The organism is Enterococcus sp. AZ084 (assembly GCF_051714905.1).
Taxonomy (GTDB): Bacteria; Bacillota; Bacilli; order Lactobacillales; family Enterococcaceae; genus Enterococcus_B; species Enterococcus_B pernyi.
The window spans coordinates 2,434,115-2,491,785 of record NZ_JBIOSS010000001.1 but is presented as its reverse complement, the minus strand read 5'-3'; the positions used below and the strand labels follow the sequence as shown (position 1 = coordinate 2,491,785).

At 35.9% G+C, this 57,671-nt stretch carries 46 protein-coding genes, 2 pseudogenes and 1 riboswitch (2 of these 49 running past the window's edge); of the genes and pseudogenes, 41 read left to right on the top strand and 7 right to left on the bottom strand.

What is annotated here, in order from left to right:
• The 5 genes from IGI79_RS11250 to IGI79_RS11230 all read left to right on the top strand — a co-directional run.
• Window positions 1–378, top strand: partial view of a carbohydrate ABC transporter permease gene (locus IGI79_RS11250; RefSeq protein ID WP_065097049.1) — the final stretch only. It extends 456 nt beyond the left edge of the window; the window shows 378 of its 834 coding nt (coding positions 457–834); its start codon lies off the left edge, out of view; it ends in the stop codon at window positions 376–378.
• Between the two features lie 20 nt (window positions 379–398).
• The gene (locus IGI79_RS11245) at window positions 399–2,192 is read left to right on the top strand and encodes a glycoside hydrolase family 2 protein (protein ID WP_335883034.1); all 1,794 of its coding nucleotides are present in this window, start codon (window positions 399–401) and stop codon (window positions 2,190–2,192) included.
• 30 nt (window positions 2,193–2,222) lie between these two features.
• Window positions 2,223–3,623, top strand: coding sequence for a glycoside hydrolase family 43 protein (locus IGI79_RS11240; protein ID WP_438845994.1), 1,401 nt, complete (start codon window positions 2,223–2,225; stop codon window positions 3,621–3,623).
• Between the two features lie 667 nt (window positions 3,624–4,290).
• On the top strand, window positions 4,291–5,286 hold the full coding sequence (locus IGI79_RS11235) for a hypothetical protein (protein ID WP_104775833.1): 996 nt from the start codon (window positions 4,291–4,293) through the stop codon (window positions 5,284–5,286).
• A 125-nt stretch (window positions 5,287–5,411) separates the two neighbouring features.
• Window positions 5,412–5,954: a hypothetical protein gene (locus IGI79_RS11230; RefSeq protein ID WP_438845993.1), complete on the top strand. Its 543-nt coding sequence runs from the start codon at window positions 5,412–5,414 to the stop codon at window positions 5,952–5,954.
• Window positions 5,955–6,864: 910 nt separating this feature from the next.
• Here the strand turns inward: IGI79_RS11230 and IGI79_RS11225 are convergent.
• The 3 genes from IGI79_RS11225 to IGI79_RS11215 all read right to left on the bottom strand — a co-directional run bounded on the left by IGI79_RS11225 (window position 6,865) and on the right by IGI79_RS11215 (window position 10,597).
• Window positions 6,865–7,374: a hypothetical protein gene (locus tag IGI79_RS11225; RefSeq protein ID WP_019723835.1), complete on the bottom strand. Its 510-nt coding sequence runs from the start codon at window positions 7,372–7,374 to the stop codon at window positions 6,865–6,867.
• 1,534 nt (window positions 7,375–8,908) lie between these two features.
• Window positions 8,909–9,424 (bottom strand): hypothetical protein, encoded by a 516-nt coding sequence (locus IGI79_RS11220; protein ID WP_438845992.1) that lies wholly within the window; start codon window positions 9,422–9,424, stop codon window positions 8,909–8,911.
• Between the two features lie 219 nt (window positions 9,425–9,643).
• On the bottom strand, window positions 9,644–10,597 hold the full coding sequence (locus IGI79_RS11215) for a glycosyltransferase family 2 protein (protein ID WP_034686848.1): 954 nt from the start codon (window positions 10,595–10,597) through the stop codon (window positions 9,644–9,646).
• Window positions 10,598–10,802: 205 nt separating this feature from the next.
• Here IGI79_RS11215 and IGI79_RS11210 point away from each other — a divergent pair, with 205 nt between their 5' ends.
• Window positions 10,803–11,267: a methylated-DNA--[protein]-cysteine S-methyltransferase gene (locus IGI79_RS11210; protein ID WP_010734626.1), complete on the top strand. Its 465-nt coding sequence runs from the start codon at window positions 10,803–10,805 to the stop codon at window positions 11,265–11,267.
• Between the two features lie 86 nt (window positions 11,268–11,353).
• Here the strand turns inward: IGI79_RS11210 and IGI79_RS11205 are convergent, their stop codons facing one another.
• Together IGI79_RS11205 and IGI79_RS11200 are read right to left on the bottom strand one after the other, a co-directional pair.
• A complete protein-coding gene (locus IGI79_RS11205) occupies window positions 11,354–12,397 on the bottom strand; it encodes a YeiH family protein (RefSeq protein ID WP_438845991.1) in 1,044 nt (347 codons plus the stop codon).
• A 122-nt stretch (window positions 12,398–12,519) separates the two neighbouring features.
• Entirely contained in the window at window positions 12,520–13,488 is a 969-nt protein-coding gene (locus IGI79_RS11200) for a TDT family transporter (protein ID WP_019723785.1), read from the bottom strand.
• Window positions 13,489–13,778: 290 nt separating this feature from the next.
• Here IGI79_RS11200 and IGI79_RS11195 point away from each other — a divergent pair, with 290 nt between their 5' ends.
• The 12 genes from IGI79_RS11195 (at window position 13,779) to sufB (ending at window position 25,023) form a co-directional block, all read left to right on the top strand.
• Complete coding sequence (locus IGI79_RS11195; RefSeq protein ID WP_438845990.1) at window positions 13,779–14,588, top strand: LysR family transcriptional regulator; 810 nt, start codon at window positions 13,779–13,781, stop codon at window positions 14,586–14,588.
• A 199-nt stretch (window positions 14,589–14,787) separates the two neighbouring features.
• Window positions 14,788–15,975, top strand: a complete 1,188-nt coding sequence (locus tag IGI79_RS11190; protein ID WP_010734630.1) for an FtsW/RodA/SpoVE family cell cycle protein — start codon at window positions 14,788–14,790, stop codon at window positions 15,973–15,975.
• Between the two features lie 6 nt (window positions 15,976–15,981).
• Window positions 15,982–16,338, top strand: a complete 357-nt coding sequence (locus IGI79_RS11185) for an arsenate reductase family protein (protein WP_010734631.1) — start codon at window positions 15,982–15,984, stop codon at window positions 16,336–16,338.
• 1 nt (window position 16,339) lies between these two features.
• Window positions 16,340–16,678 (top strand): glycine cleavage system protein H, encoded by a 339-nt coding sequence (locus tag IGI79_RS11180; protein WP_010734632.1) that lies wholly within the window; start codon window positions 16,340–16,342, stop codon window positions 16,676–16,678.
• Between the two features lie 384 nt (window positions 16,679–17,062).
• Window positions 17,063–18,097: a methionine ABC transporter ATP-binding protein gene (locus IGI79_RS11175; protein WP_410300447.1), complete on the top strand. Its 1,035-nt coding sequence runs from the start codon at window positions 17,063–17,065 to the stop codon at window positions 18,095–18,097.
• Window positions 18,090–18,776 (top strand): methionine ABC transporter permease, encoded by a 687-nt coding sequence (locus IGI79_RS11170; protein ID WP_065097059.1) that lies wholly within the window; start codon window positions 18,090–18,092, stop codon window positions 18,774–18,776. The genes IGI79_RS11175 and IGI79_RS11170 overlap by 8 nt, the downstream gene beginning before the upstream one ends.
• 23 nt (window positions 18,777–18,799) lie before the next feature.
• Window positions 18,800–19,648: a MetQ/NlpA family ABC transporter substrate-binding protein gene (locus tag IGI79_RS11165; protein ID WP_065097060.1), complete on the top strand. Its 849-nt coding sequence runs from the start codon at window positions 18,800–18,802 to the stop codon at window positions 19,646–19,648.
• Window positions 19,649–19,860: 212 nt separating this feature from the next.
• A complete protein-coding gene (sufC, locus tag IGI79_RS11160; protein ID WP_195339005.1) occupies window positions 19,861–20,634 on the top strand; it encodes a Fe-S cluster assembly ATPase SufC in 774 nt (257 codons plus the stop codon).
• A gap of 14 nt (window positions 20,635–20,648) precedes the next feature.
• On the top strand, window positions 20,649–21,938 hold the full coding sequence (sufD, locus tag IGI79_RS11155) for a Fe-S cluster assembly protein SufD (RefSeq protein ID WP_195339004.1): 1,290 nt from the start codon (window positions 20,649–20,651) through the stop codon (window positions 21,936–21,938).
• On the top strand, window positions 21,935–23,170 hold the full coding sequence (locus IGI79_RS11150) for a cysteine desulfurase (RefSeq protein WP_438845989.1): 1,236 nt from the start codon (window positions 21,935–21,937) through the stop codon (window positions 23,168–23,170). Before sufD ends, IGI79_RS11150 begins: the two co-directional genes overlap by 4 nt.
• On the top strand, window positions 23,157–23,627 hold the full coding sequence (gene sufU, locus IGI79_RS11145; RefSeq protein WP_438845988.1) for a Fe-S cluster assembly sulfur transfer protein SufU: 471 nt from the start codon (window positions 23,157–23,159) through the stop codon (window positions 23,625–23,627). Before IGI79_RS11150 ends, sufU begins: the two co-directional genes overlap by 14 nt.
• A 4-nt stretch (window positions 23,628–23,631) precedes the next feature.
• The gene (gene sufB, locus IGI79_RS11140; protein WP_019723680.1) at window positions 23,632–25,023 is read left to right on the top strand and encodes a Fe-S cluster assembly protein SufB; all 1,392 of its coding nucleotides are present in this window, start codon (window positions 23,632–23,634) and stop codon (window positions 25,021–25,023) included.
• Window positions 25,024–25,163: 140 nt separating this feature from the next.
• Here the strand turns inward: sufB and IGI79_RS11135 are convergent.
• A pseudogene (locus IGI79_RS11135) lies at window positions 25,164–26,236 on the bottom strand (ISL3 family transposase).
• A 265-nt stretch (window positions 26,237–26,501) separates the two neighbouring features.
• Here IGI79_RS11135 and IGI79_RS11130 point away from each other — a divergent pair.
• From IGI79_RS11130 to IGI79_RS11060, 15 genes and pseudogenes are all read left to right on the top strand, one after another.
• Window positions 26,502–26,888: a hypothetical protein gene (locus IGI79_RS11130; RefSeq protein ID WP_071866914.1), complete on the top strand. Its 387-nt coding sequence runs from the start codon at window positions 26,502–26,504 to the stop codon at window positions 26,886–26,888.
• A 26-nt stretch (window positions 26,889–26,914) separates the two neighbouring features.
• A complete protein-coding gene (locus IGI79_RS11125; protein ID WP_438845987.1) occupies window positions 26,915–27,319 on the top strand; it encodes a hypothetical protein in 405 nt (134 codons plus the stop codon).
• 24 nt (window positions 27,320–27,343) lie between these two features.
• Window positions 27,344–29,413, top strand: a complete 2,070-nt coding sequence (locus IGI79_RS11120) for an ATP-dependent nuclease (protein WP_438845986.1) — start codon at window positions 27,344–27,346, stop codon at window positions 29,411–29,413.
• Complete coding sequence (locus IGI79_RS11115; RefSeq protein ID WP_071866917.1) at window positions 29,395–31,311, top strand: UvrD-helicase domain-containing protein; 1,917 nt, start codon at window positions 29,395–29,397, stop codon at window positions 31,309–31,311. Before IGI79_RS11120 ends, IGI79_RS11115 begins: the two co-directional genes overlap by 19 nt.
• Before the next feature lie 681 nt (window positions 31,312–31,992).
• On the top strand, window positions 31,993–32,613 hold the full coding sequence (locus tag IGI79_RS11110; RefSeq protein WP_438846073.1) for a reverse transcriptase domain-containing protein: 621 nt from the start codon (window positions 31,993–31,995) through the stop codon (window positions 32,611–32,613).
• 1,608 nt (window positions 32,614–34,221) lie between these two features.
• The gene (locus IGI79_RS11105) at window positions 34,222–36,909 is read left to right on the top strand and encodes an AAA domain-containing protein (RefSeq protein WP_438845985.1); all 2,688 of its coding nucleotides are present in this window, start codon (window positions 34,222–34,224) and stop codon (window positions 36,907–36,909) included.
• A 206-nt stretch (window positions 36,910–37,115) separates the two neighbouring features.
• A complete protein-coding gene (locus IGI79_RS11100; RefSeq protein ID WP_438845984.1) occupies window positions 37,116–38,129 on the top strand; it encodes a hypothetical protein in 1,014 nt (337 codons plus the stop codon).
• Window position 38,130: 1 nt separating this feature from the next.
• On the top strand, window positions 38,131–39,348 hold the full coding sequence (locus tag IGI79_RS11095) for a hypothetical protein (RefSeq protein WP_438845983.1): 1,218 nt from the start codon (window positions 38,131–38,133) through the stop codon (window positions 39,346–39,348).
• A 124-nt stretch (window positions 39,349–39,472) separates the two neighbouring features.
• Window positions 39,473–39,617 (top strand): annotated as a pseudogene (locus IGI79_RS11090) (T7SS effector LXG polymorphic toxin); the annotation flags it as partial.
• A gap of 701 nt (window positions 39,618–40,318) precedes the next feature.
• Window positions 40,319–40,804, top strand: coding sequence for a DUF2247 family protein (locus tag IGI79_RS11085; RefSeq protein ID WP_065097073.1), 486 nt, complete (start codon window positions 40,319–40,321; stop codon window positions 40,802–40,804).
• A gap of 396 nt (window positions 40,805–41,200) precedes the next feature.
• On the top strand, window positions 41,201–41,821 hold the full coding sequence (gene yqeK, locus IGI79_RS11080) for a bis(5'-nucleosyl)-tetraphosphatase (symmetrical) YqeK (RefSeq protein WP_104871342.1): 621 nt from the start codon (window positions 41,201–41,203) through the stop codon (window positions 41,819–41,821).
• A complete protein-coding gene (locus tag IGI79_RS11075; RefSeq protein ID WP_438845982.1) occupies window positions 41,806–42,009 on the top strand; it encodes a hypothetical protein in 204 nt (67 codons plus the stop codon). The genes yqeK and IGI79_RS11075 overlap by 16 nt, the downstream gene beginning before the upstream one ends.
• A gap of 796 nt (window positions 42,010–42,805) precedes the next feature.
• On the top strand, window positions 42,806–43,657 hold the full coding sequence (locus IGI79_RS11070; protein WP_438845981.1) for a PRD domain-containing protein: 852 nt from the start codon (window positions 42,806–42,808) through the stop codon (window positions 43,655–43,657).
• Window positions 43,647–45,482, top strand: coding sequence for a beta-glucoside-specific PTS transporter subunit IIABC (locus IGI79_RS11065; RefSeq protein WP_438845980.1), 1,836 nt, complete (start codon window positions 43,647–43,649; stop codon window positions 45,480–45,482). The genes IGI79_RS11070 and IGI79_RS11065 overlap by 11 nt, the downstream gene beginning before the upstream one ends.
• 11 nt (window positions 45,483–45,493) lie before the next feature.
• Complete coding sequence (locus tag IGI79_RS11060) at window positions 45,494–46,906, top strand: family 1 glycosylhydrolase (protein WP_438845979.1); 1,413 nt, start codon at window positions 45,494–45,496, stop codon at window positions 46,904–46,906.
• Window positions 46,907–46,999: 93 nt separating this feature from the next.
• On the opposite strand, the gene IGI79_RS11055 is transcribed toward IGI79_RS11060, so the two are convergent.
• On the bottom strand, window positions 47,000–47,635 hold the full coding sequence (locus tag IGI79_RS11055) for a VanZ family protein (RefSeq protein ID WP_438845978.1): 636 nt from the start codon (window positions 47,633–47,635) through the stop codon (window positions 47,000–47,002).
• Window positions 47,636–48,095: 460 nt separating this feature from the next.
• Between IGI79_RS11055 and IGI79_RS11050 the strand changes: the two genes are divergently transcribed.
• From IGI79_RS11050 to IGI79_RS11015, 8 genes are all read left to right on the top strand, one after another.
• Window positions 48,096–49,658, top strand: a complete 1,563-nt coding sequence (locus IGI79_RS11050; protein WP_438845977.1) for a hypothetical protein — start codon at window positions 48,096–48,098, stop codon at window positions 49,656–49,658.
• On the top strand, window positions 49,655–50,548 hold the full coding sequence (locus IGI79_RS11045; RefSeq protein WP_438845976.1) for a hypothetical protein: 894 nt from the start codon (window positions 49,655–49,657) through the stop codon (window positions 50,546–50,548). Before IGI79_RS11050 ends, IGI79_RS11045 begins: the two co-directional genes overlap by 4 nt.
• A 441-nt stretch (window positions 50,549–50,989) precedes the next feature.
• Window positions 50,990–51,150: riboswitch (cobalamin riboswitch) on the top strand.
• A gap of 189 nt (window positions 51,151–51,339) precedes the next feature.
• A complete protein-coding gene (locus tag IGI79_RS11040; RefSeq protein ID WP_438845975.1) occupies window positions 51,340–52,308 on the top strand; it encodes an ABC transporter substrate-binding protein in 969 nt (322 codons plus the stop codon).
• A complete protein-coding gene (locus IGI79_RS11035; protein WP_195273358.1) occupies window positions 52,301–53,299 on the top strand; it encodes a FecCD family ABC transporter permease in 999 nt (332 codons plus the stop codon). The genes IGI79_RS11040 and IGI79_RS11035 overlap by 8 nt, the downstream gene beginning before the upstream one ends.
• A gap of 13 nt (window positions 53,300–53,312) precedes the next feature.
• The gene (locus IGI79_RS11030) at window positions 53,313–53,837 is read left to right on the top strand and encodes an ATP:cob(I)alamin adenosyltransferase (protein ID WP_272018497.1); all 525 of its coding nucleotides are present in this window, start codon (window positions 53,313–53,315) and stop codon (window positions 53,835–53,837) included.
• Window positions 53,838–53,850: 13 nt separating this feature from the next.
• Window positions 53,851–54,627 (top strand): ABC transporter ATP-binding protein, encoded by a 777-nt coding sequence (locus tag IGI79_RS11025; RefSeq protein ID WP_438845974.1) that lies wholly within the window; start codon window positions 53,851–53,853, stop codon window positions 54,625–54,627.
• Between the two features lie 278 nt (window positions 54,628–54,905).
• On the top strand, window positions 54,906–55,898 hold the full coding sequence (gene rhuM, locus IGI79_RS11020; RefSeq protein WP_438845973.1) for a RhuM family protein: 993 nt from the start codon (window positions 54,906–54,908) through the stop codon (window positions 55,896–55,898).
• 716 nt (window positions 55,899–56,614) lie between these two features.
• Window positions 56,615–57,671, top strand: partial view of a type I restriction-modification system subunit M gene (locus tag IGI79_RS11015; RefSeq protein ID WP_438845972.1) — the 5' portion only. 539 nt of this gene lie beyond the right edge of the window; only the first 1,057 of its 1,596 coding nucleotides appear in the window; its start codon is at window positions 56,615–56,617; the stop codon falls past the right edge of the window.

The window sequence follows — 57,671 nt, the reverse complement described above, 5'->3', positions numbered from 1 at the left end:
TATAACATTTTCCTCGTTCGACAGTTCATTTTAGGAATTCCCAAAGAATTGGATGAATCGGCTGTGATCGATGGGGCAAATGAGTTTCAAATTTTTTATTATATCATTTTACCGCTGATCAAACCTGTATTGACTGTGGTTGCATTGTTTAGTTTTACTGGCTCATGGAATGACTTCTTGTGGCCATCGATCGTGATCAACGATATTGATAAATTACCGATCACACCGGGGCTGCAATTGCTGCAAGGACAATACATGACCTATCCAGGAATTGGAACTGCTGGTGCAATCTTGGCGTTGATCCCTACCTTTTTATTGTATTTGGTGGCGCAAAAGAGCTTTATGGCGTCGATGTCGTTGCAAAGTGGTATAAAATAATTTGTTTTTTTGGAGGAAATATGATTAGAGAAGAATACCCGAGACCGCAATTTGAGAGAGGGAATTGGTTAAGCCTAAATGGTGAATGGCAATTTGCCTTTGATGACCAAAATCTTGGTTTGAAAGAAAAGTGGTACACAAATGAAGCAAATTATGCTTACAAGATCAATGTTCCTTTTGTCTATCAAAGTGCATTAAGTGGCATTGATCAGCGAGAAGTTCATGATATTGTCTGGTATTATCGGACATTCAATGTACAGGTTCCTGAAGAAAGCCGTGTCCTTTTGCATTTTGGTGCAGTGGACTATGAGGCAGATGTATTTGTCAATGGACATCATGTGAAAAATCATTGCGGAGGGCACACCTCTTTTGATATCGACATTACGGATGCTCTTGTGGTGGGAGAAGAACAGATACTAAGTGTGCGAGCATTCGATCCGCATTTTGATGAAAGCATTCCACGTGGGAAACAATTTTGGGAAGAAGAATCAGCAGGGATCTGGTACACAAACTCAACGGGGATCTGGCAGCCGGTCTGGCTAGAAGTAGTTGCTGCGACCCACTTGCAACATGTGAAATTTACTAGTGATTTTGATGCTGGTGCCGTGATGATCGATGTTGAATTGAACCAGTTAAAGCCACAATTAGTGTTAGAGTATCAAATCTATTTTAAAGGTGCTTTAGTCATCAGTGGGGCTGCAGAGTTTGTGACTTCTAAGTTAAGTTTTGCAGTCGATATTTTTCAACAACAAATTTTTCGGACCAATTTTCATCATGAGGGCTGGTCTTGGACGCCCGAAAATCCGCAATTATTCGATGTGGAATTTACTCTTACAGAAGCAGGAAATGCGATCGATCAATTAAAAAGTTATTTTGGTATGCGTAAAATACAGACAGAAAATGGCATGATCTACTTAAATAACAAACCTTACTATCAGAAGTTGGTTCTCGATCAAGGCTATTGGCCTAATGGCTTATTGACTGCCCCAACGGATGAGGCTTTTAAACAAGATATCTTATTGGCAAAAGAAATGGGATTTAACGGTTGTCGTAAACACCAAAAAACAGAAGACCCGCGCTTTTTATACTGGGCAGATAAATTGGGATTTCTGGTTTGGGGCGAGTGTGCAGCACCGGCGATCTATACCGACCTTTCTGTGACGCGCTTGATGCAGGAGTGGGCAGAGATCATTACTCGTGACTATAGCCATCCTTCGATCGTCACTTGGGTACCGATCAACGAGAGCTGGGGTGTACCAAAAATCTCTTTTGATCGCCAACAACAGCATTTTTCTCAAGCAATGTATCACTTTATCCATTCACTAGACCAGCAACGATTGGTTATTTCAAATGATGGTTGGGCGATGACGGAGACAGATATTTGTGCGATCCATAATTATGCTCATGGCCAAGAATCCGAACGGCAAAAGTATCTGTATTTTAAAGACAGTCTCAGCACGAGAGAAAAATTGGTGAATCGAGTATCAACACCATGGCCGATTTTCGCTGGAGGATTTTCTTATCAGGATCAGCCTATTTTATTAACCGAGTTTGGCGGTATTGGCTTTGATGTTTCTGGGCAACCAGGTTGGGGTTATACCTCAGTGGAGAATAAACAAGATTTCTTGAAGGATTATCAACGAATAATGACGGCTGTTTATGATTCTGTTGGGCTTTGGGGTTATTGCTATACCCAATTGACAGATGTCGAGCAAGAAATCAATGGGCTACTGACTTATGACCGACAACCGAAAGTTGATTTAGCAGCTATTAAAGAAATCAATGATCAGTTCCACCCAACGCAGGTGGAATAATCCGATTGTTGTGGAAAGGGGCGATGCCTGATGGGAAGATCAGTGGCTTGGCTCAGTAGTGTAAGTGTCCTGTTTGCTGCGTTTGTGATAACAGGTTGTGGGGCTGGAACTGACACGGGGGAAGAAGTGTCCGATTTTACTTCTATTATCGATAATGATGGAGCGGATCCTTGGATCTTGCAAACGGAGTCTTACTTTTATTATACCAAAACGACTGGGAATAATTTAACGCTATGGCGTGCTGAAAACCTCTCTCTCGTGGCAACCGGTGAAAAAAAGATCATCTGGGAAATGCCAGAAGAATTTGAAAGCATCTGGGCACCGGAGCTTCATTACTTAGATGACCGTTGGGTGATGTATTTTGCAGCGAATCGCCCTTCAGAAACTCACCGAATGTTTGCGTTAGTTAATCATCAAACAGACCCATACATGGGGGAGTGGCAATTGGAAGAGATCAAAGGGATGGATGATAAATTTGCGATTGATGGCACCGTCTTAGAGATAAGTGACAAACGCTATTTTCTTTGGTCTGGTTGGGAAGGATATGAAAATATTGCTCAAAATCTTTATTTAGCGGAAATGGTTTCTCCTACGGAAGTAGTTGGTGAAAAACGGCTTATCTCAAAACCAGAATATGAATGGGAAATGCGTCAAACGCCATTGATCAATGAAGCCCCTCAAGTGATCATCAAAGATAAGACAGTCAATTTAGTATATTCTGCGAGTGGGAGCTGGGACAACGATTATGCGCTAGGTCTTATGACCCTAGATGTAGCTGATGATCCGCTAGAAAAAGCCAATTGGCAAAAGAAACCAGAGCCAATTTTCCAACAGACGAACACTGTCTATGGACCCGGGCATAATGGATTTGCTAAATCAAAAGATGGCTCTGAAGACTGGTTGATTTATCACGCTGCTCGATGGGATCATTCCGGTTGGGAACGTTCGATCCGCTTGCAAAAGTTTGGTTGGGATCAAGAAGATAAGATCCTGCTGGAACCTCCCTTGGATGAATGGCGCGTTCAATCGTTGCCAAAAGCTGAGCCGAATCGGATGAGATTAACCGCCAGTCGTGCGTTGCTTGAAGGTGATTTAGCGATTGTCGAGGATGATGCGGCACTCTCTAAGAAAGTCGTACAAGGATTTGAGTCAATTACTGACAAAATCATTTTTACCCCGCAGATCGAGAAAGCAACTGAATCTCTAGTGATTGTCTATGTCAAAACGAACGATCCTCTTATCATGAATGAACCGATCCGGGTCAAGATCGAAACGAAACAAGCAAGTCAGTTGGTGGATGTGTATCCTTCCGAATATTATCAACCGCTACAAGTCCGCATGAAATTACCAAAGGGAGAGCAGGAAATCATGATTTCGTCCGAAATGGGGGTTGATACCCTGAGTATTGATCGTTTAGAAATCGTAAAATAAAGAATATTGAGAAATTCTTCCAACTAACAACGATTGGTGACACTCATTTGGTTCATACTAATTTGTCTTTATATGATCTAGAATGAGTCTTAGACTGTAGACAAACTCTTAAAGCTAGAGTTTTGTTTATAGTCTTTTTAACGTTAGTTGTATAAATAAGTTGGGTTCTTTGTCAAACGATGTAAAGAGAAATCTTAGAATGATTGGTTGATCTGAAACAAAAGCAAAATTAACTTTTGTCTTTCACCTTAAAGCCGAATAAATGACAGAAACAGAAGTGAGCTCTTTTTCATTTCATTAAAAATCCTTTTCTGTGCCGTATCATGATTCGCAAGTTAAAGTGATAAAAACTTCGAAAACCATTGGCTTTTTTTGATTTAGGAAATATGAGCGAGAAATTTCTATAGCAGTATCAAAAGCCAATATTTTTTTATACTGGTACTAGGTAGGGTGTTTACATAAAAGTAAAATAAATGAGCGAAAATGAACGGAGAACAGATAAATTTTAAATAACTAACATTACATATTTTTATTTATATAAATATGCCCAATAAGAAGTTAGATTACATTTGGATACTCTATTCTATTGATGAAGCTATCCTCTGAAATAAAAAATATAAACATGCTAGGCAATGCATCATAAGTCTAGATTAAGGAGAAAATCAAAATGAAAAAAATTCTATTTTTCGTTGGGGTGTTTGGAATAGTAACATTAGGTGATGTCGTCTCTGCACACGAAATCAATCCATTGAGCGAGCGAGAAAGGGAAATTGCAAATAAGGTAGTTAATTCAGTCGATTTTTACGATAAGGTAAGTATATCCTTTCGGGAAAAATATGGAAATTTATCTGACAGGGAGTATCAAGTACAAGCAAAAATGGACTTTTCTAAAGGGATTTTGGATGAAGAATTCGTTGAGGTATTTGAAAATGAAACAACAGGTGAGCAAAAAGCAATCATCTATGATAAGTCTAAGAATAAAAATTTAGTTGATGTAAATTTTAAAGAAAACGATTACTTTGTAAGTCAATATACTGTTGCTATTGATCGAGCCAATAAGGGGAAATCAATTGAAAGCCGATTAACAAAAAATGGTTTAGGAGAAACGGTTTTGAATCAACGAGATTCTGTTTTACCGCTATCTATGTCAGCAGATGCTGTCTTTTCACAACTTTATGGTGCCCAACTTTTTTCTCTCTATAATCATTGGGAAATCATTCAGACAGAAAAGCTACTGGGAAGGGATGTTGTTTTGCTTGAAGGAGAGTATCCAGAGGAATTTGGGTCAAAAGTAAACGCTCAAACTTTTAAAGCATGGATCGATGAAGCAACAGGAATTATTCTTAAGTTTGAAGGTTTCGCTGATTCCATCATGACCAATTATTTGATCGTGGATACGATCGACTTTGATTCAGAAGTAACAATCAGAAACATAGAGGAAATAAAAAAAGATAATTTAGATGAATATAAATTTCCAATAGAAAAACAGTATTCCGGAGATGGAACTTTAATTAGTGTAAAAAAACCTAATTTAGCTGAGCAACCACTGATTGATTTATTTGTTCTTGATAATGACCATTTAACCGGTCAAGGAACAGTCACTAATGAAGGCTTCAATTGGATTTCAAATGCATCTATATTTTACGGGAAGAAAGATATGTGAGTAGCGATAGTCAAGTCTGATACTTTTATGAAATGGTGGACATACCAATTATTCGCGTATGTTCAACAAATCATGTGGTAATCCTTTTTATTTTTTTTGAAAGATAGGAGAGTGAATAAACTAGAATGAAGAAACGGATAGTATCTATCTTGTTGTTTGTATTACTAATTACTGGTTGTAGTAACGAATCAAGTACAGGACAATCGCAAACAAGAGACAGCATGGAGGAAACAATAGAAAGTACTTCTTTACAGGAAATAACTGATTCAGACCAGTTGACATTCGAGGAATATAAAAAAGCCTTTCCTGATCCTGGACAAGTTGATGAAGCCTATCAGAAATTAAAAATAAAAAGTGATATCTCCCACGACCAGTTACAAGATCTCTTGATCAAGTATTCTTGGAAACTGGAGGGTGGAGGTATCTTGATCTTCAATGAATCAGGTGAAGTACAGCGAATCAATCTGTCTGGGCAGATAGAGTATGCTGGAATATATTCAGTTAATCAAGATAACTTCTATTTAGAACCAGATCCAGCAAGTGTGAACTATGCGAATGTGATCAAAGATCATAAGTACAGGATCGAAGCAGATAAATTGTTTTTATTCAGCGAGGAAGTGAAAGAACATCAAGTTATTATGTATCCTATGAAAAAAATAGTTCCATAAGCAACTGTTTTTTATGGGTATAAGTCTCAATCGTTTATACTTATTGGTTAGGAAACGAATAAGTATAAGCAATTTTTCATTGGATGGATTGGAAGTTTAATCGATTGGATGAGGAGAGTTATTTAAATTAGTAGATCTAAGGATAAGCATAGTGGGGAAGATATTCGTTAAACTATCTTTCTCTCTAATTTTTTGTATTTTATTCAATCATATCAACTTTGTCAAATATCCAGTAATCAATGCAATAATGGCAAAACAAATTGTTATGTAGACTAAATAAATCATTTTAATCTGCCAACTTAAAACTTTGGATTGTTCTTTTAAGTCAGTAAGAGAATATGTTTTGAATTTATTATTTTTATTAAGAATTAGGTAGTTATTAAGTATCATTTCTTTTATGTAGTACCATTTTTTTAGACCAAGAAGACATATGGTTAATTGAGATAGTACGGAAAAAAAGGAATACAGTAGCTGTCCGCTATATAAAAAATATACTGTTACAATCCCTATTGTTAATCCTAAAAAGATACAAAAGTTGGTGTATTTTAATATACGTTTATAGTGTTCTAAGGCTCTGTACTCAGGGGAAGGCAAATCTTTTTTGAATATTGTTTTTTTGAATTTCTCCATCTTATAAACAAAAAAACCTAAAGAAACAAAAGAGATGTAGGTTAAAAATAGAAAAAAGGAAGCAAAAACTACAAGTAAATTATGCATAGGAACAGAACCTTTCTTGTTAATGTTTTTCGGGAAAGAATGTATAAATAAAAGTCAAAGTACGAAGTAGCTATAAGTAAAATTGTTATGTAAGAATCAAACATAATTTTTATTCTAAGTTTGGTTTTATATGCTATAAAAAAATGATATCTATCGTAAAAAAACGCTAGAACCATCAATAAAGGAAATATTACTATATTATTTTCATCAGTAAAGTTGAGATCAAAAGTAACATATAAAAGAAAAAAGTGAGATAAACTGAACAAATCATTTTATTTTGCCAAGATAAAATCATATCTTTCTCTTTTTGATCGTTAAAGTAGTATATCCAATATGATTTTTTTTTAGCTATAATCAGATATCCGTGGCTAATGTTCTCTTTAAAGTAGTACCATTTATTTAAACTTAAAAATAAGAAGACGATTCCTAAAAGTAGTAAAAGAGTAGAGATAGTTAAGATGTTTTTCAAAAGTAGGAAGGCCGAAATACCAGATGAAACTGAACCAAAAAGAATATATATATTGCTTTTTCTCACTATACGATTATATAGTTCTGCTTTATCAAGAGCAGGAGAAATGATTTTCTTTGAGTAGATTTGTTGTTTGAATGTTTCCATTCGATTATTAAAGAAAACTAAAGATATAAGTGATATTATCATAAGACCTAAAATACCAAAGTTAAGTATTCCGAGTAATTTGTGCATATTCATGCTCCCTTCTTTTCAAATCACTGATATAGGAATAGAATTTAATTTTAAAATGTAGGTCTGGATAAAACTAGTATCCAATAATGTTGCTCATTCAAGACTAAGATAAATTATTTAAACAGCAGTACATAAAGCTTGTGCTTATGTATCACGGATTCGATTCTTAGGCTGTAGTGTGCTGCTTTAAGGTCAAAGTACAAAGTAACTATAAGTAAAAAAATGATATCTATCGTAAAAAAACGCCAGAGCCATCAATAAAAGAAATATTACTATATTGTTTTCATCAGTAAAGTTGAGATCAAGAGTAACATATAAAAGAATAAAGTGAGATAAAGTGAAGAAATCATTTTATTTTGCCAAGATAAAATGAGGTTTTGCTGTTTTTGATTCTTAAAGTAGTATATCAAATATGATTTATTTTTAGCTATAACCAGATATCCTTGGCTAATGCTCTCTTTAGAGTAGAAACATGTAGTTAAACTCAACAACAAGAAGAAGATTCCTAAAATTAAAAAAAAGGTAGAAAGATTCAAGATGTTCTTTGAAACTAGCACATTTGAAAGGATAAACGAAATTGAAGTCAAAAAAATGTATTGATTACTTTTTTTTAACATACGAATATATATTTCTGTTTCATCAGAAGCTGCAGAGAAAATTTTTTTTGAATATATGTATTGTTTAAATAATTCTATTCGATTACTGATTAATATCAAAGATACAAGTGAGATTAACATAAGACCTAGAATACCGAAGTTAAGTATATCTAAGTAATGATACATGGTATTGCCCCCTTTTTTTCAACTCAATAGGATATAGTAGTAGATAAAACTGATGTATTACGGATTGAATTGTTAGATTAGTCCTATTCTAATATAGATATACGGACAATCTATTGGATATTGACAAGCAAGATAAAACAGGCTGCAGTACTATCTTTTTTACAGTTTAGTCATTAAACCAATAAACAGTGACAAGGAACCAAAAATAAATATCAAGTAAACCGAGTAGATCATTTTGCTTTGCCAGGATAGGACTTTTTGTTTCTCTTCTAAATTAGTGAAAAAATAAGTAAAATGATTCTTTTTTTTAGTAATGATTAAATATCCTGCTAAAATTGTTTTTTTTAAATATCGCCATTTTTGTAAAGCTACAAGACAAAAAATTATACCTAGGATAATAAATAGTATGGAGAAAGGTATGTTATTCTCGGTTATAAAAAAAATTGACAAAATACAAGAAATTAATGAGAAAAGTATAAAACGATTACTTTTTCTAAGAATCGGAATATATTCATTTGCTTCAGCTGTACTGAAACTCAGAATATTACGTTTAATTACTGTCTTTTTGAACACTTCTATCTTAGTGTTTATGTAGCTCAAGAATACTAATGTAATTAACATAAGTAATAAAAAAAAATAACTGGTCATAACCAAGAAATTATGCATGCTGTTTCTCCTCTTTCATAAATATGTAAACCTTCTTGAATAACTTTCTGCATAGTGCCTTACAGGGGAAATTTACTTAAACATTCTTACAAATCAAAAATTTTAGAACAAATAATACAACTTACAATTATAATAGCTGAAAAAGCTCCTAGATATGCGAGTACAAGCATGATTCTTTGCCTAGAAAGAATCTTTTGTTGCTCTTCTGGTTCTGTAAAAAAATAGATAGAATATAGTTTTTTTCTGTAGGTTACCAGGTAACCTAGAGAGATTGTTCTTTTAAAGTATCGCCATTTGTCTAGAGATAAGTGTAAGCAGAGTACAGCAAATAAGGCACCGCCTAAAGCTAAGTAATAATTGTTATTTAGCAAAAATATACCAGCTATGATACAAGAAGTTAAGCCAGTAAAAACAAATAGATTGCTTCTTTTCGTAATCAAATAATACTCTTTTGTGTATTCAATATCTGGTAATAAGTATTTATTCTCGAAGATTTGTTTACGATATTTTTCCATTTTCAAAACAAAAAAAGCCGATGAGAATAAAAATATATAAAGAAGAAAGAGAAAAAAGTAAGCAACTATTACTAAAAAATTATCCATGTAACAACTCCATTCTTGCTGATTAGTCAAAAATCAAACATAAAAAATGCTATCAGCTATAATTAACAGATAGAAACATTATCATCTATAAGTATACGCAATGAATGGATAGATAAAACGCAATCAGTTAAAACAACTATTTATAATGAGAGTTATTTTAACTGGCTATCATAAAGAAAAAGCTACCCTCTAATTTTAAAGGATAGCTTTATTCATTGATTATTTGTCTGTTTGTTCACCAATTTGGTGGGCTTTTTGTTTTTCTGTTTCTCGAACGATATAGACTGGGCGTTTTTTCGTTTCTAGGAAGATTTTTCCGATATATTTCCCAATGATGCCAAGACAAAGGAGTTGGATTCCGCCGATGAATAGGACGATTGAAACGAGTGAAGGCCAGCCGGATGTTGGATCACCAAATAATAACGCACGTAAAATAATAAATAAGATGGCGATTCCTGAACCGATACATGATAATGCGCCAACAAATGAGGCGATGTTCAATGGCGTGTCAGAAAAATTGACGATCCCATCAATTGAATAGTTGAATAATTTCCAAAATGACCAAGACGTTTCACCGGCAACGCGTTCGCGATTTTCAAATGAGAGATACTCTGTTTTGAATCCTACCCAACTGAATAGTCCTTTTGAAAAGCGATTGTATTCCGCTAATTCTAAGACCGCATCCACCATTTGGCGAGTCATCATGCGATAATCTCTTGCACCGTCAACCATTTCAGTATCACTGATTTTATTGATCAATTGGTAAAATTTCTTCGCAAAGAAACTACGGATAGCTGGTTCACCTTCACGAGTAGAACGGCGTGTACCGATACAATCGATATCGGAGTTGATGACTTTATCGATCATCACTGGTAATAATTCAGGCGGATCTTGTAAATCGACGTCCATGACAGTGACAAGGTCTCCTGTAGAGGCTTGCAGGCCGGCATATAGTGCGGCTTCTTTTCCAAAATTTCGTGAAAAAGCGACAAAACGAACGGATTCATGTACATTCGCTAATTTTTTGATGGCAGCTAATGTACCATCACTGGACCCATCATCGATAAAAAGATACTCGAACTCGTAATCGCCACGAAATTTTTCGACTTCATCAAAAAAAAGTGGGACAGTTTTTTCTTCATTAAAACAAGGGATAACAATTGATATTTTCATGTTTTCGTTCCTTTCAACCATGTTTTCTCCTATAACTAGTGTAAATAAAAGTATGTTTAAATAACAATGATATAAGATGATTATCTTTATTATAAGGGCCGTATACAGTGTACCATCTCTATGTCATTAAATAAACTTTTAGGTTGATTTTTTTCTAAGAATCATAGATGATAAATAAAATAAGTGATGAGGAAGGCGGACAAAAATGAAAATTGAAACACCGATCGGTCCTTTATGGCTTGATGCCGATCAAAAAGGATTAACAGCTGTCTCTTTTGAACGAATTTCTGAAAATGAAGAAGCAAATGCTCAGATTTTATCCTTGGCAAAACAACAGCTGGAAGAATATTTTTCAGGTGAAAGACACGTTTTTGATGTACCTTTATCTTTCCAAAGAGGAACAGCCTTTCAACAAAAGGTTTGGCGAGTGCTCACAAGAATCCCTTATGGACAAAGTCGCACATATAAACAAGTGGCACAGGCAATCGGACAACCAAAGGCAGCTCGTGCGATTGGTCAAGCCAATCGTTTGAATCCTCTACCAATCGTTATTCCTTGTCACCGAGTGATTGGGCAAAATGGACAATTGACTGGGTATATGGGGAAAGCTGAAAATGGATTAGTGATCAAACGGCAACTATTAGTGCTTGAAAATATTTTAGCTCATTAGGCTGTACTACTAGCTGACAATACAGATAAATAAGCACCAACACCTCGAAATAGAAGATCTTTCCGAGATGTTGGTGCTTATTTTACTTATAGTTTGATCAACCAAATAAAGAATAAAGCCATGATCGTTTGTAAAAGTCCCACAGTCAATCCATACGTCAAGAATCGTTTTCCTTCTTTCATGAACTTTGCAAAATCCAAACGTAAGCCAATCGCGGCTAATGCAGTGACCTCAAACCAACCACTAATAAAACTAGCGCTTTGATCGATCACATGGGGAATGGTGAAGAAGCTGTTGATTAAACACACGATCAAGAAGCCTAAAACGTACCAAGGAAGTGGCATTTTTCGTTTGTGGTTTTTTGGCGTATACGTAGACGAGACGGCCGGCTGTTTTTTTGTCATAAATTTTTCAAAGAGGAATACCACGACCACAAGCATCATGATCCGCATGATTTTAAACAGCATCGCAAATTGCACGACTGAAGCATCTAATAGACTTGCTCCAGCAACCACTTGTCCAACGGATTGTAAAGTACCACCTATAAGTGCACTTTTTTCGATCAGTTGATCACCAAAGAGTTGGAGACCTAAAAAGGGAAGTGTCAACATCATCACTGTTCCTAAAAGATTGACCAAGGTAATGACTTGGCCCTTTTCTTCTTCATCTGCATGGATCACTGGAGCAATCGAAGCAATGGCTGAAGAACCGCAAATGGCGTTTCCACCTGCCATCATCAAGGCAAAGGTATCGCTGAACAACAGTTTTTTTTCGATGAAATAGGCACCAAGAATCGTGACAGTCATTTGGAGTAACACGAAAGTTACACCTTTGATACCAATCTGTGCAATCGTTTGGATCGTCACAGTTGCACCAAGCAAGAAAACGGAACATTCTAATAGTTTACTTTCGGCAAATTTGGTACCCACCGCAAGTTCAGGTTGCTTAAACAAGGTGTTTCCTAAGACGATGCCAAGTAAAATCGCAATCGTTCCTGCACCGAGTTGTGGGACAAAGGGCCCCAATAGCCGACTAATGACTGCGACGGAAAAGGCGAGTAGTAGTCCGGGTAAGATTTTTCGGCCACCAAATTTTTTCAGCGTTTTTATATAAGTGAATAAAGCATTCATCTGATTCTTTCCTTTCATTTAAGAAAAAGTTTTTCTAAAATATAGTATCATTTATTTGTTTCTTCGTGAATACAAAAAAACCTTCTGCCTTTTTACTAAGTGAAAAAGACAGAAGGTGAAGTCTATTCTATCAATCCCTTTGAAAGGTGATGTTTATGTTGACTGTGTTCTTTAATCAAGTAGATGGCATAGTGTCCTAAGACGTAAGCGATCATGCCACAGGCAATCAAACACTCGATGACTTTCAATCCATCTAAGATCCCTGTAGCAAACCCTAGTTGATGGAAATAAGCAGTGGCAGTAGAGATTGCTGTAGCAGAGATCACCAATGGGAAAGTAAAGGCTGCAAAGCTTGGATAAAAATCAAGCAATAACAGACGTGGTAACATGGCTAAAACGATAAAGTAAAGTACTTGCGAAACAAGGAACAACGTCATGACTAAGGCCAAATTTGGGTCTTCAAAGTTTTTTAAGTACCCTGTCAGGCACAAAGAACCAGGTGCTGCAAGAATCGCAATCAATGGCAAGGTTGGTTGCGCCATATTTTTGACAAAGAAAATTCGATGGATGATGATTGGCAGTAATACTACATAACAAGCTAACGAAAGCCAGAAGAAGATCTTTCCAAGAATCGGAGAAAAGTTTCCGGCAGTTACTGTGATGACACCAAAACCAACATACACGATAAACCAGCTTGGAAAAATTGCTTCTATTGACAAGTCTGCTTTAACTACATGATGGTAATTAAAGTACAGAACCAAGATGATTTGGAAGATCACTGCGGCTAACCAAATCAATTTGACGATTGGCGCAATTGATTTGAAAGAAACAAAATACGTACAGATGACCATCAAAGACATCGTAAAGGTCGGCGAGACGGAAGCGACGATTGGATCATATAGATGTTGCTTCGTGTGTTCAAATAAAAGGATCAGTTTGCCGATGATCAACAGCATCAAAAGCATACCGATCGCGCCTACAAAATTTCCTAAATGTGTCAAATGATAGTCTTTTAAAAGATTCCCTAAAGAAGTCAATCCAAGGATCAACCCACAAATCGGGATCGGAACAATCTTCAAGAAATGCTTCATACATTACTCTCCTTTTTTATTGATAATCAAGGACAGACTCGTTGCAACGATAAGTAGCCAACGATGAAAACTGCTTGTTACGAAGAATAGTAAAGTTTTTCAATGGGAAAAAACAAATCGCATGGATGCTTCTCCTTATCGTTGCAGTAAGCTGTCTGGAAGGTTGTGAGGTGTGTGTAACTGAAGGTCCACAACCTGTTCCTTACACTTTTCATTATAAAGTCTTTTTGATATATTTAAATCAAATAGTTATTATAGTTACTATAAAAAAAGATAATGGAAGTGGTTAGATGTTTAAGTTATTAACAACCTTTCGTGTCGTTTATGAAACAAGAAATTTTTCGCGAACCGCTGAATTACTCTATTTGTCTCAACCTGCGGTGTCCAATCAAATCAAACAATTGGAGCGGGATCTTGGGGTGGAACTTTTCCAACGCAATGGACGACAAGAGATGAAGCCGACAAAACAAGCGGATTTACTTTATGAACGAACATTGGTTTTATTGGAAGAATGGGAAACAACACAACAACAATTAGCGGATGAAAAAAATGAAGAAGAAGTGTGCCGAATCGTCGCTTCCCATACATTTGCTGTGTATTTATTGCCTCAATTGATGAAAGAGTTGATCGTGCGTTTTCCAAAAATCAAGTTTTCGATTGCTTTTGCGAATTCTCATGAAAGTTTGGAGCAAGTGGCAAAACATGAAGCTGATTTTGGTTTTATCGAAAAACCTTTAGAAACAACCGGCGTACAACGCTTTTCTTTACTTGAAGATGCGTTGGTCGTTGCAGGTGATCCTAAAAGTGAACTATGGCTAGTCAGGGAATCTTCTTCAGGCGTGTTCCATTACACGCAACGTTATTTTGAAGAAAAGAATATCCAAGGGAAGAAAATGCTTGTAAAAAGTAATGAGGTCATTGTGGCGATGTTGAAAGAAGGAATCGGCCGATCCATATTATCCAAACGAGCAGTACCAAAAGGGATACACGTTGAACCTTTAGCTGAATCTCGTCAGTTCTATTTGATCCAACGGACCCATTTGACCTCTGAACGGTTATTAGAAGTAGGAAATGAGATCTTGGATTTCTATAAAAAGTAAAAGAAAAAGTGAAAAATATCAGACAGAATCAATAGAACTTCTCCCTTGAATAAGCGTTTTTTTCGTTTTTATCTTAAGAAAGGATAAAGAGAAATGAATAAGATTAATTTTTCGCAAATCTCATTTGCTTTGGCTTTCATTTATAGAAGGAGACAGCTATAATATAGGGCAGTATGGTTTTTAGGAAAAGGGATGAAAAATGGAAAAAAAAATAAAAACTTCGAATGATAACCGCATCGATTACGGAGTCATTCTACCAGTATTTTTATTATGTTTGATTGGGATTTTATCCTTATACGTCGCATTGACACATGATCCAAATGGTCCCTCTGTGACAAGAGGTGTCGGGATGCAAATCATTTGGTACCTTGTGGGAGCAGTAGCGATTGCAATCGTCATGCGGATCAATTCAAAATGGATCTGGAAATTGACACCTTATCTCTATGGACTAGGATTGCTTGTTATGGGGTTGCTCTTACGATTTTACGACCAGAATCTGGCGGCAAGTACCGGTTCAAAAAACTGGTTCCGCTTTGGAAGTGTCACATTTCAACCAGCCGAGCTGATGAAGATCGCTTATATTTTGATGCTGGCGTTGATCGTAACGAAGCACAATACGCAAGTCAAAGTTCGAACAATCAAATCTGATTTTTGGCTGATTGCAAAGATGTTGATCATTTCGATTCCTGTGATTGCGTTAGTCATGGCGCAAAAAGACTTTGGGACGATGCTCGTCTTTCTGGCGATCTTTGGTGGCGTCTTTTTGATGTCAGGGATTTCTTGGAAAATCATTGGCCCGATCTTTGCTTTAGCATTTATTGTGGGTGCCGGAACGATTTTCCTTGTGACCACAGAATCAGGAAGAGAATTCCTGTATACTGTTGGGTTCAAATCTTACCAATTTGCCCGAATCGATTCTTGGCTCGATCCATTTCATGATACGTCGGGCTTTAGCTTCCAACCCGCCCAAGGGATTTTAGCAATCGGAACAGGTGGCATGTTCGGAAAAGGTTTTAACGTCAGCAACATTTACGTGCCAGTCCGAGAATCGGATATGATATTCACTGTCATTGGCGAGAATTTTGGCTTTATTGGTGGCGCATTTGTCATTTTCTTGTATTTTGTATTGATTTATCGTATGATACGTGTCTGCTTCGATACGAACAATGAGTTTTATGCCTATATCGCAAGTGGATTAATCATGATGCTCTTATTCCATGTCTTTGAAAACATTGGCGCAAATATCGGCTTACTTCCATTAACTGGGATTCCATTGCCGTTTATCAGTCAAGGGGGTTCATCGATCTTAGGGAATATGATTGGGATCGGATTGATCTTATCTATGCGTTATCAAAATGAAGCACCGGTAAAAAATTCTAGGAGGTAACGCAAGTTGTTTACTTTTTATGAGTACCCAAAGTGTTCCACTTGTCGAAAAGCCAAGGCTTGGCTCGACAATCATCAAGTAACGTATCAAGCGGTCGATATGGTCAAAGATACGCCTACGGCAGAAACGATCGAATCATGGTTGAAGCATTCAGATGTGCCGCTTCGCCGTGTCTTTAATACAAGCGGGATGAAATATCGTGAACTTGGTCTAAAAGATCAAATCGATGAATTATCCCTCACAGAAGCAAGTCAGCTGTTATCTACGGACGGCATGTTGATCAAACGACCATTGATCGTCAAAGACAATCAACTGGTCACAATCGGTTTTAATGAAAAAATATACGAAGGAGCATTCAATTAAAATGGCTGGGAAACACTTAAAGAAGAAAGATAACCTTTGGATTTTATTTAATGGAAAAGAATACTGTGTAGGTTTGACAAAAGAAGCGCAAGAAGATCTAGGTGAGATCACGTTTGCCAACTTACCAAAAATCGGTAAAGCGTATCAAGCAGGCGATGCACTAGTTGAAGTAGAAGCAGAAAAAGCAGTCACTGAATTTGCAAGTCCATTATCTGGAACAGTCTCATCTGTGAATGAAAAAATCAGTGAGAATATCGCTGTTTTGAACGATGAAGATGAAATGACTGCGTGGTTATTGAGTTTTAAAGATGTCGATGCAGCAGAATTCGACGCATTATAAGAACGAAAGTGTTCAAATAAACGTTTGACACCGATTCTTGTAACTGCTATAATCATAAACAATCATAACGAAAGCTTTGATAAGAAGAGTACATGTCACAGATGTTTCAAGAGAGCCCGGTTTGCTGTGAAAGGGTAACGGAAATGAGATGGAAGATGGTCTTAGAGCAGAGTGAGTGAGCGCAAGCAAACTGACTACGGGCGTGCCCGTTATAGCACAGCAGTATGCGACTAGCGTCAAGTACTGAACGAGGTTGTTATTGTGAAATAGCAGCGAATCAAGGTGGTCACACGGAAGTCTAAACTTTCGTCCTTTTGCTAAACGCAAAGGACGAAAGTTTTTTTGTTGTCTAAGAGAAAATAAGTAAAGAAAGATGTGAACGATATGTCATTGATCCAATTGACGAATGTCAAGAAAACATTTGGCGGGAAACATGGGACGATCCACGCTATCAACGACGTTTCACTACAAGTGGAACAAGGCGACATTTACGGTATCGTCGGTTATTCCGGTGCGGGTAAGAGTACCTTAGTCCGTTTATTGAATGGCTTGGAATTACCTACGGATGGTCAAGTAATTGTCAACGACCAAGACATTACTAAGTTAAAGAATAAAGAATTACGCGTTTTTCGTAAAAAAATCGGCATGATTTTTCAACATTTCAATCTATTGTGGTCACGTACCGTACTAGAAAATATCCAGTTCCCTTTGGAATTAGCCGGTGTACCGAAACAACAACGGAAAGAAAGAGCAGAAGAATTGCTCCGTTTAGTCGGTTTGGAAGGACGAGGACAAGCTTATCCGTCCCAATTATCTGGTGGACAAAAGCAAAGAGTCGGGATTGCTCGTGCGTTAGCCAATGAGCCAGAAATCCTCCTTTGCGATGAAGCGACAAGTGCATTGGACCCACAAACGACGGAAGAGGTCTTAGATCTATTATTGGCAATCAACAAAAAATTGAACTTGACGATCGTTTTGATCACTCATGAAATGAACGTTATCCGTAAAATCTGTAACAAAGTAGCGGTGATGGAACGTGGGCAAGTCGTGGAAGAAGGCGATGCGTTGACCGTTTTTCGCAATCCACAACAAGAAGTCACGAAACGTTTCGTCCAACAAGATATCGAACCAGAAGCTGAATCCACTGAATTATTGGCAGAGTTGATTAAAGAAAATCCAGACGGTCGCTTAGTGACATTGACCTTCAACGAAACGAATGCCAACGAACCAGTGATTTCTCAAGCCATTCGTCGTTACAATGTCGATATCAATGTCGTATATGGGAAAATCAAGCAAACCAAAGAAGGCTCGTTTGGTTCGCTGACTACCTTGATGATCGGAGAGGAAAACGAATTGGATCAAGCAGAAAACTTTATTAAAGAGCAAGGCGTTGGAGTGGAGGTGATCCATCATGGATAAAAGCTTCACAGAAACCTACCTTGATTTCAGCCAAATCAACATGGAGACGATGCAACAAGCCATCATGGACACGTTATACATGACGTTGATCTCCATGGTCTTAGTAACCATCATCGGTTTGATCCTTGGTTTGATTCTTTACTCGATCGGTCGCAAAAATAAACCGTATGCGCGGGTCATTTACGGCATCGTTTCGATCATTAGTAATATATTCCGATCGACACCATTCATGATCTTGATGGTCTTGATCATTCCTTTTACCAAAGCAATCGTGGGAACGATGTTAGGCGCACAAGCAGCGATTCCAGCTCTCGTGTTGTCCGCTGCTCCTTTTTACGCTCGACTTGTAGAAATCGCGTTTCGCGAAGTCAGTCCTGGGGTCTTAGAAGCCGCAGATGCGATGGGGGCGAGCTATTGGGAAATCATTTGGAAAGTCTTGATACCTGAAAGTGTCCCAGCTTTGATCTCGGGTTTGACTGTAACGACGATCTCAATGATCGGTTTTACTGCCATGGCAGGTGCAATCGGTGCCGGCGGTCTAGGTGGCTTGGCTTGGCAAGAAGGCTACCAACGTGGTAATTTAACAGTGACTTTTGTCGCTACCTTGATTATTTTAGTCATTGTATTTATTGTTCAAGGAATCGGGGATTTCTTAACGAAGAAAACAGATAAAAGATAGTAGGAAATAGGAGGATATAGGATATGAAAAAGAAAATTTTTGGATTTGCAGCAACGCTTTTACTGACAGTTGGATTAGCCGCATGTGGAAACGGCGGAAGCAGTAGTGACTCATCAAATGCATCAGACGATACAACCTTGAAAATCGGCGCATCACCAACACCACATGCGGAAATCTTAGAACATGTGAAGCCGCTCTTGAAAGACGAAGGCATTGATTTGGAAATCGTCAAATTTGACGACTATGTTTTGCCAAACCAAGCATTATCAGAAGGCGACATTGATGCGAACTATTTCCAACACATCCCTTACTTGAACAAAGAAATCGACGAAAAAGGCTATGATTTTGTCAATGCCGGTGCTGTCCACATCGAACCAATGGGCTTGTATTCACAAAAAATCAAAGACATCTCTGAATTAGAAGATGGCGCAACGATCATTACTTCAAACTCAGAATCTGACTGGGGACGGATCATCACGATCTTGAAAGACGCTGGATTAGTCACAGTCAAAGATGGCGTTGATTTAGAAACAGCCACATTTGATGATATCGATGAAAATCCTAAAAACTTGAAATTCAATCACACGATCGATCCAGCATTATTGGCTTCTACTTACCAAAATGACGAAGGCGATCTAGTGGCTATCAACGCCAACTTTGCTTACGGCGCTGGATTGAATCCGTTAGAAGATGCGGTATTACTAGAAAAAGATAACTCACCATATGTCAACATCATTGCGACACGTAAAGGTGACGAAGACAGCGACAAGATCAAAAAATTGATCGAAGTCTTACATCAAGAAGATGTTCGTCAATGGATCGAAGAACAATGGGAAGGCTCCGTAAAATCTGTCGATGCGGATGCAAAATAAAACCTGTAAAGTCTGGGAATGATTCCCAGGCTTTTTTTGAGAAAAAACGAACAAAAATTATTTTATTCAGTTTATAAAGATTATCAATTGAAAATGATGTTTTATTTGCAATAAATCAAAATTATGACATTTTTAACTGGTTGAGGCGTTGCGCTTCATTCTCAATTAGTCTAAAATAAGTGAGAACGAATCAGAATATGGAGGGGAACTACATGTCTGTCTTAGAAATAAAAAACCTACATGTGTCGATTGAGGACAAGAAAATCCTTAAAGGCGTGAATTTAACAATGAAAACAGGAGAAATCCATGCCATCATGGGACCAAACGGAACAGGTAAATCGACCTTGTCTGCTGCAATTATGGGAAATCCGAATTACGAAGTAACTGAAGGAGAAATCCTTTTTGATGGGCAAAATGTCTTAGAGCTAGAAGTAGATGAACGTGCGCGTTTAGGTCTGTTTTTAGCCATGCAATACCCAAGTGAGATTCCAGGTATCACGAATGCCGAATTTATGCGTGCAGCGATCAATGCGACACGTCCGGAAGATGACAAGATTTCTGTCATGTCATTCTTGAAAAAGTTAGATGAAAAGATGGCACTCTTGAATATGCCAGAAGAAATGGCTGAACGTTATTTGAACGAAGGCTTTTCTGGTGGAGAGAAAAAACGTAATGAGATCTTACAACTCTTGATGTTAGAACCAACTTTTGCGATTTTAGATGAAATCGATTCTGGATTAGATATCGATGCACTGAAAGTCGTGGCAAAAGGCGTGAACGAAATGCGTGGCGACAACTTTGGTGCCTTGATCATCACTCACTACCAACGCTTGTTAAACTACATCACACCTGACGTAGTCCACATCATGATGGAAGGTCGTGTCGTGATGACTGGCAGTGCAGATCTAGCAAAACGCCTAGAAGCCGAAGGATATGCAGGCATCAGTAAAGAATTAGGAATCGACTACAAAGAAGAAGAAGCGTAAGGAGGAGCACATCTATGAAAGACATTAAATGGCTCGATCATCTTGACGCTGTTACAGATTTTTCATTCAGTAAAGGTGAACCGGAATGGATGACGACGCTTCGTCAAGAGGCGCTGAAAAAAGCAGATGAACTACCATTGCCCCATATCGAACGTGTGAAATTCCGTCGTTGGCCATTGTTTTCAATCAATGAGTTGACTGATCAGACACCTGAATCTGGAAATGTTGCGGCATTTGATGCGATGAAAGACAATCCATTAGTCGTGCAACAAGGCACCTTGACTGTCTTTGAGCAATTATCCGCAGACCTTGCAGAACAAGGAGTGATCTTTACAGATCTATTTACTGCAATGCAAGAATACCCTGAATTAGTCCAAGAATATTACATGACGAAAGCTGTTGAAATGGACGAAGACCAATTGACTGCGCTTCATGCCGCATTCATGAATAGTGGCTTGTTCTTATATGTACCAAAAAACGTAGTCATCAAAGAACCGATCGAATCCCTGTTTATCCAAGAAGGAGCATTTTCGCAACACTTCTTCAAACACGTCTTGATCGTCGCAGATGAACACAGTGAATTTTCTTACTTGGAACGATTCCAAACAACTGGAGAAGAATTACAAAAAGTCTCTGGGAATATCATTGTGGAAGTCATCGCCAAAGCCGGTGCCAAAGTCAAATACGCAGCAGTCGACCAGTTAGGAGAAAATGTCACAGCATATATGAACCGTCGTGGACATATCTTACGGGATGCTTTTGTGGACTGGGCAATCGGAGTGATGAACGATGGGAATATCGTCGCTGATTTTGATTCAGATCTAGTCGGTGAAGGCGGACATGCGGAAGTCAAGATCGTGGCAATCAGCTCAGGAAAACAAACCCAAGGAATCGATACCCGGGTGACAAATAAAGCTCCACACACGATCGGACATATCTTGCAACATGGCGTGATCCGAGAACGTGGTACATTGACATTCAACGGTATCGGACACATCTTGAAAAAAGCCAAAGGTGCAGATGCCCAACAAGAAAGTCGTGTCTTGATGCTTTCAGATAAAGCACGAGGCGATGCCAATCCGATCTTATTGATCGATGAACACGAAGTTACAGCAGGACATGCCGCAAGTGTTGGACGTGTCGATCCGGAAGAAATGTATTATTTGATGAGTCGAGGTTTACGAAAAGAAGAAGCAGAACGTTTAGTCATTCGTGGCTTCTTAGGGTCTGTCTTAACTGCGATCCCAGTTGAAGCGGTGCGCAAAGAACTAGTGGCAGTTATTGAAGGGAAGTTAAATGTATGATTTCTCCAGAAAAAATCCGTCAAGATTTCCCGATCTTATTTCAGGAAGTCAATGACGAACCCCTGGTGTATTTAGACAATGCAGCGACTACGCAAAAACCCAAACAAGTGTTAGCGACGATGACGCATTATTATTCCGCAAACAATGCCAACGTCCATCGAGGCGTGCATACGTTAGCCGAACGAGCAACCCATGATTATGAAGCTGCCAGAGAAAAAGTTCGCCGTTTTTTGAATGCCCAAGAGACTGCCGAGATCATTTTCACACGTGGAACGACCACCAGTTTGAACTGGGTAGCGCAAAGCTATGGTGACGCCTTTGTTAAAGCCGGTGATGAAATCGTGATTTCTTATATGGAGCATCATTCCAACATCATCCCCTGGCAACAGTTGGCAAAACGAACCGGCGCTACTTTGAAATACATCGAATTGACCGAAGAAGGCTTTCTTGATCTAGAACATGCCACTTCGATCATTACAGAAAAAACCAAGATCGTGTCGGTTGCCCATGCCTCTAATGTATTAGGTGTCATCAATCCGATCCAAGAGTTGGCGACGATCGTTCATGAAAAAGGCGGTATTTTGGTGGTAGATGGTGCACAATCTGCCCCACACATCAAAATCGATGTCCAATCCCTAGATTGTGATTTCTTTGCCTTTAGCGGACATAAGATGTGCGCAACGACCGGAACAGGTGTATTATATGGAAAACGGAAATGGTTGGAACAAATGGAACCCGTTGAATTCGGTGGAGAAATGATCGACTTTGTGGGCCTACAAGACAGCACATGGAAAGAACTTCCATGGAAATTTGAAGCAGGCACACCAAACATCGCCGGTGTAATCGCACTCGGTGCTGCCATCGATTATCTTGAATCCATTGGGTTAGCAGGCATCCATCAATATGAAGCCGAACTAGTTGGCTATGTCTTACCAAAACTACAAGCGATCGAAGGCTTGACGATTTATGGACCCAAAGACCCAGCGCATCGAACAGGTGTGATTTCCTTTAATTTAGAAAATCTACATCCCCATGATGTAGCGACAGCCCTTGATATGGAAGGCGTCGCCGTTCGTGCTGGACATCATTGTGCCCAACCATTATTGAAGTATCTAGGGGTTGCTGCGACAGCTCGTGCCAGCTTTTACATTTATAACACAAAAGCAGATGCCGATCGTTTAGTCCAAGCAATTCTCGCAACAAAGGAGTTTTTCCAAAATGGCACTATCTAAGTTAGACAATCTTTACCGTCACGTGATCTTGGACCACTCATCACATCCACATCATCGTGGCACGTTGACGGAATCAACGAATAAGATTGAAATGAACAATCCCACCTGTGGGGATGTCATTGAATTACAAGTCGAGATCAAAGACGGCAAAATCATCAATATCGCCTTTGACGGCAGTGGTTGCTCTATCAGTACAGCCAGTGCCTCAATGATGACCGACGCTGTCATTGGCAAAACAATTGCAGAAGCAGAGCAATTGACGGACGACTTTTTACTACTTGTCCAAGGAAAAGAAGTCGCAGACCTTGAACCACTAGGGGACGCTGCCATGTTAAGTGGTGTCGCAAAATTCCCCGCGCGTATCAAATGCGCAACACTTGCCTGGAAAGCACTAGGCAAAGCAATGGAAGAAGACGGTACTGCAACCGTCCATCATGAGCACAAGGAAAAGGAGTGAGCAAATGGGCGTACCAGAATTAGAAGAATATAAATTTGGCTTCCACGACGACGTGGAACCCGTTTTTAGTACAGGAGAAGGCTTGACCGAAGAAGTCGTTCGGGAAATGTCACGAATCAAAGAAGAACCAGAATGGATGTTAGAGTTTCGTTTGAAATCCCTGGAAGCATTCAACAAAATGCCCATGCAAGACTGGGGACCAGATTTATCTGACATTGATTTCAATGCCATCAAATATTATCAAAAACCAAGTGACCGACCTGCCCGTGATTGGGATGACGTACCAGAAAAAATCAAAGAAACCTTTGAACGAATCGGTATCCCAGAAGCCGAACGTGCGTACTTAGCCGGTGCTTCTGCCCAATACGAATCAGAAGTCGTATACCACAACATGAAAGACGAATTCGAAAAACTAGGCATCGTCTTTACCGACACAGATTCTGCATTGAAAGAGTATCCTGAACTATTCAAAGAATACTTTTCAAAACTCGTGCCACCAACAGACAACAAACTAGCCGCACTAAACTCAGCCGTTTGGTCTGGGGGTACGTTTATCTATGTACCAAAAGGCGTCAAAGTCGATGTCCCATTACAAACCTACTTCCGAATCAACGCCGAAAACACCGGCCAATTCGAACGTACGTTGATCATCGTAGACGAAGGCGCCAGCATCCACTATGTCGAAGGCTGTACTGCACCAACCTATTCAACCAACAGCCTACACGCAGCCATCGTGGAAATCTTTACCCGTAAAGACGGCTACTGCCGCTATACAACCATCCAAAACTGGTCCGACAACGTCTATAACCTCGTAACTAAACGAGCAAAAGCCTACGAAGGCGCAACCGTTGAATGGATCGACGGCAACTTAGGAGCCAAAACGACCATGAAATACCCAAGTGTCTACTTAGACGGACGAGGCGCACGAGGGACCATGCTATCCATTGCATTTGCCGGAGCCAACCAAATCCAAGACACAGGCGCAAAAATGATCCATAATGCACCAAACACTTCAAGCTCGATCGTCTCAAAATCAATTTCAAAAGACGGCGGCGAAGTAAACTATCGAGGCCAAGTCACCTTTGCAAAAGACAGTGCCGGCTCGATCTCTCACATCGAATGCGATACCATCATCATGGACGAATGGTCCAAATCTGATACCATCCCATTCAACGAGATCCACAACAGCCAAGTCTCGTTAGAACACGAAGCAAAAGTCTCCAAAATCTCAGAAGAACAACTCTACTACCTCATGAGCCGCGGCTTGACCGAATCCGAAGCCACAGAAATGATCGTCATGGGCTTCGTCGAACCATTCACGAAAGAACTACCGATGGAATACGCGGTAGAGTTGAACCGGTTGATTAGTTATGAGATGGAAGGGTCTGTGGGGTAATTGAATTGATTAAGCTGGAAATGCCTATTTTAAGGTGCTTCTGGCTTTTTTATTTTGGCTCTTTGTCAATAAGGACTTATGAGTTCAATCAAGTGAAATCCGGAAGAGGAAGTGAACACTTCTTTTCGGGATTTTCTTCGTTATTTTACGTGAATAACTTGATTCGTCAAAAAGATTCGGATGCGCATGTTCTCAAATGATTTAAAGCCATAAGACACTCGTTTGAGTGTTTTGATATGGGTGTTCTTTGCTTCGATTTTTCCATTAGAGTAAGGATAGATCAAGGAATGACGGATGCCTTCTTCATAGTTTAGAAGATTTTGTAGTTTTAGCCGAAATTCTTCATCTAATGTTTCTGGTAACTGATACAAGAGAGTGAAAAAAGACTCGTGCTCTTTGTCACGAAAAGTATCCGCTAGATCATGGAAAATGTTATAAACGGCTTTTAAGGCTGTAGAAGCACCTAATAAGCGATCAAGCACCATGGCTTCTGTCAGATAAGGATACTTTGGGGCACGAAAGCTACGCCAAGTTTTATATTCTGTGTGGTTGATATTCTTCCGATTTTTGGTGAGTAAGCGCCAATGGCTTTTTAGCTTTCTTGCATTGTCTGATTGCCCAAGGCCATCAGGCGTTTCATTTCACGGACACGAAAATCTTGGAACGCTTGATTCATGTGTTTGACCACATGAAAATGAACAATGACCATTTTGGCATGAGGAAATACTTTTTTTGTTAGTTGAAAATACGCCGTATTCATATCGGTGACTAGATAGTTGACGTCAGTGGGGTTCACACATGTCTGGAAATAAGTGGTCAACCTAGACAATTTTCGAGTGGGTAAGATATTAACTAATTGCCCAGTTTCGCCATCGGCACAAATAAAACTCATCTTGTCTTCTGCGGACACATGGGAACGAAATTCATTGACCATTCTACAGTGATAACGTTGTTTCTTCAGTCGCATGATCATCGGTAAATGGTTGAATTGATCGAAACGAATACAGGTCATTTTCTTGCCATTTTTGACAATGACCATTTTCCCCTCCGAATCTCTCGCGGTAGAACCACAAGTCAAACAAGCAGAAAGTGGTGGGGCTAGTTCCGCCTTAATGACTAAAGTATTGGTTTGATGGAACATTTCATAAGAAACACCTTGAATGGTTAAATATTTATCTGTTAATCGGAGCATTTTTTTGATAGAATTTTCCATAGAGCATATCGTCCTCTCAGTTGTTTATTTTGTGGTGATTTAATCAGACTAGAGAACGATATGTTTTTTAATATCCAAAAAGAAAAAGTGGGCTGACGAATCATCGTTGATTCATCAGTCCACTTTATTATAGAACCGATTATTTAAAGAACACATAAATAACTCAGATATTTATGTATTGAAAAATTATTAGAATAGTAATTACTAATAATACTTGTGATAAAATGAACTTGGATTTGTTCTATTTTGAAAGAAGGTCAGTTAAATGAGAATTAATAAAACTTGTTGGAATTGTAAGTTCAATTTTGATAGTGTTTGTTCAGGAAATGAATATGACAAGATATTATCTGATAAATCTTACTTTTGTGAGAAATGGACAATAAGCTACAATTGCTTTTTTAAAATAAATGATAGAATACCTGGGTATATCCTAGATATGTACAAAGAAGGTTTGAGTATCGAAGAAACTATACAACTTATTGATATCGATGAATCTGGTGAGAAAGTTGAGCTTAATCCAATAAAAGTAATAAAGAAGTTATACAAGATTAAGAATAATGAACTTTCTGTACTTTTTAATGTTTCGGCTTCAGTAGTTCGTTCTGCTGAAGTAAGAAAAGTTCCGCTAAAAAGAAATTTGCTGATGCATTAATGCGTCCGGGAAAGTACTTATTAAAAATGACAAATTTAGATATTCCTAAGATAGAGAAATATGTGGAAAACTTTTGGAAACACAATAGGAAAAATCATCTAGAATTGATTAACCATGATTTTAGGTACATAAACAGGTCATTTTTGCAAAAGGAAATCAGCAACTACCTATATTCGAATGGTATAACGACCAGAGAAGCAAGTTTTCTTGTTGGTAGAAATGAAAGATATTTTGAAACGTCCATACTTGCTCCTAGGCAAAAAGACAGGATGGATAAAATAACTAGAGTTTTTGAAGAGATAAAGATTGCTGTTACTGAAGTAAAAATGAAATATGAGATAAATGGAGGTAAAGAAGAATTAAATGAGATGGTAAAATTTTGGGGAATACGAAAAAAGGAAGGAATCAACGACTTAAATTTAGGCATTTAAACTAAAAAGTTAAGGAGCAAAAAAATGATTATTGAAAAAGTTAGGGTGGAAAACTTCAGATTACTTAAGGATTTTGAAATTGATTTGAAAGAAGGTCTTTCATTAGTAGTAGGTAAAAACAATTGTGGTAAGACTTCTGTATTGACAATCATGGATAATTTACTCAATTGCAATAATAGTGTTTTCAAATGGGAAGACTTCAATTTAGAATTTCAAGAATCTTTTAGGCAAAAAATTTTCAAGTTCGTGAAAAGAGAAGATGGAATCCAAGATTTTGGTGGGATAAAGATGACTATCTTTATAAATTATAATGAGAAAGACTCATTTCTGAATATTAAAAATTTTATGATGGATCTGGAAGAAGATAATAATTATGTTGTATTAGAGTTTTACTATTCTTGTAAGGAAGATAAGATTCAACAACTACAAAATGATTTAGAGATGATCAATATATCAAACACTGAAAATGATCAAATAAAATTTACTAAGTTTATGAAAAAGCATTCTTCGGAATACTTCACTATGCAAAGATATTCGAGAGGATATAATTGCTCAACCAAAGAACTTACAGATGAGATATCTGAGGAAATTAGAATGAATGAAATAAATAAACTTATTAAATTTAAGCATATTAAAGCTAATAGAGATGCTACAAACAAGGCTAACGATCATTCTTTATCAAATTTATCAGCAAAATATTACAAATTAAAGAATGATCCAGATACTTTAGTTGTAGATGAATTTCAAGAAGTAATTATGGAAATGGATGATCAACTTAATAGAGTTTATAACGGAGATAACAGCAAACAAGGGATTTTCTCGGACATCATAAAAAGTGTTAATGATTTCGGTGGGCAATCCAAAGAAACAAAAATTACTATACAATCTTCGATTGGAGATAAGGAGCTCTTAAAAGAAAATACAACGCTGTACTATGAACATTCAGGTAAACATCTGCCGGAAAGTTATAATGGATTGGGATATTTGAATCTAATTGGTATGATTTTTGAAATAGAAACAATAATATCTGAATTAGGGAATGAGGATAACGGCGTTTCGGATATCAATATATTATTCATTGAAGAACCTGAGGCGCATACTCATCCCCAACTTCAATACATTTTTATAAAGAACATAAAAAAACTAATTAAAACAAGATGCATGGAAGACAAGAAAATAAAATTAGTTTTGCAAACAGTTTTGAGTACACATTCTTCGCATATTGTTTCTGAGTGTGATTTCGACGATATTCGATATTTGAAGCTTGGTTCTAATGGGATTGAGTCAAAAAATTTCGAAATTTTGAAAAAAAAATACGAAGGAGATACACAAGCTTTTAAATTCGTGAAACAATATCTTACATTAAGTCGGTCTGAATTATTCTTCGCGGATAAAGCGATCTTCATTGAAGGTGATACAGAAAGAATTTTATTACCTTTTATGATGAAAAAAATTGATGAAGTGATACATGAAAATGGGGCAAAGGAGGATGATGAAGGGGTTGAGAATAACTATCTCCCACTTTCGTCACAAAATATCTCAATAATTGAGGCAGGGGCTTACGCACATAAATTTAAACACCTAATAGATTTTCTCGGCATAACGGTACTAATTATTACTGATATAGATGCTGCCAAAAAGAATAAAAACAATAGATTGGAAGGTTGTTCACCTTGTGATGCTACACATACGACCAATGCTTCACTAAAAGATTTTTTTAACTTAGATGATGATCCTGAACAGTTTAATAACCTCAGATCAAATGATCTCTCCAAAAAAATTTTTAATAATCAATACTGCGTTGTATACCAGACTTGCGAGAATGACTATCAGGCTAATAGTTTTGAAGATGCATTTATTTGCACTAATCTAGATTTTGTTATTGCCAACAAGGTTAACTTTGAGCAAGGTTTAAAAAATTGTACGAAAATTAATAATGGAAATCAAGACTATTACCTTATTGCTAAGGATTGTATAAATAAAAAATCAGCATTTGCCACAGAGATTCTTTATTTTGATGGAGTTACAGATGAGATAGAGTGGAAAGTTCCCGAATACATTAAGGAGGGGCTGATATGGTTGAAAAATCGTTAGAAGTTGAAGTTGAATCAGCTTTGAATTGTATTGAAAATAAAGAGAATTTTATTTTAACTGGAGGTGCAGGCAGTGGTAAAACATACTCATTAATTTCACTAATTGAACAGATTGGATTAATCTATCCTCAAAAGTCTATGGCGTGTATTACCTATACGAATAATGCTGTTGGTGAGATTCGCTCAAGAATCACTAATGATAAATTGTGGGTATCAACAATCCATGAATTTATTTGGAATATGATTTGTCGGTTTCAAAAAGAAATAAAAGAAACTTTAGTGGAGCTTATAAATGATTCGAGTGATGAAAGAAAAATGTTTAAAAAACCTCGAGAGTTTGATGAATCTGATGAGATTGACGTTAATTACTTTAAAAGAAACAAAATTATTTATGACGAGTATTATAATTTAAATTCCGATAAAGAGAGCAAAATAAGTCATGATCATATTCTTGTTCTAGCAGAAAGAATGTTTAAAAAATATCGAAAGTTATCCGACATATTGAAAGATAGCTTTAATTACATTTTTGTTGATGAGTATCAAGATACAAGCCCCCTGATAAAAGAGATTTTATTAACTCATGTAAGAAAAAATAGTAAAAAAGATTTTGTAGTTGGTTTTTTTGGGGATTCCATGCAAGCAATCTATGATACTGGTGTTGGTTCAATTGAGGATGAATCGGTGAGAAGAATTTCTAAAGTTCAAAATAGAAGAAATCCACAAACTGTTATTACTTTAACCAATAAGTTGAGAACAGATGAGATTGAACAGGTACCGTCTAATGATATTAGTGCTCCCAATATGAAATTCGGGAGGGTAATAGAAGGTACTACGAAATTTGTTTTTGGAGAAACACTAGATACACTTGAGGAAATGAGGCATAATACTTTCTTTTCGAATTGGGATTTTAAAGATGGTAAAACTGTAAAGGAATTATGGCTAACTCACAAATTAAATGCTGAAAAAGCGGGATTTCAGAATCTGTATGAACTTTACGATTCTGATCTGATTTTTGAGTTAATAACTAAAATTAATAAGAAAGTAAATAATGGAAATATTGATCCAGATTTCAAAACTTTTGAAATGATAGCTAGTGAAGCACAGATTCCAAAAGGGAGAGGTGTTTTACTATTAGAAGTAATTAGAATGCATAAAGTATATAGCAACCTTTATTCTTCATTAGCATCACGTTCATGGGAACAAGTAGTTGAAATTTATATTGACAAAGATTCTTTGCTTTCGTACAAATATAATGGATTAACAGGACAGTTTGAAGTCGGATCCAAAAGAGATATTATACTAAGAAAACTTGATATAGTTTATGAATTATTGGAGTTATATCATGCTAAAAAGTATAATTCATTTTTGAGAACAGCAAAAATTAGTATTGAAAAACATGATCAAAAAGTACTTTTAAATAAGAAAATGAATGAATTATCTGAGTCTGCAAAAAGGACAATTGGTGATGTAATTCTAACAGCAGATGATTTTTTGCCCATCAGAGATGAGATATTCAATAATTTTATTAATGGAAAAGGACATTATCAGTGGAATCGAATTAAAAATTTACCATTTGAAGAGTATACAAACTCAATTATGTACCAAAAGGAATTTTTACCTTTTGGAACACAGCATAGTGTTAAAGGGAGTGAATACGATAATGTTCTGGTTGTTTTAGATAATGGAAAATGGAATAAGTATGATTTTCGTACACTCTTTAATGCCGGTAGTACAAATGAATCTGTAAAGCAAAGAAGTGCAAAATTGTTTTATGTTTGCTGCACAAGAGCAAAAAGGAACTTAGTTGTTTTTATGCCAACTCAGAACAGTGATATTATTAGCAAGGCAATAGAATTGTTTGGAGAAGATAGTGTATTTGATGGCGACAAGTTAATTTGATAGTTTTATAGTGGACATTTTAAACATAAACAGAAAAAGGATTCACATTATATAACAGCTGATATAAAATTATGTGTGTGCCAAACTGAAATTTTCTAGGTGCAATCGCCTAGGTAGTAACTTTTGTTATGTTTATATTTATGACTTCACAATAAAGAAGTATTGTTGAGCGGCTCCAAGTAGAAAGAGGCCGTTGGCAGAAGAGATAAGACAGGTAGAGTTTGGCACACATATATTGATTGAGGTTTATTATGACTGAAAATAGCAAAGTAAAAAAATTTAAAGTTTAAATGGTTTCGAGAGTATCGCCAATTTGTTCAGTATTCCAGAAGTATCTCTATGGGATTTATTCATAAACCAAATGCCAAATCAATATGAACAGTTTGAGATTCCGAAAAAGGATGGTACGACCCGAATAAATTACTCTCCTAAACCAGTTCTAAAAAGGATTCAACGGATACTGGCTGATATTCTCAATGAGACTTATCGCGTGTATCCCATGGCTATGGGATTTGTTAAAAAACGTAATCTAGTTATGGGTGCCGAGTTTCACTTAAATCAGAAATCAGTGTTATCTATCGATTTAAAAAATTTCTTTCCAAGTATTAATTTTGCACGAGTTCGCGCGATGTTTAAACCTATTTTAAATTTAATACTAATGATGCCACTACATTAGCAAGTATTTGCTGCCATCCTAATGGGGAGTTACCTCAAGGAAGTCCAGTGTCACCGATTATTTCAAACATAATTTGTCATAAAATGGATCAACAAATAAATCGTTTTTGCCGAAAATATAAATGTGTTTATACTCGATATGCTGACGATATTTCAATTTCATATCACTATTTGAAGATTCCTCACCAAATTGCTAAAAAGAGCTCCGATCTTGTGGAAATTGCTACTGCTCTTGAGCAAATAATAAACGAAAATGGTTTTGAAATACAAAATATGAAAAATGAAATAACTGCCTATGGAATTGATAATTTGCTTTTTGAAAAAGAGTACTATATTACTTTGCAGAGAAAATATAGTGATATTTTGAAAGCAAAGATTGGAATAATGAATTATGATATGGATGTAGCAATCCTAATACCTGAAGAAAACCCAGAAATTGGTTTTCATTATAGTGAAAGCTATTCTAAGAATGATGGAGTCAAATTACTTGGATTTCCTGAATATAGACTTGGAAATACAATTCGAGGAGAAGAAGGAAAAGTTGGTGGTAAAAGAGAGGGGAAAAGATTAACAGCATTTGAATTAATACTTGCTAAAATCCATAGTGGAAATTGCGGTGGCCAATAATTGATAAATCTAATAAAGTTATCGGAATTGCTGCAAAAGGATTTACTAAGGATGAAATAGTTCCAAACCAAGTTATTCCAGTAAAATATGTTTTGGATTTAGTGAATAATAATGTCTAATTTCTTAATGGTGATTTATTTTCGTTTAAAGCAATAATGAACTTTAATTTCGCTTCCTATATGCTCCATTTTTTACACCGAAATATACACCGAAAACACTTATAATATGTGATTTTAATTGAAGAAACTGTACTTGATAACTATTTCTTTTTATTAGTATGACAGTAAAAACCACATAATGATACCAGAGACTCTAAGTGGAAGAGCCAGTGGGGTAATAACTATGGCTCTTTGTCAATAAGAACTGCTGATGAGTTCAATCAAATAAAGAGTGTGGGACAATCATCAGAAAATATCTGATGACTGTCCCACTTTTTTTCGTTTTTTTAAATTTAAGGAACGGGAATTTTGTAAACCCATGGTAAAGTTGAGAAAGAATGATATCGTTGATGTCAGTTAAATATATGAAATAATGATCATTTTAAAAATGTTAAAAGGTTTATTCTTTTTGTCAAAAAACTAATGCAGAACCTTGTGTATAAGAGTTTAAGCAACTCGTCAAGGAACGTTTGGGAATAAGTCGTTGTTGATGTCGTAATGGGATACTGTTGCGTATCAAGTGAGTATTCTTGGTGACAAGAAGAAAGCCAGTGTAAAAGCATTGGAACGCAAAGAACGTGTGCAAAGTGTGACCAAATGTAAGGTAGCGAACTTGTCGGGACGACAATAGAAAGCTAAGTTGATAAGACTTAGCCTCTCCGTGAAGAGATTTGCTAAGGGATTGGCATTTCACACTGATGGAAACATCCAAAGAAGTCCTTCGCCGTGAAGTGATTAGAAATAATCTATAAGACAAGAAACGCGTGAGAGTAGCAGAAGGCGGTATATGTTGATACTATCATAATCAAAATATACCGAATGCCCCTGTGGAATTTGTAGGCTGTCATGCCTGACCACATCTCGTAAAGCTGCAATATGCCAGCGGTCGCTCCGACTGGTACGGTATTGTAGAATGTGTGACTGAACAACATTGCAATCGCATGGCGTAGAGAGAGACACTCCGCATAGTTTTTTGGTAAAGGGCGTAAGCCTTTTTCTTTTGCATTTTTTTACATAAGAGCTATCCCAACATTTTGGCTTTTTGTCAATAAGGATGGATGAGTACAATCAATTGAAAACCGGAAGAAGAAGAAAAATTCTATTCCGGATTTTTTTATCTTGTATTTAAAAGAACAAATACAAGGAATTAAACGATTATGATATCAAAACTATATTTTATGATGTTATTAATATATTGTTTGGTACTTCTGATAAACTTTGATAAAGAAATTGTTTTGTATAAGGATGAATAGTGATAAATGTAAAATTTAATGTATCTTATATTTTTAAGTATAGAATCTAGTGCTTATTTTCATTTTAGATTTACACATAAATAGATTGGTATAATCAAATTTTTCGCAATTATCACGATATTACAGAGAAAGTGAATTTTATTATCTATCGTTCTTTTTATTCGATAATATATAAATTAAAATTGAGGCGGTATAGAATGTTTTCAATATACATGAACGGGCAAGACAAAACGAATCAAATAACAGACTGGAGATTATGGAATAAAGGGAATAAATTGATGGTAACTGTGGATTTTCCATCAGGGAAGTCTTTTACAAAACCTTTAGATACATGTAAAATCACCCCTATAAAGGAAATCCAATCAGGACTTTTATCTAGAGAAAAAGATGTTTACCAAACAATAGATCACGCTACTACATATGGTGGGAAATATGTGGTTGTAAACTATCCGAATGATCAAAAAAAATATATTATGAAGTTGGATAATGTAAGTATTATTGAGCGTTCTGATTTAAAAAATGAAAATATATTTTCTTATTTTACTGATATTGTAAAAGAGCGTGTTCGCCTTGCAAGTTCAGACGACCTGCTTATGTATGAAAATATCGAGAGACAATTGAATAAAATTACACCCTATAAAGGAACAGCTTTGCATGCTTATTGTTATGGTAAGAACGAGGTTAGGGAATCTTTGGAGAAATATATTTTCCCGTTTGGAATCAATGAGAGCCAGTTGGAAGCCATTGAAAATGCATTTTCTTCTCAAATTAGTGTGATTGAAGGTCCTCCCGGTACAGGAAAAACGCAAACAATTTTGAATATCATTGCGAATATTTTAATAAATAAAAAATCAGTTGCAATTGTTTCAAATAATAATACAGCTGTTGAAAATGTTTATGAAAAGTTAGCGAAAAAAGATCTGGATTATCTGATTGCAAAATTAGGAAGATCCACAAACAAAGTAGAGTTCTTTGAAGAAATGACAGATGTACCATCTTTTGATTTGAATTCAGAAAGTGTTTCTGTGAAGGAAATTGCGACTATATTAGCAAAAGTAAAAAAAAGTCTAGTTGTACAAAATAAAGTAGCACAGTTGACTGCAGAAATCAGCGAGCTACTTATTGAAAAAAAATACCTTGAAGAATGGCATGAAGAAAATGTACATGTCGATTTAGTTGATGTTCAGAAATACAAATTAAGTCCAGAAAAGAGTTCTGATTTACTTGCTTATATGAATTACCTTTCTCAAAAAAAATTCTCTTTTAAAGAAAGATTTCGTTTATTGCTAGAATTTAGGATCTTTAGAACGAAATTTATCGAAACTTCCTCTGAACGAGTAAATTTTACATACTCCTTACAGTTCTACTATTATGAAAAAATGCTACATGAAAAAGAACAACAATTACAAAAATATAAGAATGAATTGAAAAAAGATCATTTTAAGCAATTATTAGACGATTTAACGAATAAATCAATGCAGTACCTCAAACAACAATTGTCAAAATCAATTCCAATGAGTTCAAATTTTACTATGGATAATTATAGAAAAAATTTCAGTAAATTTATTAAACGATTTCCTATTATTGGAAGTAGTAGCCATTCAATTATCAACTCGATAGCAGAGGGAGCTATATTGGACTATATCATTATTGACGAGGCCTCACAGCAAGATATAGTTCCGGGAATTTTAAGTTTAGGCTGTGCAAAAAATATTATCGTTGTGGGAGATCGCAAGCAACTTCCGCATATTCCTGCAAAAACGGAGATTGTTTGCCCAGCACAATATTATGATTGTAGTAAATATAGTTTACTAGATTCATTTATTCAATTGTTTAAGAAAGAAGTTCCTATAACCTTATTGAAAGAACATTATCGTTGTCATCCTAAGGTTATCCAGTTCTGTAATCAACAATTTTATAATAATCAATTAATTCCCATGACGGTAGATAAGGGAGAAGCTTCGATTTCGCTGATTATTACTTCAAAAGGAAATCACACACGTAATTTTGCTAATTTGCGAGAAATTGAATCTTTAGTGGAGATTGGTTGGTCTGATGAAAAAGATATAGGATTTATTACTCCCTATAACGACCAAGTTGATTTAGCTGGAAAATATTTACCAACTGAGTTTGCCAGAGCAACTATCCATAAATTTCAGGGTAGAGAATGTAAAGAAGTTATTTTTTCAACAGTACTAGACAAGAAAATAAAGAATCAGAAATTTATAGAATTTGTCGAGGATCCCCACTTGGTGAATGTGGCTGTTTCAAGGGCAATAAATAAGTTTACTTTAGTTACTGGAAATGAGGTGTTTACAAGCAATAATAGTAGCTTGGCAGCTTTAATTAGATATATGAAGTACTATGCCTCTGATGAATATTTCTATGAAAGTCCAGTAATTTCAGCATTTGATTTATTGTATAACGAATACGATCGTTCTCTAGAGAAATTAAATAACCGATTGAATTTAAAAGATTCAAATTTTAAGTCTGAGCAAATAATGGCTGCTATATTAAGGGATTTACTTAAAGAAAGTGAATTTACTTCTTTGATACCTCATAGACAGATTAATTTGAGTCAACTTGTTTCGATTAAAAACAACACCTTTACTGAAAGAGAAATAGAATTTATGAATCAAAAAGCGAGTTGTGATTTTGTACTTTACTATAAGGTTGGTAAATATCCGATAGGTGTGATTGAAGTTGATGGTGGGAAGCATGATAATCAAGTTCAGCGAGAACATGATACACTTAAAAATAATATTTTAGAAAAAGCTGGTATTTCTTTGCTTAGATTGAAGACAATCGAGGGGAATATTGAGAGAAAAACAAGAATATTTTTAAAGGAATGTATGATTAATAGTAGCGTTCAGAATAATGAATGAAGTTATTCTAAGAGGAGATATCTAAGAAAAGAGGCTCTTTGTCAATCTAGTAGAAAAAGACATCTACTGAGTAAGTGTTCTTTTTTTTTAAAATTCTAGTATTTTATGCAATAAGTTTATAATGATTAATATGTAATCGCTTATATAAATTACCTGTTAAATAATTTAAATAAATTAATGAATTACTCTCGGAAGGAAAAAATGATATGATGGTTTATAAAGCATATGATATTACTGAAGGTTTTTCAGCAAGACCTGACTTAACTCAAGAGCAAATTGAAAATATCGAGATTGTTGTAAAATTAGTTCTTGAAGGTTTACCAACAAATAAAATATACTATCAAGTGCCTGAACAAAGAATTTCGGATGGTGTACATCCAGTAATTAGATACAATAAAAAAGTGTTTAATAAAAGAAAACCTAGCTTAAAGTGTATTAATGAAGAACTTGATTGTTTAGCTGGTAAATTATTATTCGAAGAACAAGTTGAAGAAAAGGATGGTAGCAGACGTAGAAATAAAAAAATAAAAGAGGGGTTGTTATTTGCTAAACATACTCCCGAAGAATTAATTTTATTGAAATTTGAAGAAATTAAAATTATGGATAAAGCAACATTCAAACCTATTGAAGGGCTCAGCATTGATAAGCAATACTACAAGATAGTAGTAATTAAAAAAAATAGCTATAAAAATATAACAGTAGTTGATAGAAATAAAGTAATAGCAAAGTATTGGGCATCTGGTTTTTTGGAATTAGAAAGACAACGAGATGCTTATGTAAATACGATTGACTTAATTGCTTCTCTAGAACAAGATGAATTAATTAGTACTAATATTGGTTTTACAGGTGCAGAATATCAAGATGTTAAACAGCAAATACGAGATTATATTTTTGAAAGTAAAAACTTTGATAAAGATGATGTTTTTTCTTCATTGAATTTTGATCATAAAAAATATCCAATCGATTCCAATGATTTATTTGAAAAGACATTATTTAGTGAATTAGACGCAGATTTTGATTTAAGTAAAGAAGCAATTATAGAAAAATACAAAAGAACAATCAGAATTTCAAAATCCTCAAAACTTATGGTGGATAATTTATATAAAGAGATAATGCGAGGTAGAATTGAGATGAAAGGAAATAAGTTGATATTGACGATAGATGGAGAGTATAAAAAAAATGTTAAAGATATGTTAGAGTCTGAAATGGAACGTGAATGAGATGAAATTAAGTAACCATCATTGGCTAGGAACGTCGGCTGTTTTAAAACTAGATACAGAAAGTAAAGATGAATTAATTAATATTTTAAATTTATCGGATTCAGATTACGATTATGACAATAGTGAACTGGAAATTTATAATAATAAACATATTTTATTTTTAGAAGAGCAGTTTATCGAGTCAACACATTTAGAATTTGAAGACTTACTAAAGAAATATGTTGAAAAAGATTATTTAAATTTAAAATTTTTCTCTAAAAAAAAATCATCGCTTTTTAAAATGCCTGAAAAAATTATTACAGATAAACAAAACTACAATAGCATTATTGAAGGAAATAATATTGTCACAGATGGCATTATTGAAAACAGAATATCGATACCACCTAGTTTTTTCTATGAGCTCAATAAAATGTATGAGCTTCATGAAGAAGAAAGTAGAGAACCATTGAATTACTTATCAGAGTTATTTTCTTTATTTATTATTGCAGACAAAAGTAAAATATCTATTGAGACTGAAGATACCTATTTTGAATTTACTATTTTTTGTGAAAAGAAAGATGATCATATATTAAAGGTGTCTTGGAGAGATTGGGCATATTTCACCAATGATGCATTTTATAAGTGTTATCAATGGATTCTAGATAGGAGTATAGAAAGTTTCAAGACATCGACTCTTTTAAAAGTTGTGAGGCAATATTTTGAAAATGTAAGTAATCTAAAAAAAGTAGAAGATTTAACAGCAAGTTTAGATTCTATATTGAATAGAATAATAATAAACGAAACCAAAGAATATTTTGAACAGCAAAATAAGTTGAAAGATGAGCTTATTTTATACAAGAAAATGGAAATGGAAGCAAATAATACCTTAATGAAGAGTTTGCTAGGATTAATTACAACCGTTGGGGTAGCGTATTACAGCAAAGTAATTTTAGTTAAACAATTTGTTTTTACTAGTAAAAACAAAGGGCTAGCAGTGATTTTTATTTTTGCGTTAGTTGCAATATTATTTTTTACATTTGTTTTTATAGTTAACTTTATCGAGAGAAAGAATTACTATGATTCATTAAGAAATATATATTTAAATAAATTTGCATTTTCTAAACAAGATTTTGAGAGTTTTCTAGATAAGCCTGCTTTAATAAAAGGAAAGAAAATATATTGGATCACTTTATTTATTTTCACTATAGTTATAATAAGCTTAATTTATATATACATTTAAGGAGCTAATTAAAATATTAGCTCCTTAAATTGCTCCCAATAAGACATCAAAATTGACCAGATTTTGACCATCTTAATTTGGTGATCAACGATAATTAATCACTAATTGAACTATGATGAGCGACACAAGTGGTTTATTTGCTAATAGTCTAAATGAGTTGAAAATAGCGATGCAAGGCGTATTGATATTAAATAATACGACAATCAAAAGTGATGGCTCATACTCATTACCAAAAGGTACAAATAAAAGTTATTTTGAGAAAATAAAAAAAGATGTAGCTTTGGTTATCGAATCAGGCGATCAAGAGATTGAGTTAATCAAAGAAACAGATAGTCTAGAAGAGATCAATCGCAAAACACTTGCTTGTGCGAATATAAGAATCAATCCCTACACAGGAAAGAAAATCAGCCAAGAAGAAGCGAATAAATTCAAATATGCTGCATGGTCAGGAACGCTTACAAATATTGGCGATACAGTGATGGGCGCATATTATGGAAATAAAGGTGCTTCGAGATTAGATGGCATGGATGATGTTGGTAGTGTCAAGAAAAATTCTAATAGTGAGAGTACTGGTGGGGCTACTCAGAAAGTTATTTCTGAATTTAAGAGTCCTGTGTTAGATGGCAAGCGAGTCGGTGGTGGAACAACAGTTGATGATATAAAGCCAATTTGGGGAAAAGATCCTTTAGGCAAACCAATTATAGATAAGGAATTTCCACATGTTCCAAAAGAACATGGATTTAGCAACATTGTTGACAATTATCCAACTGTTGCAAATGAGTATTCTTTAGTTGGTGGAGATGGAATTAGCAGAAGATTTTTTCAAATTGAAGGAAGCAACAATGGAAAAATAGGTGTTTTTGAATGGATTGTCGAACCTAATGGGAATATAAGCCATAGAAGATTTATAAATGGTGGTGCGTTGACTGGAAAACCAAATCAAGTTCCTAAAAAATAAAAGGAGAAAATAATGAATTTAGCATGTTTTAAAGAAAAAGATGTGAACTATAGTTGGAAAACTATCTATGTTGGAGTAATTCAAAAATTTTTCGATCTAAAAGTAATTTCTGACTATGCGATAGAGCTAATGGATCAGGGGAATGATGATGATTTTATTAATGAACTTGCATGGGGAATAAAACCTGACGAATTACAATCAGTGTTATTTGAATTGAAAAGAAAGTACTTTCCTAATGTGGATGAAGGCGGTAATGATTACAAATTTGAAGAACAAAAACTTAGATTTATTTATTTATCTAAACTAAATGATGCTATGAATGATGAAGATGAGTTGTTAAATGGAATTGCAGGATTCTATAATAACAATGGGTATCCAGAAGATATGGTTAGCTTCATAAATTATATGCCTCAAGAAGTTCCTACTACAAAAAAAGAATTGATAGAAAGATTCCATCAATTCTTAGATTCAGAAAATGAAAAAATTAATGAAAGATGAAACAGCACTTTACTCCTAATTAAAATTAAATAGTAAAGTTTTGACCAGTAAATATACCACCTAGAGCAATCAAGTCGTCAATAGTTAATAACAAAAAGAAGCGATTCAAATTTATCGTTTCTTTTTCTACATATGAAGTTATTACACACTTATCAAGAAAAGTGATGAAGTGGAATTAAATTACATAAAACAAATCTTTGGCAAAGAAATCCAGTATTTAGGCAAGACCGAGATAATTGTTAAATCAGAAGAAAAATTAAGAATATATTTAAAAGTAGAGTATAAAATATCTAATTCTCTATGTATATTTCTTCTATGTAAGGCTCGATTTTTCTAATAACCATAAGTAGTAAATAATTCATTTGAAAATACACATAGTAAGTAAATGGAGGAAAAATGACAATAGTGAATAGTTTGGCATTAAGAGATGATGTTTATCGTTTTCTTGAAGAACATGATCATATAAAAACTTATGAACATTGTATAGCAGTCGGCGATTGTGCGGAGAAACTTGCTGTAAATTACAATATCAATGGAGAAAAAGCCAAAATAGCGGGTTATTTACACGATATATCCGCAATTTATCCAAACAATTGTAGAATTACTATAGCAAAAGAAATGGGGATAGAACTAAATCAAGAAGAGTTGGTATTTCCAATGATCATTCACCAGAAGATCTCAAAAAAAATGGCAGAAAAGATTTTTGACATCACTGACAACGAGATTTTATCCGCAATTGAGTGTCATACAACTTTAAGGGGGAGGTATACTCAACTGGACTTAGTTGTGTTCGTTGCAGATAAAATAAGTTGGGATCAAGATGGAATTCCTCCGTATCTAGACAGTTTATTATCAGCACTTGAATGTTCTTTAGAAAGTGCTGCATTGTATTATATTAAATATCTATTGGATCAAGGCGTCAAAGTTGTTCATCCATGGCTAAAAGAAGCACATGAATCATTGTCTAAGGCAGTTAGTAAAGGAGAGGATGGGAGAGATATATGCCAGAATTTATAAATTTACCAAACTTTTATCATGATAGTGAAATTTTAAATAATGTTGATTTACCTGAAGAAGACCAAACTTTACAAATCCAAAGAACTTTAAAAGAAACAGAGAAAATACAAAAATCCGTTTCTTCTCTGGAAGATAGTGAAGAAAAAAGAAAAAGAAGAAAACAACCGACCTTTCAAAAAGAACAGTAATAAGTGTCGAAACGAAAACAAATGTAGGCCTCTCTTTCTATTTTATCAATACAGTTGATTATCTGTCAGTATTGAAAAGTGTCTAATTCGAATAGATGAAATCATATCTAAATAGGGTTGCTAATAAAGTACCGACTCATTTTTACTATCGTAGAATAAAAAATAGGTACTTTTCTCAGATATTGTTCTTGTAGAATCTGTCAGCTTTGTCAGATGAATTTACTAAAATTCTATCTAACTTCTAGTATAATAATAATTAACTACTGCATAAAGGATGTATGTGGAATGGCTTTAAATGTAAATAAAACAAACTTAATAATCATGGGTGTACAATTTGATTCCCAAAAAGATTTTAAAGGAGTTTGGTACGCCATAAGCATAAATAGGATTGAAGGATGAGAGCCAAAGAAGTACGATGTAGAGGAAATGAAACTATACATTGTCATAAAAAAAGAGCAAAATCCTGATGGAATTTCTTACAGATGAGATCTTGCTACAGTTGTTTTAATGAAATAAATCAAATAATAGATAGATCAAACAACCAATGGTGTAATAGAAAAAATTGGCTGATAATCATTCCTTTTTGTTATGTACCAGTAAAGAAAGCGTTGACATTTTCGTAAAACACATTTATCATTAATTATATATCATCAATAAAAAGAAGAACCCATTTAATACGCGGCAGTATTAAATGCGAGTATGTTACTGCAATGCAGGCAGAACTCAAAAAAGATTTTAAGGCACAGGCCTTAAATCTTTTTTGAGTTCTTTTTTTTAGGAAAGGAGAATAGGGCAAGTGAAAATAATACAGATAATCAACAACAATGTGGCATTGATCAAGAAGGGCGGACATGAAGTCTTTATTGTTTCCAAGGGAATCGGCTTTCGAAAGAAAAAGGGCCAACAGGTTTCAGAAGACGAGATTGAGAAAATGTATATTTTGGATTCGTATGAAATGTTGGAGCATTTTAGCTACTTACTTTCAAAGTCGGATTCAAATGACATTCTTTTGATTAGTCGGATCATTGAAAATGCAGAGGGGAAACTTGGCATCAAAGTGAGTGATTATTTAACCCTAACATTACTGGATCATTTAGAGTTTCTTTTAGAACGGGCTGAAAAGAGCCAGTTTATTGCAAGTCCATTGATTTGGGATATTCGCAGGTTTTATCCTCGTCATTTTGAGCTTGCACTGGAGAGTCTTCAGATGATCGAGAAAGAAAAAAATCTCAGTATTCCAAGTGATGAAGCGGCTTCTATCGCTTTGCATTTCATCAACTTTTGGGACAATAAGAAATCTGACCGGTTACTGGAAATGCAGACATTGAGTGATATTGTCTCTATTATTGAAAAACACTACACATTTAAAATCGATGAATCTTCGACGAACTTTATGCGGTTCTCAACTCATTTGCAATACTTTATCCAGCGGATCATTAAAAGTGAGTTGGCACAGTCAGAAGGAAGTATCTCTTTATTGTATCAACAAATCAGTCAGTTATATCCCGAGGCTTTCAAAGCGGTCCAAAAAATCAAAATTTATATCAAGCATCAATTTAAAGCAGATCTTTCCATGAATGAAGAGACGTATTTGATGATGCACATCAATCGATTAACAGAAAGGATTGAAAAAACAGATGAAATATGAAAAGTTAAATAAAGCAATTATTGAATTAGTTGGCGGAAAAGAAAATATTGTAGCTGCGGCCCATTGTGTCACACGTTTACGTTTGACGCTAAATAATCGCGACTTAGCAAAAACAGAAGAAATAAAAGAACTAGACGGAGTGATTGACGTCGTCTCTAATGACGTGGCGTATCAGGTCATTATTGGTACGCATGTCACTGAAGTCTATAATGATTTCATGTCATTAACAGGCTTAGGGGGTGGGAGTGAGGCTACTTCGGAGAAAGAAAAATTATCATGGAAGAAAATCCCGACAGCAGTATTATCGGTGGTTTCTGAATCAATGACTTCAATTATTGAAGTGTTGATTGCGGCAGGGATGATTGCTGGGATTTTGAGTTTGCTTTCTTTGACCGGAATCGTTTCAGCGGAAAGTCCAACGTATCAAATCTTCCAGACATTACAAACGTCGATTTTTACCTTCTTACCGATCTTTTTTGCTTTTTCATCAGCTAGAAGATTGAATGTCAATCCGTATGTCGCGACTGTTTTAGCCACAACGGTGATGTCTTCAAACATTACGGGTGCGGAAGGATTAAGTTTGTTCGGCTATCAATTACCTGTGATTGATTATTCCCACACATTCATTCCGATTTTATTAGCGATCGCCTTGTTGAAATTTGTGACTACTCAGTTAGAAAAAGTAGTACCGAAAGCGATTCAGCTGTTTTTTGTTCCAGCAGTTTCCTTGATGATCGTATTACCCGTTCTCTTAACCGTTTTTGGTCCAGTTGGTATGTGGATCGGTTCTGGGATCTCTTGGGTCTTCACGATGTTGTCTGAAAATATTGGTTATTGGATCGTAGTGATGCTTTATGCAGCTTTCCAACCGTTCTTGATCGTCTTAGGGGCTGCGAATTTCCTATTCCCGATCGGATTGACTTTCTTTGCTGAATTAGGCTACGATCCGGTGATTACTGGAGCTGCCACGATTTCAGATATTGCCGTTGCTGGAGCGATGATTGGTTATTTCTTGAAGACGAAAAAAGAGAAAGAAAAAGCGACATTTGGAACGATTGGTTTTTCAGCGGTCATGGGAATCACAGAACCAGCTATTTTTGGTGTTTTCTTGAAATATCGCCGTCCGTTTATCGCCGTGATTGTTGGTGGTGGAATTGGCGGTTTGATTGCAGGGTTAGCCGGTGTCAAAGCGTGGACCATGGCTTGGGGGCTAGCAGGATTGCCCGCTTTCTTGATTGGTGGAACAGCAAACTTTGTTTGGATGATCATTTCATGTGTCACAGCATTTCTTCTAGCTGGAGCTGTTGCTTATGGGCTGGGGATGCCACAAGAAGATAAAGCAACTGAAAAAGAAAAATCGCTGAAGAAAGCTGGTCAAATCGCACTGGAAAATGTTAGTTCAGGTGAGGTCATCCAGTTGAGTCAAGTTTCAGACAGTGCGTTTGCTTCAGGGGCTTTAGGTAAGGGGTTTGCAGTGATTCCAGATGAAGAAAATGGCGAAATTTTTGCACCGATCGCAGGAGAAGTCACCGTAGTTTTCCCCACAAAACATGCGTATGGAATCAAGACAGAAGATGGAGTAGAAGTATTGATCCATGTGGGCGTCGATACAGTGAACCTTGAAGGTAAAGGATTTACTAGTTATGTAAAAGTCGGCGATCAGGTAAAGACTGGCGATGTGTTGGCAACAGTTGATTTTTCTGCCATCCAAGCAGCTGGTTTTGATCCAACAGTGATGGTCGTTGTCACGAATAGCGCAGACTTTTTAGATGTCGTACCGTTGGCTGATGAAAGTACGAATCAAGTGTTAGCAGTGATTATTTAGGAGGCAAAAGGATGAAAACAGATTTTTTATGGGGCGGTAGTATCGCAGCCCATCAAAGCGAAGGTGGATGGGATCAAGGCGGAAAAGGAATTTCCAATATGGATCTCGTGACGAAAGGCACTCGTGACATACCACGAGAAATCCACAAAGAACTGAAAGAAGGATTCATTTATCCTTCTCATACAGGGATTGATTTTTATCATCGTTACAAAGAGGATATCAAATTATTTGCGGAAATGGGTTTTACAGCACTAAGGATCTCGATCGATTGGACACGGATTTTTCCAAACGGTGATGATCCAGAACCAAATGAACAAGGATTGAACTTTTATGAAGAAGTAGTAGATACATTGCTCGCACATGGGATTGAGCCGATCATCACGTTCTTTCATTTTGAATTACCAGCTAACTTGATTGTAAAATATCAAGGTTGGACGAGTCGCAAACTAGTCGATTTATTTGAAAAGTATGCTGAAACATTGTTTGAACGTCTGAATGGTAAAGTGAGTTATTGGGCGACATTTAATGAAATCAATCATTTAGACCCAAACTCGAAAGCGGCAGAATTTTTTACGTACTACATTTCTGGTCTTAAATTTGAAGAACTTGAAAATCCAAAACAAGCGATCGCACAAATTGCGTACAATACGGCACTTGCTAGCGCGAAAGTCGTTAAGTTGGGACATCAAATCAATCCCGAGTTTAAAATTGGGTGTGTCTTCGGTATCAATCCGCAATATCCGGAAACTTGTAAACCAGAAACGATGTTAAACAACTTGTTGGAAAACGAAAAAGAATTGTATCAAATGGATGTGATGTGTCGTGGCAAATTTCCACAATACAAATTGAAGGAATTTTCAGCACAAGGCATCATGATCGAGCAACAAGAAACGGATGCGAAAGATTTTCAACAAGGAACGATCGACTATATTGGTTTGAATTATTATATGTCCAGTGTCACTCCGAATGAACAAAAAGAGAATGAAGCGTTCTTTGGAGGCATCCAAAATCCGTATCTGGAACTTTCTGACTGGGGCTGGGCTATAGATTCTGTTGGATTACGCTATACACTGAACTGGTTGTACAGAAGATACCAATTGCCGCTAATGATCACTGAAAACGGGTTAGGCGCTGAAGATGTGTTAGAACCTGGTAATATCATTAATGATGATTACCGTATCGATTATCTAAATCGCCACATTTCAGAAATGAAAAAGGCAATCACCGAAGATTATGTAGAATGTCTTGGTTATCTCTCTTGGGGACCAATCGACCTAGTCAGTGCCTCAACAGGGGAGATGTCGAAACGGTATGGATTCATTTATGTTGACTTGGATGATGAAGGAAAGGGCAGTGGCAACAGATACAAAAAGAAATCGTTTGACTGGTATAAAAGAGTGATTGAAACTAACGGAATAGCATGATAAAAAGCAAGAACCCCAAAAATTGGAAGAACAATTTTTGGGGTTCTTATCTTTTTATAGAGAAGTTGTTTCTAAGATATTAAGCTTTAATCATTAACTAAAAAATGTATTAACGAAAGCGATAAAAACGACCAATACAGGTATTGACCATGAAAAATCAGACGTTTTATCAAGGATTTTATTTGAGGAATGGTTGAACATTTTTAAAATTACTTGAATTAGGCAATAACCTAAAATCATCCCTAGTACATTTGAAGTTAAATCATCGATATCTGTTGCTCTAGCTACCGTAAACAGTTGACTCAGTTCAATCACTAAAGAAGTGCAAAAGCCAAATAAAAGAGAATAGCTGAATTTTCTATACGTGGGACTAATTAAAGGACATAAGAATCCGATTGGTATAAAACAAATAACATTGAGAATATACCCTGTATTTATTCCATCGATGAAAGGAACAAGATTGATATTCGGATTGAAAATATTTTCGCCGAACCCACTGATCCTATTCAACTCACGAAGCGAAGGAACACCGAATACGTTGAAGAATGTGATACTCATATAATAAAATAATAGAAGTGCTGATAGAATGTTTACCAATTTAAAGGACTCTTTATCCTTTCTAGAGACCCAGAATAAAAAACTTGCCACAATAAGCAGACCTATCAAGAATACAGGTTTTAATGTCAAAATATCTACGATAGATTCCCAGAACCCAATTTGTTGCGTCATATTTTCCGCCCTCTTTCCTTAAGTTAATGAGTAATTAGTAAAGTTAATCATCTCATAGAAGGATACGCTAGCCATCAGCCTGTAGACTTATTTTAGGAGTCAAATGAGTAATGATAAACTAGTAAATGATACAAGATGAAGCCAGTTGGTACTAAATAATAATTGTGACACGTAGAAAAGATTTATAAAAAATGAATAATAAGTAAAGTACAGTCCTAAATACTTATTGAATGCCAGTATATTAGGGCTGTTTTTGTGTGCGTATAAGACTGAAAGTGTTCGTATACGACGTAGATGATTCTTATCCAAACGATTTTAATTTAAATAGGAAAAAATTACGTATAGTAATAATGAATGAAGTAGATGGGGGTAAATAAATAGAAGTACAGAGAGAAAATACTATCAAGTATTACATTAATAATAGACAGCCATCACTTATCTAATTGAAAGGACAAAAATTATGGGATTAATCTATTCAGCCACCGAATCTTCTAACTTAATAAGTAATATGACCACTAATTTATCACTTGCTCGTACAACGATCGACCAATTACGAACAGGTAGCCAACAAATTGTTCAAGCAGTTGACGGAAAAACACTCTCCGGAGCAGCTTATCAAGCCGGTAAAGGACTGTTTTCTGAATTGATCATTCCTACAGTCAATCGGGTAAACAATGCGGTACAAGGAATTCAATCAGATCTGAATCTTTACTCCGCCGCGCATCAAATCGTTTCTAGTGAAGGATACTTGGACGAAGAGAATTTAAGCGGACAGATTCGGGCTAAATCATTTGCTAAACAATCGATTGAAAACCATGCGCAGACGATCAGACACATCGCTAATATAAGCATCTTACCAGGCATCACAGAAATGCTGACCGACTTCCATCGCAACCTGATGAGAATGTCAGACAGCTTACAAGAAGACATCTACAAGTTGCAACGCAAACAGCAAAAACTCAATGCCTTTAACTCTCAAAACAGTGGACTGTTCAACAACAGTCTACTGGAATTAAAACTCGCCATGCAAAGTGTCTTAGTTCTGAATCAAACTACCGTAAAGGCAGATGGAAGTTATATATTGCCGAAAGGGGTGGATGGAAGTTGGTTTGAGAAGTACAAACCAAACGGACAGACATTGCTGGAAGAATCTTCAACTAATGCCTTCTTAGAACTGTATGCGGAGATTGAAAAATTAGTTCAACCTCTAAAAGAAGGGAAAACCGATGCAATCAAACGACTTGAAATGTTGCTCAGAAATTATCCTGATGCATTAGTAAACAAGCTGGCATCCAACGATGAATTTTGGATGCTTACCAATTATCTACCTTCGGGTATGAAAACTAGATTATTTAGTTTTCTTACAAAATACGAAATGTTAGGTAAAACTGTTGCTCAAGGAAAATGGATTCCTAAAATCGATACGATAGGTAAGGCCTATCAAAATTTTACTAAGTTTACCTCGCCCGTAAAAACCTACGTCAGCGAAGGCTTGAAGAACTCCCACTTGATACAAGGAGCTAAAAAATGGGGTATCGCCAAAGGAATAGGAACGGCAGGCCAAGTAGCTACTTATGCACAATTAGGTGTGACATTTGTTTCAAGTGCAGTAAATGAGTATGGAAAAACAGGTAGTGTAGGAAAAGCAGTAAAGGGCGGAGGGATTGATATGGTTAAAAGTATAGGACCGTTGGAGGGGATGACTATAGGCGCTAAAATCGGTGGGGTTGTGGGGACTATTGTACCAGGAGCAGGTAATGCTACTGGCGCTTTTGTAGGCTGTGTTGTTGGAGGGCTTTTTGGTTTAGGAAATTCAATTGTACAGTCAATATGGCCCGACAGATATGATAAATGGAAGAATTCAGTTTACCAAAAAGAAGATAATAAAAAAAGTAACAATAAATTAGAGTTGGATAATTTAAAGTTAAGAAGTACAAACTGGAATGTTAGTGCTTCTGGAAAACCTTTTGGTAAAAAAATGAATTCTGTATATATACCTAGTTATAGAGGAGTAGCACAATGAATATCAAAAGATTTTTTTCAGCTACTTTTGAGGAAAGTTTACATTTAGAAGATGATCGTTTTGTTAAAGATTTGTATGCTGGTATTAAGATACAAGAGCAAGAGAAAAAAAACCTTCATCCTCTATTTCAATTAATTATTTATATACTTATGATTTTACTTATCTACGGATTTTACTACTTAATTAATTCTTGGATGGAAAATGAAGTGTTACATCAATTATTTAAGGAACCAAAAATTAATTTTGTTTCAATGCCTATTTTTTGGTTTGGTTTGTTGATATTTTCAATAATTAGTATTTTTATGATCACTAAGATGAATGATGGAACGAGATTTTACTTTATTTTTATTAATTTAAACATCTACATGATTTGGCTGATGCTAAGCATAAATTTGTTCTTCATTACATTCTTTATCGAACCACTTACGATTTCTGGAATACTTATTTTAATTTTGTTTCAGATTTTAAGTGGTTATATCATTTTTGAGAAAAAATTGTATGGTCTTGCTAAACAATTATTCGGTAACCACGAGTCAAAAAATCAATTTTCAAAATTTATTGAAAGAATAGTCACCTTTAGCTATAAACTCGGTGGAATCTTTTGGGCAATAATACTACTTTTAAATTTTATTTTTCCTAGTGGACTAAATGATTCCTCGGATATTACTACTATCTCAAGTACCGTAATAATGTGGATGATTGTAAATATCAGTTTTACTGCAGCAGAGGTGCATATTTCCTTTCCGTATTTATTGTATGGATACTATAAAAATAAGTTTCAAGAAGAGTATCGTGAGTGGGAAGGGAAAGGGCAGTTAGAATGGTACGGAGAGAAGTATTTCAACAAGCATATCAAAGGAACAGCCAAAGAAATAAAAGAGAAGAACTAGCCAAAAATCTTGTGTCTCAACGTCTATCAAAATGTAAATTTTGGATTGAATATTAAAATGAATCGCCTTAATCTGATAAATCTTTTCTTATTCTAATGAATAACATATGAAATTTTTGCATGATTTTTAACAAATTTTTGTCCTTTTACCTTACACTTACATGATAGGAATGCCTATCATGAGCTTTGTTTTATTAAAATAAAAAACGTTAGATAAATCAACGAATGTTATAGTGTCGTCAGTTTTTTATACTATGAATGAATGCCATTTAAAAAAACAGAGAATAATATATTTTTGTTGAAAGTAAGGCGTTTCGTTGCCTTTTTCGCTTGATTTTCGTATATCTTTTATGAAATCCATATGTTAAAGTATTGGCGGAGATACTTTTGTTGATAGAGCTGAAATTTCCAAAAAGATAAATAATAGAGTAAAAGTAAACTGAAAAATAAATAGCCGATTAGATGTCAGGGAAAGAGGTGAAAGTCCTCTACAGACCTACCTACTGTAAGGTGGATGAAACCAACATGACCACAGATTATTCTGGAAGGGTTGGGAGTAAAACGAAACCAAGTCAGGAGACCGGTTTAACGGCAATGATGTTCTTTTGTAGGAGAAAGACCAAAAGTTTTTTTGTGTGATCGATCAAACTGTCTTATCCTGTAAAAGGAAAGGCAGTTTTTTATTTCTTTTAAAAAGAATCTGATAAGTCAGGGTATGGAAATGTAAGGGCTATCCTAACAAAGTAATCACTAGGGAAAGTAAAAATGAGTTAAAGAAAGTGGGAATAGATGATGAAAAAATTATCGAAATTAGTTGCTGTGTTGGGATTGAGCGTAGTCTTTGGGTTGAGTGCTTGTTCAAATAATGACAACGGAACAAGTGAAACAGCAGAAACAACGACAGCTTCAGAATTTGCTCTACCAACAAAAGACCGCGGTGGTGAAGAAATCGAAATTCCTGAAGAAGTGGATAAGATGGTTTCTTTAGTTCCATCAGTCACACAAGTGATCGATGATCTAGGTCGTAAAGATCAATTAGTAGCAGTCGACACACAAAGCCCAGCAATGACGGAAGAGATTGATGAGTTGCCACAAATCGATATGATGGCTGTGGATGCAGAAACATTGATTTCATTGAACCCACAAGTCATTTATGTTTCAGATATCAGTATGCATGGCTCTGAAAACGTCTGGTCACAAGTAAAAGATGCAGGAATTACTGTCGTAAATATTCCAACAAGTAATACCATTGAAGATATTGCTTTAGATGTTCAATTTATCGCGGATACTTTACAAGAGCATGAAAAAGGACAAGAATTAGTCGATACAATGAACAAAGAGATCGATGAGATCAAAGAAATTGGGGAATCGATTACAGATAAGAAAAAAGTATTATTTGAAATTAGCGCATTACCTGAAATCTACAGCTTTGGTAAAGGCGTGTACTTGAATGAAATGATCGAACTAGTAGGTGCAGAAAATGTATTTGCAGATCAAGAAAGCTGGATTCCAGTAACAGAAGAAGCTGCGATTGCTAGCAAACCAGACGTGATTTTGACAAACGTGAATTACTTGGATGATGCAGTACAAGAAATCTTAGATCGTGCAAGCTGGAAAGACGTGCCAGCGGTGAAAAATGAAGCGGTATTCTATATCGATAACGCTGCGAGCTCTTTACCAAACCACCATATGACAAAAGCCTTGAAAGAAATGGCATTAGCAATCTACCCTGATGAATACAAATCGTTGGAAAATGAATAAACAAAGCCGGTTGCTGATAGCAGTTGTCTTAAGTATCATCGTAGTATTCTTTGGGATCAAAATCGGAAGTGTGTCCATTCCTTTTGATACCTTGATCCAAGCATTATTTTCAAGAGGAGACAAACAGCTAGATGCAACGATCGTCACCATTCTTTGGCAGGTTCGCCTGCCGAGAGTGGTTTTGGCGTTTCTTGTAGGTGCTGCGTTGGCTGTGAGTGGAACAGTCATGCAATCCCTTTTAGGTAATCCATTGGCTTCTGCCTATACGCTAGGTGTGTCATCAGGGGCATCACTTGGCGCTGCGTTGATCATTGTCTCAGGGATCACTTTACCGTTGTTCCCAAATTTTACATTACCTCTGACAGGCTTTATTTTTGGCTTGGCAACTGTTTTTATTGTCTTGATGATGAGTCAAAGATTGGATCAGCAATTATCGAACCAAACAGTTATTTTAGTGGGGATGGTCATGACCTTATTTGTGGGCGCGATGTTGACGATCGTCACGGCATTGTTCAAAGATCATTTACAACAATTAGTCTTCTGGCAAATGGGGAGCTTTTCAGGAAGCACTTGGGCAAAAATCCAAATCTTTTTACCCATTTTACTGATTGGAACAATCGCTCTCTGGTTCTCTGCGAGTAGCTTAGATGTGTTATCTTTAGGTGAAGAAGAAGCAATGATTTCTGGTGTAGATGTTCGAACGATCAAGCTATGGGTCATGGTTCTTGCGGCTTTGCTTGCAGGAAGTGCCGTTTCATTTGTCGGCGTGATCGGATTTGTTGACTTGATTGCCCCTCACGTCATCCGCCGCTATTTCGGTGCCAGCCATCGTTGGGTCATTCCAGGAGCAGCACTGTTAGGTGGCAGTATGATGGTCGTCGGCGATACGATTTCTCGAACGCTATTATCTCCCCAAGAAATCCCGATCGGCGCAGTCACCGCATTGATTGGTGCGCCATTTTTTGCCTATGTTTATTTCAAAAGAAAGTGAGTGTTTTACAACTATGAAAGATATTTATCGAAGCCCTTATGAGGCTTATCCATTTTTAGCAGACGATGCAGATGACTTACGTTGCGATTATGAATTACACACCGATCGCTTATCTTCAGAAATCGGATTGTTGCGCGCAAAATGTGCAAACTCTCCTTTTTACGAAGAGTTAGAGAAAATCGGTGAATTGGTATACCATGCCAATGCGTGCGTGCGTACAAAAATGACGATCACGCAAGAAGAAATCGACTGGTTAAAGAGTCGTGTCGATGAATTGAATGCAGAAAGAACAAACCAAAGCGGACCATTTTTCTTACCTCAAGGAAGTGAACGAGGGGCATTAGCTCATATTTTACGTGTCGATTGTAAAGTAATCGTTCGTTTGCTGTATCGCCATCTTTATCAAGGCAAAAAAGTCGATTCAGGTTTGCTAGACTTTTTCAATTTGTTGTCTGGTTACTTCTTCATGATTGCGATGAAATTCAACCGAGAAGACGACGTAACAGAAATTCCTTTTGTCAGCAGAAATTACCGCTAAAGGAGGAAAAGTGATGACCTTGAAGCTATCGCAAGTCACAGCTGGCTATGGCTCAGTAAAAATCATCAAAGAAGTCTCCTTCGAGCTGAACAAAGGCGAGAACCTATGTATCCTGGGACCTAACGGCTGTGGCAAGACGACCGTATTGAAATCAATTGCGGGCATCCTTTCCTACGAAGGATCGATCACGATCGATGGAAAAGAAGTCCGTACAATGAAACGCAAAGAAGCCGCACGCAAAGTCGCCTTACTCAGCCAGTTTTCAACCATTGCCTTTGACTACACCGTCTATGAAACCGTCATGATGGGCCGATATACGCACATCAAACAAGGACTATGGTCAGTCACGACAGCAGAAGACAGAGAAAAAGTCATGGAGTGCCTAGCACTGACTAATTTATTAGAGCTGAAAGACCATCCCGTCAACCAACTTTCCGGTGGCCAAAAGCAACGCGTCTTCCTAGCCAAAGTATTAGCCCAAGACCCAGATATCCTATTATTAGATGAACCCAATAATCATCTAGATATCAAACACCAACTCGAACTCATCGGCTATTTAAAAGACTGGGGCAAGAACCAAGACAAAACAATTATTGGTGTCTTCCACGACATCCGCTTAGCCCTGTCATTAAGCGATCAAGTCCTATTCATGAAAGCAGGCCAAGTGATCAAACAAGGCTCATTTCTGGAAACAGCTTCAAGGAAACTACTTAAAGATATCTTTGATGTGGATCTAGTGAAGCATTTTCAGGAGCAGAGTGAGATTTGGGAGAAGTTGGGGGAAGGGTAAAGAAAAAGTACAAAAGTTGATATGTAAAAAACTAAGACTTTGAGCGAAGTCTTAGTTTTTTTTATACATAATCGTTTTATCGCATTATTTAGCGTATATATAAGTGACACGATTTTTTGCTATAATACAAATAAATCAGTTGAAGATTATATTTTTTTGGAGTTGCCAAGTAAGAAAAATGTTCGTTCGAGTTACATATGACCTGAATCAAGTATCGTGACAAATTTAGCAACTATTTTTATAAAGTACAGGTGAATCAAGAAAGGAGAATAATCAAGTTGAATGAAATCCAATTTTTGATGTATGAAGACAGTGAGAAAGTGGAAGTAGTGGTGCAAGATGAAACCATTTGGGCAACTCAAAAAACGATTTCGAAGCTTTTTGATGTTGGTATCCCAGCAATTAGTAAACATCTGAAAAATATATTTGATTCTGGTGAATTGATAGAGGATCGAACTATTTCCAAAATGGAAATAGTTCAAAATGAGGGTGGACGGTCAGTAAAAAGGGCGACCACATTTTATAATCTTGATGTCATTATTTCTATTGGCTATCGAGTCAACTCGCAAAAAGCAACGAAATTTCGTATTTGGGCAACGGACGTCTTAAAAGACTATATTCGAAAAGGATTTAAAATTGATGTCGAACGAATGAAACAAGGTGAACATGCATTTAGTAAAGACTACTTCCGAGAGCTACTCGAAACAGTTCGTTCAATTCGTGCAAGTGAGCGCCGTATCTGGCAACAAATCACTGATGTTTTTGCAGAAATTTCTTATGATTATGATAAAAATGCAGAGGTAACAAAGCAATTTTATGCAACTGTACAAAACAAATTCCACTATGCGATTACAGGAAGAACAGCCGCAGAAATCGTTTATGATAAAGCAGATAAAACGAAAGAAAATATGAGGCTTACCACTTGGAAACATTCACCAGATGGACGGATATTACAATCGGATGTCGCAATCGCAAAAAACTATTTGACTGAAAAACAAATTCGTAGTTTGGAGCGAAATGTTTCTTCTTACTTTGATTACGTAGAACGTCTCTTAGAAGATGAGATATTACTTAGCATGGAAGATTTTGCCAAAAGTATTGATGAATTTTTAACCGTCAATCGTTATCAGATCCTTGAAGGGAATGGACAAATCAATAGTAGTACAGCCAAGAAAAAAGCAATTGATGAGTATAAGGAGTTCAATAAGCATCAAAAAATCGTTTCTGATTTTGACAAAGAAATGATGAAAATTAGGGGAGAAATGGAATAGTTGAAAATATGGAAATTTGAAGAAATAAATACTTTAATAACTGTCAACTAGAAGTAATAGTTATATTATAGTAATCAATGTGGTTGGTGTTTTTTAATGATTGAATTTGTAAAGATAAATAGTATGGCGTAAACCAGATCTACCTCTATATAGGTTTTTCTGGTTTTTTATTTATGGACAGAAGGATTCTTCTGCCTTTTTTTGTGTGTATTGACATAATTAAAAAAGTTTAGTGAAAGTTAGAAACTAATTTACAAGTTTAAAAAAGTAATGTTCTAAATACTTGAACATCCTATTTAAGGAAAAGATAGAAAGTAGCGGAGAGGTACTTGTGATAGTAAGAAAGCCCCATGAGGTTGAGAAAAAATGGGAATGGCTCTTAATGTTAGAAAAACAACCTATCTGAATTTTTTATGTTATTTCCTAAAAAAGTAAATCTTAGAGGGAAGTTTCAAAGTAATAAATAAAACGATAGTTATCTAAAGTGATAGACGGGGAATTGTATTAGTTGTTTTAAAATGTGAACTGGCAGAATAAAAAAAGATTCTAGAACTCATAAATCATTTATTTTTAGTACATAGTGACATCAAAATTGCTGTGTTGGATTTATAAATAGATAGTGCAAATTATAAGATATATTTATAATCTTTCTTCTATTTTTAGTACTTTTAATGATACAATTGGAAGGAATAAATGTATATAGGAGAGTGTAATTAATGGGAGCAGAATTAAATCAACGCCTGTTTAGCGCAGCGGATAATCTTCGCAGTAAAATGGACGCTTCAGAATATAAAAACTATCTTTTAGGCTTGATTTTTTATAAGTACCTTTCTGATAAATTATTACAACAAGTAGTGTTGTTAGCAGACGAATCTTTAGAAGAATACGAAACAGTAGAGCAACAAACAAAACTATATCGTGAGTTGCTGTCAGATGAAGACTCGAAAGACGATTTGATTGCGACGATTATCGATATGTTAGGTTATGATATTGCACCAAACTATTTATTTAATGTTTTAGCAGAGCAGGCAAAACGAAATGTTTTTCAATTGAATGATTTGAATAAAGCATTTACTGACTTGTCTTCAAAATTTGCGCAATTCAATGGGTTATTTGATGATGTGGATTTACAGTCTAAGAAATTAGGTTCAGATGACCAACAACGTAATGTGACGATTACTGAAGTCATCAAAAAATTGAATGATGTGGATGTTTTAGGTCATGAAGGTGATGTCATTGGGGATGCATATGAATTCTTGATCAGTCAATTTGCTTCTGAGGCAGGAAAAAAAGCTGGCGAGTTTTACACGCCAAAAATGGTTTCTGATATGATGGCGCAAATTGTCACTACTGATCAAAAAGAACGGCAATTATTCAGTGTTTTTGATCCAACAATGGGGTCAGGTTCTTTAATGTTAAATGTACGTAAATATTTGAAATATCCAGATAATGTCAAATATCATGGGCAAGAAATGAATACAACGACTTATAATTTAGCAAAAATGAACTTGATTCTGCACGGGGTTGATGGAGAGGACATGAACCTGCGAAATGGAGATACGTTAAATAAAGACTGGCCGACAGATGAACCTTATACGTTTGATGCAGTCGTGATGAATCCTCCTTATTCAGCAAAATGGTCAGCAGATGCGACGTTTTTAGATGATTCCCGATTTAATCGTTATGGGAAATTAGCACCAAAATCAAAAGCAGATTTTGCATTTTTATTGCATGGCTTTTACCATTTGAAAGAAACAGGAACCATGGCCATCG

What these genes read in the sequence shown, in the direction of transcription:
- IGI79_RS11105 (WP_438845985.1), top strand. Translation starts at nt 34,222, where the DNA reads ATGTTTTCAATATACATGAACGGGCAAGACAAAACGAATCAAATAACA.
- IGI79_RS11235 (WP_104775833.1), top strand. Translation starts at nt 4,291, where the DNA reads ATGAAAAAAATTCTATTTTTCGTTGGGGTGTTTGGAATAGTAACATTA.
- IGI79_RS11030 (WP_272018497.1), top strand. Translation starts at nt 53,313, where the DNA reads ATGAAAGATATTTATCGAAGCCCTTATGAGGCTTATCCATTTTTAGCA.
- IGI79_RS11100 (WP_438845984.1), top strand. Translation starts at nt 37,116, where the DNA reads ATGATGGTTTATAAAGCATATGATATTACTGAAGGTTTTTCAGCAAGA.
- IGI79_RS11150 (WP_438845989.1), top strand. Translation starts at nt 21,935, where the DNA reads ATGATTTCTCCAGAAAAAATCCGTCAAGATTTCCCGATCTTATTTCAG.
- IGI79_RS11085 (WP_065097073.1), top strand. Translation starts at nt 40,319, where the DNA reads ATGAATTTAGCATGTTTTAAAGAAAAAGATGTGAACTATAGTTGGAAA.
- IGI79_RS11120 (WP_438845986.1), top strand. Translation starts at nt 27,344, where the DNA reads ATGATTATTGAAAAAGTTAGGGTGGAAAACTTCAGATTACTTAAGGAT.
- IGI79_RS11115 (WP_071866917.1), top strand. Translation starts at nt 29,395, where the DNA reads ATGGTTGAAAAATCGTTAGAAGTTGAAGTTGAATCAGCTTTGAATTGT.
- sufB (WP_019723680.1), top strand. Translation starts at nt 23,632, where the DNA reads ATGGGCGTACCAGAATTAGAAGAATATAAATTTGGCTTCCACGACGAC.
- IGI79_RS11245 (WP_335883034.1), top strand. Translation starts at nt 399, where the DNA reads ATGATTAGAGAAGAATACCCGAGACCGCAATTTGAGAGAGGGAATTGG.
- IGI79_RS11165 (WP_065097060.1), top strand. Translation starts at nt 18,800, where the DNA reads ATGAAAAAGAAAATTTTTGGATTTGCAGCAACGCTTTTACTGACAGTT.
- IGI79_RS11055 (WP_438845978.1), bottom strand. Translation starts at nt 47,635, where the DNA reads ATGACGCAACAAATTGGGTTCTGGGAATCTATCGTAGATATTTTGACA.
- sufD (WP_195339004.1), top strand. Translation starts at nt 20,649, where the DNA reads ATGAAAGACATTAAATGGCTCGATCATCTTGACGCTGTTACAGATTTT.
- IGI79_RS11040 (WP_438845975.1), top strand. Translation starts at nt 51,340, where the DNA reads ATGAAAAAATTATCGAAATTAGTTGCTGTGTTGGGATTGAGCGTAGTC.
- IGI79_RS11025 (WP_438845974.1), top strand. Translation starts at nt 53,851, where the DNA reads ATGACCTTGAAGCTATCGCAAGTCACAGCTGGCTATGGCTCAGTAAAA.
- IGI79_RS11170 (WP_065097059.1), top strand. Translation starts at nt 18,090, where the DNA reads ATGGATAAAAGCTTCACAGAAACCTACCTTGATTTCAGCCAAATCAAC.
- IGI79_RS11195 (WP_438845990.1), top strand. Translation starts at nt 13,779, where the DNA reads ATGTTTAAGTTATTAACAACCTTTCGTGTCGTTTATGAAACAAGAAAT.
- IGI79_RS11130 (WP_071866914.1), top strand. Translation starts at nt 26,502, where the DNA reads ATGAGAATTAATAAAACTTGTTGGAATTGTAAGTTCAATTTTGATAGT.
- IGI79_RS11215 (WP_034686848.1), bottom strand. Translation starts at nt 10,597, where the DNA reads ATGAAAATATCAATTGTTATCCCTTGTTTTAATGAAGAAAAAACTGTC.
- IGI79_RS11035 (WP_195273358.1), top strand. Translation starts at nt 52,301, where the DNA reads ATGAATAAACAAAGCCGGTTGCTGATAGCAGTTGTCTTAAGTATCATC.
- IGI79_RS11225 (WP_019723835.1), bottom strand. Translation starts at nt 7,374, where the DNA reads ATGCACAAATTACTCGGAATACTTAACTTTGGTATTTTAGGTCTTATG.
- IGI79_RS11065 (WP_438845980.1), top strand. Translation starts at nt 43,647, where the DNA reads ATGAAATATGAAAAGTTAAATAAAGCAATTATTGAATTAGTTGGCGGA.
- IGI79_RS11205 (WP_438845991.1), bottom strand. Translation starts at nt 12,397, where the DNA reads ATGAATGCTTTATTCACTTATATAAAAACGCTGAAAAAATTTGGTGGC.
- sufU (WP_438845988.1), top strand. Translation starts at nt 23,157, where the DNA reads ATGGCACTATCTAAGTTAGACAATCTTTACCGTCACGTGATCTTGGAC.
- IGI79_RS11060 (WP_438845979.1), top strand. Translation starts at nt 45,494, where the DNA reads ATGAAAACAGATTTTTTATGGGGCGGTAGTATCGCAGCCCATCAAAGC.
- IGI79_RS11230 (WP_438845993.1), top strand. Translation starts at nt 5,412, where the DNA reads ATGAAGAAACGGATAGTATCTATCTTGTTGTTTGTATTACTAATTACT.
- IGI79_RS11175 (WP_410300447.1), top strand. Translation starts at nt 17,063, where the DNA reads ATGTCATTGATCCAATTGACGAATGTCAAGAAAACATTTGGCGGGAAA.
- IGI79_RS11210 (WP_010734626.1), top strand. Translation starts at nt 10,803, where the DNA reads ATGAAAATTGAAACACCGATCGGTCCTTTATGGCTTGATGCCGATCAA.
- sufC (WP_195339005.1), top strand. Translation starts at nt 19,861, where the DNA reads ATGTCTGTCTTAGAAATAAAAAACCTACATGTGTCGATTGAGGACAAG.
- IGI79_RS11220 (WP_438845992.1), bottom strand. Translation starts at nt 9,424, where the DNA reads ATGGATAATTTTTTAGTAATAGTTGCTTACTTTTTTCTCTTTCTTCTT.
- IGI79_RS11095 (WP_438845983.1), top strand. Translation starts at nt 38,131, where the DNA reads ATGAAATTAAGTAACCATCATTGGCTAGGAACGTCGGCTGTTTTAAAA.
- IGI79_RS11190 (WP_010734630.1), top strand. Translation starts at nt 14,788, where the DNA reads ATGGAAAAAAAAATAAAAACTTCGAATGATAACCGCATCGATTACGGA.
- IGI79_RS11200 (WP_019723785.1), bottom strand. Translation starts at nt 13,488, where the DNA reads ATGAAGCATTTCTTGAAGATTGTTCCGATCCCGATTTGTGGGTTGATC.
- IGI79_RS11240 (WP_438845994.1), top strand. Translation starts at nt 2,223, where the DNA reads ATGGGAAGATCAGTGGCTTGGCTCAGTAGTGTAAGTGTCCTGTTTGCT.
- yqeK (WP_104871342.1), top strand. Translation starts at nt 41,201, where the DNA reads ATGACAATAGTGAATAGTTTGGCATTAAGAGATGATGTTTATCGTTTT.
- IGI79_RS11125 (WP_438845987.1), top strand. Translation starts at nt 26,915, where the DNA reads ATGACAAATTTAGATATTCCTAAGATAGAGAAATATGTGGAAAACTTT.
- IGI79_RS11045 (WP_438845976.1), top strand. Translation starts at nt 49,655, where the DNA reads ATGAATATCAAAAGATTTTTTTCAGCTACTTTTGAGGAAAGTTTACAT.
- IGI79_RS11075 (WP_438845982.1), top strand. Translation starts at nt 41,806, where the DNA reads ATGCCAGAATTTATAAATTTACCAAACTTTTATCATGATAGTGAAATT.
- IGI79_RS11050 (WP_438845977.1), top strand. Translation starts at nt 48,096, where the DNA reads ATGGGATTAATCTATTCAGCCACCGAATCTTCTAACTTAATAAGTAAT.
- IGI79_RS11180 (WP_010734632.1), top strand. Translation starts at nt 16,340, where the DNA reads ATGGCTGGGAAACACTTAAAGAAGAAAGATAACCTTTGGATTTTATTT.